This window comes from Bacteroidota bacterium, from assembly GCA_018692315.1.
Taxonomy (GTDB): Bacteria; Bacteroidota; Bacteroidia; order Bacteroidales; family JABHKC01; genus JABHKC01.
On record JABHKC010000153.1, the window covers coordinates 1 to 57,671 of the forward strand.

41 protein-coding genes and 5 tRNA genes (1 of these 46 running past the window's edge) are annotated in these 57,671 nt (G+C 32.6%); 29 read left to right on the top strand and 17 right to left on the bottom strand.

The window, feature by feature from the left end:
• Positions 1–15 precede the first annotated feature (15 nt).
• The 5 genes from HN894_11490 (at position 16) to HN894_11510 (ending at position 7,894) form a co-directional block, all read left to right on the top strand.
• Complete coding sequence (locus tag HN894_11490; GenBank protein ID MBT7143949.1) at positions 16–1,182, top strand: LruC domain-containing protein; 1,167 nt, start codon at positions 16–18, stop codon at positions 1,180–1,182.
• A gap of 166 nt (positions 1,183–1,348) precedes the next feature.
• Positions 1,349–2,632, top strand: a complete 1,284-nt coding sequence (locus HN894_11495; GenBank protein MBT7143950.1) for a hypothetical protein — start codon at positions 1,349–1,351, stop codon at positions 2,630–2,632.
• An 18-nt stretch (positions 2,633–2,650) separates the two neighbouring features.
• Positions 2,651–3,856: a hypothetical protein gene (locus tag HN894_11500; GenBank protein MBT7143951.1), complete on the top strand. Its 1,206-nt coding sequence runs from the start codon at positions 2,651–2,653 to the stop codon at positions 3,854–3,856.
• 73 nt (positions 3,857–3,929) lie between these two features.
• Positions 3,930–4,700: a hypothetical protein gene (locus HN894_11505; protein MBT7143952.1), complete on the top strand. Its 771-nt coding sequence runs from the start codon at positions 3,930–3,932 to the stop codon at positions 4,698–4,700.
• 14 nt (positions 4,701–4,714) lie between these two features.
• Positions 4,715–7,894, top strand: coding sequence for a M1 family metallopeptidase (locus HN894_11510; GenBank protein MBT7143953.1), 3,180 nt, complete (start codon positions 4,715–4,717; stop codon positions 7,892–7,894).
• Between the two features lie 71 nt (positions 7,895–7,965).
• On the opposite strand, the gene HN894_11515 is transcribed toward HN894_11510, so the two are convergent.
• The 3 genes from HN894_11515 to nifJ all read right to left on the bottom strand — a co-directional run bounded on the left by HN894_11515 (position 7,966) and on the right by nifJ (position 12,708).
• On the bottom strand, positions 7,966–8,346 hold the full coding sequence (locus HN894_11515; protein ID MBT7143954.1) for a DUF1987 domain-containing protein: 381 nt from the start codon (positions 8,344–8,346) through the stop codon (positions 7,966–7,968).
• 18 nt (positions 8,347–8,364) lie between these two features.
• Positions 8,365–8,919: a hypothetical protein gene (locus HN894_11520; GenBank protein ID MBT7143955.1), complete on the bottom strand. Its 555-nt coding sequence runs from the start codon at positions 8,917–8,919 to the stop codon at positions 8,365–8,367.
• A gap of 252 nt (positions 8,920–9,171) precedes the next feature.
• A complete protein-coding gene (nifJ, locus tag HN894_11525) occupies positions 9,172–12,708 on the bottom strand; it encodes a pyruvate:ferredoxin (flavodoxin) oxidoreductase (GenBank protein ID MBT7143956.1) in 3,537 nt (1,178 codons plus the stop codon).
• A 432-nt stretch (positions 12,709–13,140) separates the two neighbouring features.
• Between nifJ and HN894_11530 the strand changes: the two genes are divergently transcribed.
• Complete coding sequence (locus HN894_11530; protein ID MBT7143957.1) at positions 13,141–14,385, top strand: response regulator; 1,245 nt, start codon at positions 13,141–13,143, stop codon at positions 14,383–14,385.
• A gap of 13 nt (positions 14,386–14,398) precedes the next feature.
• On the opposite strand, the gene HN894_11535 is transcribed toward HN894_11530, so the two are convergent.
• The 5 genes from HN894_11535 to HN894_11555 form a co-directional block, all read right to left on the bottom strand.
• Positions 14,399–15,409, bottom strand: coding sequence for a FecR family protein (locus HN894_11535; GenBank protein ID MBT7143958.1), 1,011 nt, complete (start codon positions 15,407–15,409; stop codon positions 14,399–14,401).
• A 114-nt stretch (positions 15,410–15,523) separates the two neighbouring features.
• Positions 15,524–16,060 (bottom strand): RNA polymerase sigma-70 factor, encoded by a 537-nt coding sequence (locus tag HN894_11540; GenBank protein ID MBT7143959.1) that lies wholly within the window; start codon positions 16,058–16,060, stop codon positions 15,524–15,526.
• Between the two features lie 50 nt (positions 16,061–16,110).
• Positions 16,111–16,767, bottom strand: coding sequence for a hypothetical protein (locus tag HN894_11545; GenBank protein MBT7143960.1), 657 nt, complete (start codon positions 16,765–16,767; stop codon positions 16,111–16,113).
• Between the two features lie 136 nt (positions 16,768–16,903).
• On the bottom strand, positions 16,904–17,419 hold the full coding sequence (locus HN894_11550) for a hypothetical protein (protein MBT7143961.1): 516 nt from the start codon (positions 17,417–17,419) through the stop codon (positions 16,904–16,906).
• 20 nt (positions 17,420–17,439) lie between these two features.
• Positions 17,440–18,303 (bottom strand): sigma-70 family RNA polymerase sigma factor, encoded by an 864-nt coding sequence (locus HN894_11555; protein ID MBT7143962.1) that lies wholly within the window; start codon positions 18,301–18,303, stop codon positions 17,440–17,442.
• Between the two features lie 475 nt (positions 18,304–18,778).
• Between HN894_11555 and rho the strand changes: the two genes are divergently transcribed.
• Positions 18,779–20,728: a transcription termination factor Rho gene (gene rho, locus HN894_11560; GenBank protein MBT7143963.1), complete on the top strand. Its 1,950-nt coding sequence runs from the start codon at positions 18,779–18,781 to the stop codon at positions 20,726–20,728.
• 57 nt (positions 20,729–20,785) lie between these two features.
• Here rho and HN894_11565 read toward each other — a convergent pair whose 3' ends face one another.
• Positions 20,786–23,941, bottom strand: a complete 3,156-nt coding sequence (locus HN894_11565) for a hypothetical protein (GenBank protein MBT7143964.1) — start codon at positions 23,939–23,941, stop codon at positions 20,786–20,788.
• 79 nt (positions 23,942–24,020) lie between these two features.
• On the opposite strand from HN894_11565, the gene HN894_11570 reads away from it, so the two are divergent.
• Complete coding sequence (locus tag HN894_11570; GenBank protein ID MBT7143965.1) at positions 24,021–25,193, top strand: DUF255 domain-containing protein; 1,173 nt, start codon at positions 24,021–24,023, stop codon at positions 25,191–25,193.
• 20 nt (positions 25,194–25,213) lie between these two features.
• Here the strand turns inward: HN894_11570 and HN894_11575 are convergent, their stop codons facing one another.
• Complete coding sequence (locus HN894_11575; GenBank protein ID MBT7143966.1) at positions 25,214–27,865, bottom strand: valine--tRNA ligase; 2,652 nt, start codon at positions 27,863–27,865, stop codon at positions 25,214–25,216.
• A 271-nt stretch (positions 27,866–28,136) separates the two neighbouring features.
• Between HN894_11575 and HN894_11580 the strand changes: the two genes are divergently transcribed.
• Entirely contained in the window at positions 28,137–28,385 is a 249-nt protein-coding gene (locus HN894_11580; protein ID MBT7143967.1) for a hypothetical protein, read from the top strand.
• 322 nt (positions 28,386–28,707) lie between these two features.
• Here the strand turns inward: HN894_11580 and HN894_11585 are convergent, their stop codons facing one another.
• The 4 genes from HN894_11585 to HN894_11600 form a co-directional block, all read right to left on the bottom strand.
• Entirely contained in the window at positions 28,708–32,400 is a 3,693-nt protein-coding gene (locus tag HN894_11585) for a molybdopterin-dependent oxidoreductase (protein ID MBT7143968.1), read from the bottom strand.
• 36 nt (positions 32,401–32,436) lie between these two features.
• On the bottom strand, positions 32,437–34,215 hold the full coding sequence (locus HN894_11590) for an NADH-quinone oxidoreductase subunit NuoF (GenBank protein ID MBT7143969.1): 1,779 nt from the start codon (positions 34,213–34,215) through the stop codon (positions 32,437–32,439).
• Positions 34,216–34,220: 5 nt separating this feature from the next.
• Positions 34,221–34,742, bottom strand: a complete 522-nt coding sequence (gene nuoE / locus HN894_11595; protein MBT7143970.1) for an NADH-quinone oxidoreductase subunit NuoE — start codon at positions 34,740–34,742, stop codon at positions 34,221–34,223.
• A 276-nt stretch (positions 34,743–35,018) separates the two neighbouring features.
• Positions 35,019–36,440: an aldehyde dehydrogenase family protein gene (locus tag HN894_11600; GenBank protein MBT7143971.1), complete on the bottom strand. Its 1,422-nt coding sequence runs from the start codon at positions 36,438–36,440 to the stop codon at positions 35,019–35,021.
• Between the two features lie 120 nt (positions 36,441–36,560).
• Between HN894_11600 and HN894_11605 the strand changes: the two genes are divergently transcribed.
• A complete protein-coding gene (locus HN894_11605) occupies positions 36,561–38,162 on the top strand; it encodes a T9SS type A sorting domain-containing protein (protein MBT7143972.1) in 1,602 nt (533 codons plus the stop codon).
• A gap of 21 nt (positions 38,163–38,183) precedes the next feature.
• Here the strand turns inward: HN894_11605 and HN894_11610 are convergent, their stop codons facing one another.
• The gene (locus tag HN894_11610) at positions 38,184–38,606 is read right to left on the bottom strand and encodes a GNAT family N-acetyltransferase (GenBank protein ID MBT7143973.1); all 423 of its coding nucleotides are present in this window, start codon (positions 38,604–38,606) and stop codon (positions 38,184–38,186) included.
• A 22-nt stretch (positions 38,607–38,628) separates the two neighbouring features.
• On the bottom strand, positions 38,629–40,014 hold the full coding sequence (locus tag HN894_11615) for a nodulation protein NfeD (protein MBT7143974.1): 1,386 nt from the start codon (positions 40,012–40,014) through the stop codon (positions 38,629–38,631).
• 167 nt (positions 40,015–40,181) lie between these two features.
• Between HN894_11615 and HN894_11620 the strand changes: the two genes are divergently transcribed.
• A complete protein-coding gene (locus HN894_11620; protein MBT7143975.1) occupies positions 40,182–41,315 on the top strand; it encodes an ATP-binding protein in 1,134 nt (377 codons plus the stop codon).
• A 184-nt stretch (positions 41,316–41,499) separates the two neighbouring features.
• Here the strand turns inward: HN894_11620 and HN894_11625 are convergent, their stop codons facing one another.
• Positions 41,500–42,321, bottom strand: coding sequence for an SOS response-associated peptidase (locus HN894_11625; protein ID MBT7143976.1), 822 nt, complete (start codon positions 42,319–42,321; stop codon positions 41,500–41,502).
• Positions 42,322–42,665: 344 nt separating this feature from the next.
• Here HN894_11625 and HN894_11630 point away from each other — a divergent pair, with 344 nt between their 5' ends.
• The 18 genes from HN894_11630 to HN894_11715 form a co-directional block, all read left to right on the top strand.
• Positions 42,666–42,857: a 30S ribosomal protein S21 gene (locus HN894_11630; protein ID MBT7143977.1), complete on the top strand. Its 192-nt coding sequence runs from the start codon at positions 42,666–42,668 to the stop codon at positions 42,855–42,857.
• A 74-nt stretch (positions 42,858–42,931) separates the two neighbouring features.
• Complete coding sequence (locus HN894_11635) at positions 42,932–43,816, top strand: tyrosine-type recombinase/integrase (GenBank protein MBT7143978.1); 885 nt, start codon at positions 42,932–42,934, stop codon at positions 43,814–43,816.
• Positions 43,817–43,834: 18 nt separating this feature from the next.
• Positions 43,835–44,134: a ribosome-associated translation inhibitor RaiA gene (gene raiA / locus HN894_11640; GenBank protein MBT7143979.1), complete on the top strand. Its 300-nt coding sequence runs from the start codon at positions 43,835–43,837 to the stop codon at positions 44,132–44,134.
• Between the two features lie 452 nt (positions 44,135–44,586).
• Positions 44,587–44,660, top strand: a tRNA-Thr gene (locus tag HN894_11645).
• A 19-nt stretch (positions 44,661–44,679) separates the two neighbouring features.
• Positions 44,680–44,761 (top strand) — tRNA-Tyr (locus HN894_11650).
• Positions 44,762–44,776: 15 nt separating this feature from the next.
• A tRNA-Gly gene (locus tag HN894_11655) sits at positions 44,777–44,849 on the top strand.
• An 11-nt stretch (positions 44,850–44,860) separates the two neighbouring features.
• Positions 44,861–44,932: transfer RNA gene (locus tag HN894_11660), tRNA-Thr, on the top strand.
• Positions 44,933–44,990: 58 nt separating this feature from the next.
• Positions 44,991–46,178 carry an elongation factor Tu gene (gene tuf / locus HN894_11665; GenBank protein ID MBT7143980.1) on the top strand — a complete coding sequence of 396 codons (1,188 nt, stop codon included), beginning with the start codon at positions 44,991–44,993 and terminating at the stop codon, positions 46,176–46,178.
• 81 nt (positions 46,179–46,259) lie between these two features.
• A tRNA-Trp gene (locus HN894_11670) sits at positions 46,260–46,332 on the top strand.
• Positions 46,333–46,359: 27 nt separating this feature from the next.
• Complete coding sequence (gene secE / locus HN894_11675) at positions 46,360–46,575, top strand: preprotein translocase subunit SecE (protein MBT7143981.1); 216 nt, start codon at positions 46,360–46,362, stop codon at positions 46,573–46,575.
• A gap of 16 nt (positions 46,576–46,591) precedes the next feature.
• Complete coding sequence (nusG, locus tag HN894_11680) at positions 46,592–47,140, top strand: transcription termination/antitermination factor NusG (GenBank protein ID MBT7143982.1); 549 nt, start codon at positions 46,592–46,594, stop codon at positions 47,138–47,140.
• A 19-nt stretch (positions 47,141–47,159) separates the two neighbouring features.
• On the top strand, positions 47,160–47,600 hold the full coding sequence (gene rplK / locus HN894_11685; protein ID MBT7143983.1) for a 50S ribosomal protein L11: 441 nt from the start codon (positions 47,160–47,162) through the stop codon (positions 47,598–47,600).
• Between the two features lie 17 nt (positions 47,601–47,617).
• Positions 47,618–48,313, top strand: coding sequence for a 50S ribosomal protein L1 (locus tag HN894_11690; GenBank protein ID MBT7143984.1), 696 nt, complete (start codon positions 47,618–47,620; stop codon positions 48,311–48,313).
• Between the two features lie 75 nt (positions 48,314–48,388).
• A complete protein-coding gene (locus tag HN894_11695; GenBank protein ID MBT7143985.1) occupies positions 48,389–48,907 on the top strand; it encodes a 50S ribosomal protein L10 in 519 nt (172 codons plus the stop codon).
• Positions 48,908–48,941: 34 nt separating this feature from the next.
• Positions 48,942–49,313, top strand: a complete 372-nt coding sequence (gene rplL, locus HN894_11700) for a 50S ribosomal protein L7/L12 (protein MBT7143986.1) — start codon at positions 48,942–48,944, stop codon at positions 49,311–49,313.
• Positions 49,314–49,414: 101 nt separating this feature from the next.
• Entirely contained in the window at positions 49,415–53,230 is a 3,816-nt protein-coding gene (gene rpoB / locus HN894_11705) for a DNA-directed RNA polymerase subunit beta (protein MBT7143987.1), read from the top strand.
• A gap of 74 nt (positions 53,231–53,304) precedes the next feature.
• Positions 53,305–57,612: a DNA-directed RNA polymerase subunit beta' gene (rpoC, locus tag HN894_11710; protein ID MBT7143988.1), complete on the top strand. Its 4,308-nt coding sequence runs from the start codon at positions 53,305–53,307 to the stop codon at positions 57,610–57,612.
• Between the two features lie 32 nt (positions 57,613–57,644).
• Positions 57,645–57,671 carry the beginning of a DUF3467 domain-containing protein gene (locus HN894_11715; GenBank protein ID MBT7143989.1) on the top strand. The gene runs 297 nt beyond the window's last position, so the window shows 27 of its 324 coding nt (coding positions 1–27); it begins with the start codon at positions 57,645–57,647; its stop codon lies off the right edge, out of view.

The window sequence follows — 57,671 nt, forward strand, 5'->3', positions numbered from 1 at the left end:
AATTGGAAAACCGACATGAATGTAATAATTGATGTTGATTTGAATATTGATGGAACTGTGTATGTTTTATCAACTGAAAGTGATGACATTGTTTATCTTGTAGCAAGTTCAGTTAATAAGCAATTAAATGCCAAGATCAATGTAAATAATTCAGTTACTGAATTAAAGATTAGATTCAATGGAGAAGACAAAGTTCTTTCTATTGAAAATGAAACTGTTTCGTGTTCTTTTGCAAACACCACTAAGTCGGCAATGGCTGATAGTGATGGTGATGGTGTGGATGATCTTGACGATGACTATCCAGCTGATATAACAAGAGCATATGATAACTTTTGGCCAGCAAGTAACTATGGAACTTTAGCCTTCGAAGATATGTGGCCACACGAAGGAGATTTCGATTATAATGATTTAGTTGTTGGATTTCAGTATCAAACTGTTACAAATGGTTCAAACCAAGTTGTTGAGATATTCTGTTACTTCGATGTTCGTGCAATTGGAGGTATGTACAGAAACGGATTTGGTGTTCAATTTGCTGACATAGATCCAACCGATGTTACTTCAGTAGCTGGTTACGATATGGGAGTTAGCGAAAATTATGTTTCTTTACATGCAAATGGATATGAAGATGGTCATACAGGCGAATTGGTAGTTCTTGCCTTTGAAGATGCATGGGAGATTCTAGTAAAAGGAGATACTACTTTTGGTGTAAATGTTGAACCTCTGCAAAATGATCCTGTTGAATCTGATACAATTACTGTTACAATTACTATGGCAAACACAAATTATACTTATCCAGGTAATTTTGACGCAGAAGATTCTAATCCTTTTATTTTGGCTAATATCAATGTTTATGATCCAACTGACGCAAATTTAAGAAGAGAAATTCACCTAAAAGATGAAGCTCCGACTGATTTGATGGTAACTGATACATTGTTTGGAGATTTTCATGACACTTCAGTTGTAGCCAATGGAGAATATTATTATTCAATTGCCTACCATGCACCATGGGCATTGATGATGCATGATGTTGTATTAGACTTTGATTGGACTATAGAAGGGGACTCTTCTATAGCACGTGGATATTTGAAATTTACTTCTTGGGCAAACTCTGACGGTCTGAGTGATACTGATTGGTGGTCCGGTACTGGTGGATTATACAGAGATGAAGCTTACATTTGGTAGAAATACTTATTAATCTTATAATAAAAAAAAGGAGGCAAAGTTTGACCTCCTTTTTTTATTATTTTTAAATTGAAAAATTCAAATTATTTTCTTTTTATTAATTTAAATTATAATTTTGTCTTTTTGTTGGGTGTTTAAGATAATATTCGAAATATTAATTTTATAGATGAAAGCGTTCTTTGTTATTTTGTTATTGGTATTATTCATTAATAATACATTTTGCAATGCATCAGAAAAAGTAATAAATGAAAATAGAATTTGTTCCAGACTATCAAACGAAGGATTTGAGAATGTTGCCGTTCTAATTGAAAAAGAAACAATCTATATTACACTTGAAAATAGAATATATAGAAATGAATCAGAAGGAATTATTAAAGCAATAGATCATATCGTTGAATTTTTAAGTAAAACAAATAAATTAATTCTTATTACTCAAAAATATGGTATTCCATTTTTAAAGATAAATATGGTTGTGGAAGATTATATTAATTTTAAAATAGGGAAAATAAGTATAAATGATTTTCTTAATTCATTTGATATTTCAATTTGCAATTCTGAATCTGAAAAAATTCATAGCATAGAAAAAGTAAATCGAACAAGTGGAAAGTTTGAGTTAGTAATTGAACCGCAAATAAAATTTATGTTTGGCGATTATGCTGCTCCGTTTAAAAACAAATTAGATATTTTACCATCACTCGAAGCATCGCTTTGGAAAGGAATGAATGCAAAATTTCAGTTTGTTTTACCATTATGGAATTATGATTATTCTGAGAAATATGATTATTCAAGATTTGGCTTGTTTACAATAAACCAAACTTTTAGATTGCCCTGGAAATTCTTTTCAAATTTTACCTTAGGATATTTTACTCAGAATCAATATGGTTATGAATTCGAAATCGGGAAGTATCTCCTTAATGGCAGCTTATTTTTGCAAGCTAATTATGGAAAGACCGGTGTTTTAAGTTATGTAAAAAATGGATATTCTGGCTTTTACAATGATTTTTACAAGGAATCTACTATAGAATTTACAGATATGTATTATAATAGTTGGAATGCTAGCATAGAATTTACTGAAAAAAAATACAATTTACATGTAAATATTGCTTATGGAAAATTTCTGTACGAAATGAAATCGTGGGAGATAAATGTTTTTCGTCAGTTTAATGAAGTTAAACTTGGATTGAGATCGCTGCTAATGGATGGAGGTGGAAAAAATTTCGGATTTAATATTTGCATTCCACTTTACCCAAGAAAGTATGCTGGCAACCAGGTATTTAGGCTAAGGACTTCTGAATATATTAGCTATTCTTATCTTGCCACTCAAGATATTATATACAAATATGAAACACAAAATAGGCATAATGATATATATGGTTTGATTAATCCAATAACAATAAAAAATCAAATAGTTGATTATTTAAAAAAAATACGTATTTTTACGACTGATTAATAAATAAAATTTTAGAAGATGAAAAACAGAATTACAATTTTAGGACTTGCATTATTCTTTGGAATATTGATGACATTTCAATCATGTGAATTTGCAAAAGTTGAATCACCTGAAATAGATCCGACATCAAATATTGAATTTGAAAATACAATTTCCGGATTTGTTAAAACAGCAAGCAGCGAAGAAGTAGTTTCAGATGCAAAAGTTTATGTTGGTGATGTATTAGTTGCATTAAACGAAGAAGGTAAATTTTCATATTCTACAAAAAGTATTGAAATTGGAAGCTACATTATTGTTACAGCCGATGGATATATTGAAAGTAAAATAGCAATAGCAAATCAATTTGATAATTCATTATCATTCCATTATGACTTTTACTTAACAGAAAAACAAAGCATACAATCAATTAATGTAGATGATGGTGGTATGCTTCAATTTGATGGTGGTGAAGCTGAATTACCAGCTGATAATAACATTACCGTAAATAATAATCCTGTTGAAGATATTGAAATATCTATCACTCCATTAGACAAAAAAACAACATATGGGAAATTTGTTGATGGAGCACCAGTTCAAATGTTTAATTTTGAGCCACATGGAGCGGTTTTTGAAAAACCATTGGTTATTACCTTCCAGGCAGATTATATTGATGATGGATCAAATCTAAAATATGTAGTGTTGAATGAAGAGACCAATATTTGGGAAGTTCAGACAAATACTGTAAGTTTTGATCCTCAAACAAAAACTGTCAGCGTTGAAGTGTTTCATTTCTCAGGTGGAGGTATTATTGACCCAAATATAGATGTTAGCCTTGATACCTTACTATCAAGCATTCGTAAGACTGAATTGTTATCAAATTGTGATTGCCCGTCAACTCCTCAAATGAAAGAGTTTTGGTATGATTATGTATTACAACTATCATTTGGTGCAGACAATGAAGCTACTTGGACAGAACTTCAAACACTTGGAATATTTGCCCAATTAGGTATTCCATATTCTCAAAGTTTAGTTGACGGACAAACAATAATTGGATTTGCATTTTTCCCTTTAATGGGATGTACTGCTATTGAGATGAAATTGTATTCAACTTACAGAGAAATAAAAGGAACATATACCTTTAATGGTGAGATCAAAACATTTCATTTGATATATAATTACGGTTTTTCTGTAAGCCCAACATTTGATGTTTGTCCTGTATGGTCGGGATGCCATCAAGGGTGTTAAATAATATTCTAAACTAGAAATAAAAAGGGAGTGAAAATAATTCATTCCCTTTTTAGTTTAAGAAATTCTAAGTATGCAAAAAATTGTTATAATATTTTTATTATTAGTTTCATCCATAGAATTTTTTGCTCAAACAACTGGGGAAAGAAATATTCATTATTCTCCCTCAACAACTGGAAATATTGGTTTAGTGATGATCCCGACAGCTCGGTTTGCTCGGGATAAGGAAGTTATTTTTAGTATTAACAGTTTGTCAAAGAACCATGCTTTTTTACCAAACAAGGAAGAGAAAATTGGCGAAAAACTTTATTCAGTAAGTGTCAATTTTTTACCATTTGCCGAAATTATTGCTACTGTTACACGTCCGGATAATATTGAAGATGTTTTGTGGGGTGTTGGAGACAGGTCTATTAAAGGAAGGCTGAAAATATTATCTGAAAGAAAATATATTCCTGCATTTGCAATCGGACTTCATGACGTTTTCTCAGCAAATCATTATCAAAGTGCAGCTTATATAGTTTGCTCAAAAGAAGTTGCAGTTTCTAAAACAATGATTATTGACAATCATATTGGATATGCTGCAAACTTGTTAAATTCTCCATGGAAAAATATTGAGTTATTTGAAAACTCTCAGCCTTTTCTATCCGGATTGTTTTTCGGAACTTCACTATATTATAAAAACTTAGCATTGATGTGCGAATATGATTCTGAAAAGTTTAATTCAGCAATTTCAATATTGTTATTTAATCACTTTGGTTTTCAGCTAAAAACAATAGGATTTAATTCATTGTCTTTTGGCTTAAATGCAAGGCTAATTCTTGGTGAACCAATTAGCATATTTTAATATTTTGTATAATTATGAAAAAAAGACATGTATTTGTAATTGTAGCTTTATTGATAAATACATTTTTATTTGCTCAAAAATACAATCCACTTCAAAAACCAAATACATATCAAAATGTTGATAATCCGCTTTACTGGAAAAATAGGAAACCAATAGAAGGGTACTGGCAGCAGGATGTTCATTACAAAATTAAAGCAAGATTAGATGAAGAAACTGATATCGTTTATGGTGAAGAAATACTTAAATACACAAACAACTCACCACACGAATTGCATCATGTATTCTTTCATTTATATCAACAAGCTTTTCAACCTGGATCGTATGCCGACAATCAGTTGAAAAATGTTGAATATTTCAGACAATATGGAAGCTATGAACAACAAAAACTTGGTTGTATAATAGAATTTGTTAAACACGACAACAAAATTCTGAAAACAGAAATAGACAATACAATTATTAAAGTTTTCCTTGAAAAGCCATTAAAATCGGGTGAAACTATTGAATTCAATATCAAATTTAAAGCATATTTCGAAATAGATACGGAATGGCGAAGAATGGGAGTATATAAAGTTCAAAATTTTAAACATTACAATGGTGGTCATTGGTATCCACGGATTGCTGTATATGATATGAAATTTGGCTGGGCTACCGATCAACATTTTGGCAAAGAGTTTTACGGCGACTTCGGAACATACGATGTTGAACTAACTTTAGCAAGCAATTTTATTGTTGAAGGAACAGGTTTTTTGACCAATCGAGCAGAAGTTTTGCCCGACGATTTAAGAAAAAAATTAGATATTTTAAATTTTGTAAACAAGCCGATAGGCGAGGCACCATCAGAAATAATCCCATATGAAAAAGGAAAAGTGAAAACCTGGATTTTCCATGCTGAGAATGTTCACGATTTTGTGTGGACTGCCGACCCTACCTACAGAATTGATGAAAAAGAATGGAATGGTATAAAAGCCATTGCTTTGGTTCAGGAACAAAATACTGCAAATTGGACTCAAGCTGCAAAAACTGCTATTGACGTGATAGAAATGTTTTCAAAAAAATTTGGCATGTATAATTATCACAAAGTAATTGTTGCTGATGCGCGTCAAGGTATGGAATATCCTATGATTACATTGGATAGTGGTTCTGATCCTAATCATCAATTGTTTGCACACGAAATTGGCCATCAGTGGTTTTTTGGGCAAGTTGGCTCCAACGAAACCTATCGAGGATTTCTCGACGAAGGATTCACTCAGTTCTTAACAGTTTGGGCATTGCAAGAGTTTAAAAATATAGGGATTGAAACAAAAAACTTTAACAGTGATGAACTTAAAAATAAAAATTTCAAAGAATACACGCCTAGATTTGAGTATGTGTATGAAAGATATTTAAAAAAGGCAATAAGAAATGAGGAGGGCACTCTAAATTCTCATTCCGACGATTTTGACTCTTGGCCAGAATATCGCGTAGTTTATCGAAAAGGAGCAACAATGTTGTTCAATCTTCAATATGTTTTAGGTGATAGTTTGTTTTTTGAATCGATGAATTACTATTTCGAGAAATGGAAGTTTTGTCATCCATATCCAGAAGATTTCCGCAAGGCAATTATTGAATTCACACAAGTCGATTTAAATTGGTTTTTTGACGAATGGTTAGAAACTTCTAAAATTATTGATTATGCAATAAAATCTGTTAAAAGATTGAAAAAAAACGACAATTACATTGTGAAGTTTAAAAGAATTGGCGAAATGCAAATGCCAATAGACTTTTCTGTGATAGCAAAAAGCGACTCGACATATAATTTCCATATTCCAAATACATGGTTTGTGAAAGAAACAGATGCTACAGTTTTACCAAAATGGTTTGGTTGGAGAAAAATTCAACCAGAATATTATGCAAAAATTACAGTTCCATCTGGGATAAAAAATATTAAAATCGACCCAAGCTTAAGATTAGCAGATATCAATATGTTAAACAATACCAAAAAATTTCCAATTAAATATTTTTGGAGAACTCCATATAGCAATACAGATAATTGGACAAAATATATGTTTTATGTTTCCCCCGATGTTTGGTATAATGCAATAGATGGATTTCGCTTTGGGCTAAATTTGCATGGCGATTATATGAAATATTTACATAAAGTTGATTTCACAATTTGGTATAATTCTCATTTGGCTATACAAAAAAAACTATTCGATGAAAATCTGAAATACGAAAAAATTTCTTACAAACTTTCTTATTCCACCGGTTTAAACAAATATTTAGATCAAACTACTTTTAATGTAAATGCCTTATATTCTGAAGGTTTAGAAAGTTATTCTATTAGTTTTATTAAGAAATTTAATTCAAAGCAAAAGGTCTATTTCCTTTTAAAATCTATGATTCGAGAAGAATCTCAAGATATTGCATATCTGATTTATCCGAAAGATTGGGGGGCAGGAAATTATAACAATACTGTGAATTTTGGTTTTGAAATAAATAAAAAATACAAGAAAAGTAAATTAATCTATAATTTCTATTTTAAAACTTCAGCATTAAGTAGCGACTACAATTTTACTTTTGCTTCATTTTCAACTAAATATTATAAAGAAATAGGAAAGTTTGATTTGTCGAATCGAACATTTTTTCAATTTGGATTTGGAACGAATTGGGCAAAAGAGTCTTCTTTATATCTTGCAGGTGCCAATCCGGAACAATTGACAGATAATCAATTTTTCAGATCAGTAGGCTATTTCGCTCACGATTGGTATGGCTTCGGAGATCAGACAAATCATATTCATAGTGGAGGTGGCTTAAACCTTCGTGGGTACTCTGGCTATTTTGCAAACTATGAATTAAGTAATGGAGATATTAAGCAAACATATTTTGGTTCAACTGGGGCTTCCACAAGTTTTGAATTAGATTTTGATAAATTAATTAAATCTAATTCAACCATTATTAGAAATTTTATAAAATTCGATACTTATCTGTTTTCCGACATAGGAATCATTAACTATAATGAGCCAGAAGAGGCTCTAAAATTTGCTGATATTAGAGTAGATGCAGGAATTGGAGCCGATTTGAAATTTTATTCAGAGTCAAGTTCAGCTCCGTTAATTCTACGTTTTGATGTTCCAATATTTTTGAACCACCCTTCGTATGAAGATAATGATTATATAACATACCGTTGGCTAATCGGTATTGGACGAGCATTTTAATATAGCCTGAGTTAAACTAAAAAAACCGTAATAATAAATTACGGTTTTTTTGTTTTTAAGTAAAAAATATTTTATATTTCTATTTCAATCATTTTAAATGGAATTTTAATAATTGATTGATAATCATCGCCAGCTTCAAGCATGTCTTCATCATCTTCTTCGTAATGCCAATTTATACATACACTTTTGCCATTATTAAAAATCGACTCTAATTTTTTAAATACATCCAGAATACATTTCGATGAACTTGTATTAAAATATTCCAATTGGATATTTACATTGGTTTCATCTTGTGGATTTTTTGCATACCGGTCAAGCCAATCAATCAATGGGTTATAGAATTCAATCGAATTTTCCGGTATAGATCTACCTTTTATTTCCACCAAGCCTAATTTGGCATCGAATTTAATACTTGGTGTTTTAGGTGTACCGATTAATGAAATTTGCTCCATATATTAAACATAAAAAAATTAATTATCTATTGAAAGCTTAATATCTAAGCTGAAGAAAAAATAATCTTTGTTATAGTCATGAAAATTATACTCTAGCTTATTTCCTGTACGTCTTGCAATATCAATTAATCCAAGACCACCACCGCCTTTGTCGGTATATTCTTCATTTCCTAAAACGTATTTATACAAATTCTTCCTCTCAATTTTGTCAAGAGAATTAACTTGATCCATTCTGTCTTTTAATAACTTTTTCTTTTCGACTTTTAAAAAATTCCCTGAAGATATTTTGAAAGAGTTTTCGGTTTTTGAAAGAACAAAAATACCAAATCTTTTATCCATCTTATTTTCATCTTCAGGAGCATCATCAATATGATGATAAAGGTTCTGTAAACTTTCTATGACAATATTAAAAACTTTTTTTATTATGGTAACTTTTACTTTAGTTTCGTATAATTTTTCTTCTATCGAACTAAGTACAGAATTTATTGAATCTGTAGAAATACTCCCTTCGTATGAAAAGAGAATTTCTCCATAATTCTTTTTTTTGTACCAATCATGAACATTTAAATTCATAACAGAATAATCAGTTACATAACAATTTATCAGATGACAAATATATGAATTTTTTTATTAAAATAACTAAAAAATCATATACAAAAATATAATCAAATAAATGTTAAATATGTAGATTTTAGATGAAAATAATGCAATTTATTAATTTGCAAAAATTCAAGCTGAAAATTTGAAGTAGGAATCGCGGTTTAGGTTTTAAATTGAAATCATAAAAAAATCCGCAATCTTTAGAAAGCGGATTTTTTAATGAATTTATTCTGAAAAGTCCATTTTGCTGAACCTTTCATAATTTTTATGCCTAAATTTCGCATTCTCCTCGGCAGCTTTGAATAATTCTTCTGCCTCTTTCGGGAAAGCTTTTTGCAATGATGTATATCTTACTTCACCAGCCAGAAAATCTTGGAATTTACTCCAATTGGGTGGTTTAGAATCGAGGATGAATGGATTTTTTCCTTCTTTTTCCATTTCAGGATTATATCGGTAATTAGTCCAATATCCAGCTTCAACTGCTCTTTTTTCTTCGCTTTGTGTTCGTGTCATTCCACCTTTCAAACCATGAGCAATACAAGGAGAATATGCAATTATCAATGATGGTCCCGGATATGCTTCAGCTTCTTTTATTGCTTTCAAACATTGGTTTTGATTGGCACCCATAGCTATTTGAGTTACATATACATAACCATAAGATATTGCCATCATTCCAAGGTCTTTTTTCCTGATTTTCTTTCCTGAGGCTGCGAATTTTGCAACTGCTCCAACTGGTGTTGATTTAGAAGCTTGTCCGCCTGTATTTGAATATACCTCTGTATCTAGAACTAAAATATTTACATCTGCTCCAGATGCTAAAACATGGTCTAATCCGCCGTATCCAATATCATATGCCCAACCATCGCCACCAAAAATCCATGTCGATCTTTTCACAAGGTATTGTTTCAAGGCAAGAATTTCTTTACTGATTGTGCTATTTTCATTTTCTAAGATTGAAACAACTTGTGCAGAAGCTAATTTAGAATTTGCTGCATTGTTTTTATTTTCAATCCAACTCGTGAAAGCTTCTTTTAGCTCTTCTGAAATGCCATTATTTAAGGCTTTTTTCATTTTCATTTCAATTCTTTCGCGTAGTTTGTCGCTTGCGAGAGACATTCCATAGCCATATTCTGCATTGTCTTCGAAAAGAGAGTTTGCCCAAGCAGGACCTTGTCCTTTGCTATTTGTACAATATGGTGTTGAAGGAGCAGATCCTCCATAAATTGACGAACAACCTGTTGCATTTGCAATTGTCATTCTATCGCCATATAATTGGGTAATAGTTTTTACGTAAGGAGTTTCACCGCAGCCTGCACAAGCTCCTGAAAATTCAAATAGCGGTTGTGCAAATTGGCTATTTTTTACATTTTTCTCTTTTGGTACAACTTCATCTTTATATCCAACTTTGTGGTGCATATATTCCCATCTTTCGATTTCGGAATCTTGTGTTCCAAGTGGCTTCATTTCAAGAGCTTTTCCTTTTTTATTTCCAGGACAAACTTCAACGCAGTTATTACATCCTGTACAATCGAGAACACTAACTTGAATTCTGAATTGATACTCTTTTGTAGCTCCCATACCTTTTAAAGTTTCAGTATTTTCAGGAGCATTTTTAAGTTCTTCGTCTGTAAGTAAAAATGGTCTGATTACAGCATGAGGACATACATAGGCACATTGGTTACATTGAATGCAATTTTCGCTTATCCATTCAGGTACATTCACTGCTATTCCACGTTTTTCATACTGTGTTGTTCCAGCAGGAAATGTTCCATCTTCTCTACCATTGAATGCACTAACCGGCAAGGAATCTCCTTTCAGACTATTGATAGGTTCCATAATATTCCTGATGAAATCTGGAATATTTCTCTTGTCAATTTCTTCTTTGTCTTCAAGATTTTTCCAATCTTCAGGTATTTCTATTTTTACAACATCGCCTCCTTTGTCAACAGCTGCATAATTCATTTTCACTATATGCTCACCTTTCAAACCATACGATTTTTCAATAGCTCCTTTCATTTCGGCTACTGCCGATTCGTACGAAATTACATTTGAAACCTTGAAAAAAGCAGATTGCATAATTGTATTTGTTCTTTCGCCAAGACCTATTTCACTTGCAATTTTTGTAGCATTAATTATGTAGAAAGAAATATTTTTTTCAGCCATGAATTTCTTCATATGTACTGGCAGCCTGTCTTTTGTTTCTTCAATGTCCCAAATGCTATTAAGTAGAAATACTCCATTTTCTTTCATACCTTTTAGCATATCATATTTGTAGATATATGCTGGAACATGGCAAGCAACAAAATCGGGATTATTTACAAGATAAGTCGATCGAATAATTTTATTGCCAAATCGAAGGTGAGATGTTGTTATTCCTCCAGATTTTTTAGAATCGTAAGCAAAATAAGCCTGAACATATTTATCAGTAGAATCACCAATAATTTTTATAGAGTTTTTGTTAGCTCCAACTGTTCCGTCAGAACCTAATCCATAGAATTTTGCTTCGAATGTTCCTTCCGGAACGGTTATCACATCTGGAAGAATTGGCAATGATGACATCTTAACATCATCGACTATGCTAATAGTGAAATGGTTTTTTGGATTATCTAATTTCAAATTATTATAAACTGAAACAATATCAGATGATACAGTGTCTTTCGAACTAAGACCATATCTTCCACCGACTATTATAGGAGCATTTTCTTTATTGTAAAAAATATCGCGTATGTCAAGATACAAAGGTTCGCCATTTGCACCAGGCTCTTTTGTTCTGTCAAGTACAGCTATCTTTTTTACAGTTTTTGGAAGTGCCTGCATCAAATGTTTTTCAGAGAAGGGGCGATATAGGTGAACTACAATTACACCGACTTTTTCGCCATTTTGATTCATATATTCAACTACTTCTTTTATTGTTTGGGTAACCGATCCCATTGCAATAATGATATTTTCAGCATCTTCTGCACCGAAATAATTGAAAATGTGATATGGACGACCTGTCATTTTTGTAATTTCCTGCATAAGTTCTTCAATCATATCAGGAATTGGATCGTAAAATTTTGAAATTGCTTCTCTTGCCTGAAAATATATATCAGGATTTTGAGCAGTACCACGAGTAACAGGATTATCTGGATTTAGAGAGTTATCTCGGAATTTTTGAAGAGCTTCGAAATCTACAAATTGTTTTAAATCTTCTATTGATAGCGCTTCAATTTTCTGTACTTCGTGCGAGGTTCTGAAACCATCGAAAAAGTGAAGGAAAGGTATTCTGGATTTTATTGCTGCAATATGAGCCAATCCTGCAATATCCATTATTTGCTGCACGCTTCCTGTAGCGAGCATTGCAAAACCTGTGTTTCTGGCAGCCATAACATCGCTATGATCTCCAAAAATTGACAATGCCTGCGATGCCAAACTTCTTGCACTTACGTGAAAAACTGCTGGAAGCAGTTCGCCGGAAATTTTATACATGTTGGGTATCATCAGCAATAATCCTTGCGAAGCAGTATATGTACTGGTGAGAGCACCTGCCTGCAATGAGCCGTGAACTGCTCCCGATGCACCGCCTTCCGACTGTAATTCAGAAACTAAAACGGTTTCACCAAACATATTTTCTTTCCCTGCGGCTGCCCACTCATCAATATTTTCTGCCATATTTGAGGAAGGTGTAATAGGATAAATTGCAGCAACTTCGCTAAACATATATCCAATATACGAGGCAGCATAGTTACCATCGCATGTTATAAAATTCTTTTTATTTGCCATTTTGTATATATTTAATTAAACAAATTTTTCTCTAAAATTTTGCACAAAATTAGAACAAATTATTTAATAAATATATGTTGTTTATCATATATTAATCTTTAAACAAGATTTATTGTGGGTGTGATTTTATTTCGATCTTATAGCTTTAATAATAAGCAAATTGTGTGTATTGTAGAGCAATAGTAATTAGTAATTATTTTGCTAAATATCTAAATTAATTTCTGAAAATATCATAAGCCTCAAAACCTAAATAATAAATTACAACATAAAGCAGAAACTTCTTGATTTTTGTACAAATTTCGAAAGAATATTTGTTAATAGTTTTTATTATTCAATGTAAGAAATGCTATGTTTAGTCAAATATTTATATTGTAATTGGTTTTTAGGGCGTAATTTGAGTTTAAGAAGATAAACTTACTTTATGATTGAATAATGGAAGATACGATTTCTAATTTACAAAATAAAATTGCAATCTTAGAAAAGGAGGTGCAAACTTTACAAAATCAGTGCAAAACTCTGCAATCTGAAAAGGAAACTGCAATTGTCCAAAGTAAACAAAAGACACTTTTTTTGGCAAACATTTCTCATGAAATTAGAACTCCTTTAAATACTATTTTAGGATTTTCCGATCTTTTGTCAAAAGACAATATTTCTCCCGACGATCGAAAAGAATTTTCTGTTTGTATAAACGAAGATGGGAAAATGCTATCAAAATTGATCAATGACATAATTGATATTGCAAAAATAGAATCAGGTCAATTTGAGGTGAAGGAAAAGATTTGCGATTTAAATAAAACTTTAAAGGAGATTTATTCAACTTTTCAAAAAAACTTGCCGAAACTCAAAAAGGAAAATATTGTAATAAAACTGAACATCCCGAATAGAAATACAATAATTAGTATTGATACTCAGCGTATTAGACAAATTGTTTTTAATTTAATAACTAATGCTTTAAAATTTACAAACGATGGAAGCATAGAGTTTGGATATTCTTTCGATGTGCTTCAAGAAGGTGAAAAACAAAAAATTGCTATTAATTTTTTTGTGAAAGACACCGGTATTGGAATTCCTGAGCATGTAGGCAATAAAATTTTCGAAAACTTTAGTCAGGTTAAACCAACATCGTCAAAAGAATTTGGCGGAACAGGCTTGGGTTTGTCAATTGCACGCCGCATAGTTAAATTGCTTGGGGGAAATATTTGGTACGAATCAAAAATAAATGAGGGAACAATATTTTACTTTTCGATTCCTTATAATCCAGTATTGAAAGAGACTTCAAAAAATATTTCTAAACAAAAAATCGAATCTTTCGACTATAAAGGAAAAACAATATTGGTTGCTGAAGATGAGGAGGCAAATTACTTCCTGTTAAAGTCTATATTTCAGAGAGTTAAAGCAGAAGTAGTATGGGCAAGAGATGGACAAGAAGCTATTGATATTTTTAATAGCGAAACAAAATTTGATATGATTATTATGGATATTCAAATGCCAAATGTAAGTGGATCTGAAGCTACAAATGTAATTAAAAACAAGGATGACACTGTGCCAATTATTGCGCTAACTGCCTATGCACCTTTAGAATATGAAGATGATTTGTTGAAGGTGAAATATGACGGATTTTATACAAAACCAATAACTCCTATTAAATTTTTGAATTATATAAACGAGTATTTCTGAGAAGGTTCAGTTTTTATCGAAATGAAAAAATGTTTGAATAATTCTCATTAATTTTTGAAAATTCTCTATTCAAAATATTGATAATATTATCTAAAGATTGTTCAGAAAATCGTGCTGAAAGAAGAAATTTGTCATTAATGTCCTGATTAACTATTATTTCTTTTTTATATGCTTTTTCAAGATCATCTACAATTTTATTAATTGAAGCTTTTTCGAAAACAAATTTTTTGGTTTTCCACGATAAGAAGTTTTTGTCTTCGTTTATGCTCTTTTCTATCACATTTATAGACTTTTTCAAGCTAGCTTTTTCGCCAAATTGCAGATAAACTTTTTGAGTATTTAAATCGTCTTTTTTATCAAGAAATAATACATTTCCGGTAGCAACAATTACTTCAATCTCGTCTTTTTCTTCAAAGGAATTTATGCTAAAAGAAGTTCCATGCACTTCAATAATTGCATTCGACAATTGAACTTGAAATGTTTTTACGCCTTTTTTTATATCGAAAAAAGCTTCGCCATTTAAATGAACTTTCCGCATTTTAGAAAAATCATTCTGATATTCAATTTTGGACTTTGAATTTAGAAAAACTACAGAACTATCGGGCAAAACAACCTCTTTAGTTATTTCGCTACTGTTTTCTATCACCGTAATTCTATTGTTTGTTGCAATGTCGTCTTTCAGAAAATGCCAAATTCCAATTCCTAAAACAAATACCGCTGCTATTCTGAAAAAATAGAATTTCCATGATACAAATTCTTCATTATTTGCATGAGAAGTATGGTTTTGAGTTTTTGATTCAGTTTTTTTGAGATTTACATTAAACTTGTCCCAAATTTCATTTATTGATTCTTTTTTATTATATTTCTGAATGTCAGGATTATCCCATATTTTTTTTACTCCTTCGAAAAAATCCTCGTTTGCTTTATTTTGTTTTTTCCAATCTAATACTTTACTGTTCTCAGAATCAGTGGTTTCTTGAGCCAGAAATCTAATTATTATATCACTATCCTTAAAATTTTCCAATTTGTTATTTTTTATTCGACAAAATATATGACACTATTTAAATTCTTTACCCTACAAAATATATTTTAATTCTTTCATAAATAATCGATTTCCTATCCAATTTGTAGTTAAAAATTATCTATTTAGTTTTTTCCTGAGAATTTTAAGTGCTTTAGAAATCTGTGCTTCAACGGTTTTTACCGAAATGCCTCGCTTTTCTGCAATTTCGTTATATTTTAGAAATTCAAACCGGCTTTGTTCAAAAATTTCTCTGCATTTTTTGGGTAAACTATCGATGGCATTTTGAATTTTTTTCTCAAGTTCAGGTTCGTAATAGTTGTCAGGAGGATTCAGTTCCAGTTCTTTTAAAACATTGAAATGGAATGATTTATACTTATTTTCAATTTTTTCATGATTCAGAAAATTTATTGAAAAATTGTGAGTTGCTTTGAAAAGATAAGCTTTTAGAGAAGTAGTAATTTCAATTTGTTCTCGTTTTTCCCAAAGTTTCATGAAAACATCTTGGGTAATTTCCTCTGCAATTTCGTAACTTTTTACAAATTTTTTAGAGTATAAACACAAAGCAAAGTAATACATCTTAAAAACTTGCTCGAAATATTCTTCTTCTCCAAGTTTAATTTTATTTAATATGAATTTTTCAGATGTTTTCACAAATATTCAATTGGTTTTATTAATTTATTGAATAAATACCTTAAAAAATCCTAATAAACTAAATTAAAATTAGTGGTATCGAATGCTTTTATAAAAAAATCATTGGAAAAATTAGAAGGATTTCCATTTTCGTTTACAAACCAATCGATAGTGATATTTTGATTCCCGTAGGTTTTACAAACTACATATTCATCAACCTCATTTCCGGTATATTTGTGGTCTGTGTTGTTGCAACAATCATTGCAATTTAGTTCTGGTTTGCTAAAATTATATATAAGAATATCAGTAGTATTGTTTGGAAATGTATTTTCGATATGCAATTTTATAAATCCTTCGGGGTACATTTCGTATCGCTTAAAGTATTCCGAATTGCTTATTATATCACTATTAAACTCTTCACTAAAATTGAAATAATTATTTTTCTCGAACTCTAATTTGTATGCAGGAACGTATGAAACAGGCTGTGAGAAAGAGAATTCACCGTGTTGGTTGGAAGTTGTAGTTTCTACTAACTGAAAATTTGAGCTATAAGCCCCGGATTCGATTTTTTGGCAATAAAGATTAACTGTAACATCCTCCAATTCTATTTGATGATTAGGATCTTCGATGGTTCCTGAAATTGAAATATAATTATTCTTATCTGTACAAGCATCTATTAATAATATGATAAGCAGTAATTTGAATGGAAAAATAATTTTATTTTTCATAATATGGATTTTTATTGGGATTAATAATATCAAAAATAAATTGTCGGTGCATTAATTATTTTCAGTTATGCCATTTTTTTGAAAAGTGAGTTTTTTTTGTATTGAAAATGAGTTTAAATAATTACTATTAGCTGCCTTATAATGAGTTATTTAAGAAATTCAAAAGTTCAGAAATAAGTGGCTTTTTATTTTCACTAAGTTCATCGAAATATTCAGAAATTTTTTCAATGGATTCTTCAATTTCAAATGTGTCAAAGCAATTTTTATTGTTTTCGATAACGGTAAATGCTTCGATAGCGATATCAAGACTATCGTTTAACACAATGTCAATAAATACATTAAGGTAGTCGTAGAAATCAATTCCTGATTGCCAACAAGCAGAAACCAGCATTTTTTTTATTTCATTATCTGAATTATTTTCTAATGCATCTATGTAAAAATTTACTGCCGAATCGGTTTTTACATCGCAAATTAAATTAAAAACCATATTTTTTATTGCATCTTCATTAGTGGTTTTCAGTAGTTTGAACAATTCAGGCATATATTCAATGTTTGCACTTTTGCGAATGGAGTTTATAGCTTTTGTTACCGATTTCTGGTTTTGTGAAAATAAATCACTTATAATTTGTGCAGAGGTTTTAAGTTTTGTCATAAAAATAATAACTGTTGAGATTATCCTAAATAGCTCTTTAACATTTTATTACGAGCAGTTGATCTAAGTTTTTTTATAGCACGTTCTTTTATTTGGCGAACTCTTTCTCGTGTTAATTCAAGCTCATCTCCAATTTCCGAAAGTGTCAAAGAAGTTTTTCCAAACAAACCGTAATACGCTTTTATTACAAAAGCTTCTCTATAAGTAAGATTTGAAATAGCTCTTTCAATTTCTTTTTGCAACGATTCGTTAAGTAAATTTTTATCAGGACTTATAGAATCTTTACTAAGTAAGACATCGTACATATTTGCATCTTCTTCCTTCGAAATTGGTGCATCCATTGAGACGTGACGATTGCTGATTCTTAGGGCATCTCTCACACTTTTTGGAGCAATTTCTAATTCTTGTGCAATTTCTTCGTGCGTTGGATCTCTCTCAAATTTTTGTTCTAAATTCGACAATGTCCTGTTTATTCTATTTATAGAACCAATTTTGTTTAGAGGTAGTCTTACAATTCTGGCTTGCTCAGCAAGGGCTTGTAAAATCGAATGTCTGATCCACCAAACTGCATAGGAAATAAATTTAAATCCACGAGTTTCGTCAAAACGATTTGCCGCTTTAATTAAACCTAAATTCCCTTCATTTATTAAGTCTGGAAGGCTAAGTCCTTGATTTTGATATTGTTTTGAAACGGAAACAACAAATCGCAAATTTGCTCTTACAAGTCGATGCAATGCAGCCGAATCGTTTTTTCTAATTCTTTTTGCTAACTCTACCTCTTCTTCAACAGTAATTAATCCGACTTTACTAATATCTTGCAAATATTTATCGAGAGAAGGAGTGTCTCGATTGGTAACTTGCTTCAATATTTTTAATTGTCTCATTACTATATTTTTACAATGAATAATTTTTTCAGAAAACTGTCAAAAAAATGTACTATAAATATTTTAACTTAAATTTTAAGTTTTAAAGAAACTAAAAACTTTTTTATTAATAAAATGTTTATAACTATTTTGAAATAAAAATGCAATTTATTTTGCTTTTATAAAACAAAAGTATTACTATTGCAAAGAATTATCCAAATAGTTTTCGTAAGACAAGTTTTATTACATAACATTATCAATAAATTATATTGAAGTGTTAATTTGAAAAAAGAAAAAATTGTAGCGACTTTATTCTTTTTCAGTCAAGTATTTTATGAAAATGTAATAATTTATTACATTTAATATTAATTTAGAGTATGAAATTTAATACTTCAAACAAAAATATCAATCTGCCAAAAATCTATCACATGCCTTATTGTTAAGGTGTTAATGTTAAATTTAGCATTAAATAAACTTAAAAATTAAATTTGTAACTATGTATAATATTTTAGAGCTTAAAGAAAAAAAGATTCCTGAATTAAAAGCTATTGGGAAAGAATTGGGTCTCAGAGGCTTGAAAGATCAAAGAAAACAAAGATTAGTATATTTGATAATTGACAAACAAGCTGAAAATATGTCTTCGGGTGCTTCTCAAACCAAAGCTAAGGGTAAGAAAATTAAATCTGATGCACCTAAAAAACCCATTATTGAAACCATTGTAGAGCCTGAAATACAAGCAAATATTGAGAATGTTGAAACAGAAACCAAAAGTACTCCAAAGAGGAGTAGAAGGAAGAAAGAAAAACTAGAAAAAGGAACTGTAATTCAGGAAGATAAAAACGAAACTTCTTCTGAAACAGAGGTTTTAGCAAAAGAACAAATAAAAGAAACTCAAACGAAAATTTGGGACGAGGAAATCCCTTTGCAGGAAGAAATTCTATCAACAGATGATAAATTTAAAAGAAGAAGGCGTAGAACAAAGGTTAAAATTGATGTTTCAAGTTTAATTAAGGAACAAGGTTCTAAAACTCAAAAAAATGATGAGAAAACGCCTTTGAAGCCTGAAGTAAAAAAGGAAAATGAAATTGTAGATAAAGATGCTAAAAGTGAGGTTGTTAGCCCAAAAGCTGATTTAGCTAAAAACATCACAGAAAAAGTAGATGCTCCTGAAGAGACTGTAAAAGAGCAAGAAGTAGTAAAAGTTGAAAAAACTAAAACTAAAACTAAATCAAAAGAAAAATCGAGAGAAAAAGAAAGCTCTTCTGAAAATGCAAAACCTCAAAAATATGAAAAACACCAGAGAGGAGGAGATAGCGATTTTGAATTTGGCGGGATTGTTTCTAATTCGGGTGTTTTAGAAATTATGCCCGATGGATATGGTTTTATGCGTTCTTCTGATTTTAACTATCTGACATCGCCAGACGATATTTATGTATCTCAATCTCAAATTAAACTTTTTGGCTTAAAAACAGGTGATACAATTCACGGAATAGTGCGACCACCAAGAGATAACGAAAAGTATTTTCCACTTGTAAAAATCGATAAAATAAATGGTTGTGATCCGGATGTTGTTCGCGACAGAGTTCCATTTGAGCATTTAACCCCTTTGTTCCCTGATGAAAAATTCAACCTTACAACAAGAGGAAGGTCAAACTTATCAACTCGAATTGTCGATATGTTTTCACCTATAGGAAAAGGACAACGCGGACTAATTGTAGCTCAACCAAAAACGGGTAAAACTGTTCTTTTACAAGATATTGCGAATGCTATTTCGGCAAATCAACCGGAAGTTTATCTTATCATTCTCTTAGTTGACGAACGCCCGGAAGAGGTTACAGATATGGCAAGAAGCGTAGATGCCGAAGTTATATCCTCAACTTTTGACGAACCTGCAGACCGACACGTAAAGATTGCAAATATTGTTCTCGAAAAATCTAAACGAATGGTTGAGAGTGGGCACGATGTTGTAATTCTTCTTGATTCGATAACCCGATTGGCGAGAGCATATAACACTGTTTCGCCGGCTTCAGGGAAAGTTTTGTCAGGTGGAGTAGATGCTAATGCTTTGCACAAACCGAAACGATTTTTTGGAGCAGCCAGAAACATCGAAAATGGAGGTTCGCTAACAATAATAGCCACTGCCCTTACCGAAACTGGCTCAAAAATGGACGATGTGATCTTCGAAGAGTTTAAAGGAACCGGTAATATGGAACTTCAATTAGATAGAAAACTTTCGAACAAAAGAGTATATCCTGCCGTTGATATTGTTGCTTCGAGCACACGTAGAGAAGAATTGCTTCTCGAAGACGATTTCTTAAGCAAAATGTGGGTTCTCAGAAACTATTTGTCTGATATGTCGTCGGTTGAAGCCATGGAATTTCTGAGAGATAGATTAAGAAGAACAAAAACAAATGAAGAATTTCTAATTTCTATGAACGATAGATAAAAGATTTTTTTAAACAATATTTAAACTCTCGTATTATCTTAATACGAGAGTTTTTTTTTATAATGAAGGATAAATCAATGTGTTAGATAAAATCATTTTGATTTGGTATCCCTTGCCTGGATATAAATTTCCAATCTGATTTATGTTCAATTGAGGGGAGAAAATATTCCCATTCTCATCCTTTACTATTTCAACATCAGTTAAAATATTGCTTAACATATTTGCAATTGGTGCAGGGGTAGAATGTAAATAGGGTATAAATCTCCAACCTGTTTCAATAAAAATTGGAGTATTTTGAACATCCACTCTAGTACCAACAATTTGCAGATTTGTGGCAGAATTAGTTTTTATATTATATCCAGTAGTATTTAAAATATTCCCAATTTGATTTATTGTGTATTGCGGATAAAAAACCTTTCCATATTGACCTTTTATTAGCACAATATCACTTTCTATTGCCATAAAAACAGATTCTAAATTTAATTGATGCGGCTTTATATAAGTCGAAAAAATGCCCCAGTCAGCCGGCAAACTTATTTCCTGATTTTCGAAAGATAAGCTATTGCTCTTTTCAGGACTGGGATTGTGAAAAAAATACCAGTTTGTGTCAGCATCGGGAATTCTGCCAAATGATGTATCGGCAAACTGGATAGAAAAACTTATCGTATCTATTATTAAAGTATCAATTTCGGTAATATTATATAATCCAATTTGTTCACCGGTAGAACTTAGCTTAAAATTCAAATGATTATTGCCTTGAATAGTTTCATTGTCTGCCCATAGAATCAAAAAATCTTCAGCTTGAATGGTAGTTGAATTTGGCTGAGTTTCAGGAATTTGCCATTTATTTGGAATGCTAAAATCGTCAGTTATGTATAATCCACCTATATTTATAGGAATAGAATCGGCATTATAAATTTCAATCCAGTCTTCGAATTCTCCAAAATTGTCTGTTGTGTCCGAATTGTTTTTTGCCAAAAATTCATTTATATAAATATTTGAAAATGAATAAGAATGCTCAAATACTGCCGTAATTGATGTGTCGATAAAAAGCTCTATCGAGATAGTATCATTGTTTGAAATTCCTTCCCATTCTAAAAAACTATAGCCAGGATTTGGAATAGCTACAAGTCTCAAAGGGATGCTATCGAAATATAAACCAGAATCGGGGAAGCATGGAATTTCTACATCCTGAACTAAAACTTTCCCAGCCAAACTATCGGAAATATTGATTTTCAATTGAGACATTGTTGAAAGTGAAAATTTGTCGTTTATGTGCTGACGAACATTTGCAGCTCTGTTATTTGCAAATTCATACATTATATTTATATTTTCATTCCACTCTTGCTTCGAAGCGATTGATGCTCCTCCTGAAACGTTTTCCCATAGGGAGATGTGGCTTGGCATTGTACTTTCAATATTCGACTTCAGGCTATCAATTATTGAAATTACTCGTGTCGAATCAAAGCTTATGTTCATATGAGCTGCAAATCGTTGAATAAATTCATTTTTAAATTCATTAGAGTTGAGAAGTGCTGCAAATAGAAAAGTTGCAAGCGGTGGATTGTAGGGAAAATTACCTGCAAAAGTTGAAGCATGATCTAATGTGTTTGTAGTATCGCCTCCGGCTAAGCCAAAACCCCAATCCGTATCAAAAATAATCCATCGCCATTTTCCATCGGAAGTATTTGGTCGCCAATATTTTATGTTGTTCGCAGGCCAATCAAGATTATTGAAATAAATTTCAGCAATTTGATAATTAATATATTCATTAACATCCATTTGAGTTTTTATATAATCATAATTGGATTGGAGAAACAGATTATTTGTTCCCATAAAAGCAATCATACTATGATAATGTGAACGAGTTCCATTTATCACACCATTCAAGTTTTCCAACATGTCGAATTCGTTCAGCCCTAAATTGTAATTCGAAACAATATAATATTCATCATGCTTTTCGCGAAGATTGTATATTCCCCAAAAAATATTGTTTAAGAAAACTATGGAAGGTTTGTAGCTTTGATAATCAATATCCATTTGGTCTATTAAAAGTGTTTGCATCATCCCATCTCTAAACATTGTATAAAGGAAGTCGTTCCCACTATTTCGAAGTTTTAAATTCGTGAAGTTATTTATTGACTTGTGGTCAAAAAATTGGTAATTAAATCCAGTATTTTCATATTTTGCACCTGAATAAATCGAAAACGATTTTTGAATAAATAGTCGAGACATGCCCCCCGATATACTAATTCCTGCCTGTTTATTAATTATCTGCAATTTGTTTTCATCGAAGTATTCAATGTTAATCGGTCTCTTCCAATTTTTGCCAAAATTTGCTGTTTCAGGATTACCAAGAATATAATTTGGTCCTTCGGCGTATATTCCAAAATCGCTACTATACAAGTTTGAAGGATTTGTTGATATAGAAAAAACAGGCAAATCGAAATTTTCATTTATAAAATAAGTATGAGTTACAATCTTTCCAGGCAACTTTTCGACATTAATTACTCTTGCCCGAATTACTTCAGTTTGTGAAATTACAATCGGTAAATTATAAGTAGCAGAATTGGAGCTTGGAATTGAGCCATTTGTGGTGTATTTTATGATGTCAAGAGAATCACTCGAACTTAAAACGACATATTGCGGGGATGAAAAAAAGCCACCATTCAATGAAAAATTAACTGAGCTGGCTCTCACCGTATCACTATAACACAATGCGAAATTTGCAGCATCAGGAGTTGTAAGTCCAAAATAACACCATTCTTGTAAATTTGTAATTTTTCTGCCAAAAGAAATATCAGTCAATTGTTCACCAAAAGTTATTGAGTCAATTAAAACTCCGTTGCTGTCAAATAAAGCAAGTGATTCGCCTGCCCTACTTAGCTTAAAATTTGTATGAAGACTTGTTAGAACAGTGTCTTCATTGTCGGCATATATAAGTAAAAAATTATGAGCTTGAATTATTGTTTGAGATGGTATTTGCCATTTTTGGGCTTCGTTCAGATTATCTGTTATGAAAAATCCACTCAAGTCTATTGAATCATTAGTGGAATTGTAGAGTTCTATCCAATCTGAGTGCTCTTTGAAGTCATTATCAATAATATCGCTAGCATTCGAAGCCATAAACTCATTGATATAAATCGTTTGTGCCTCAATTTTTGTAAAATTTGATAGGATTATTAAAAATAATAATATAATATTTTTTAACATAAAACAGTTTATTTTTTCCAAATATACATTTTTCAAATAAAATCCTACATTTGTGAAAGTTAAATTTAAAAAATTTATTATGAAAAATATTTCAATAGTTCTGTTTTTAATGTTATCGTTTTTCTTGTCGGAAACAATTGTTTCTCAATCGGTGAATTTCTATGAAGGAAGCTGGGAAGAAGCACAAGAGGAAGCAGCAAATGTAAATAAATATATACTTGTTGATGCTTATACTGACTGGTGCAGTTGGTGTAAAGTGATGGATAAAAAAACTTTTTCCGATTCACTTACAGGAAGTTTTATTAATGCAAATTTTGTTTCATTCAAAATGAATATGGAGGAAGGAATTGGCATCAAGTTAGCTATAAAATACAGAATCACAGGTTATCCATCTTATATGTTTTTCAATAGCAAAGGAATATTAGTTTATAAATCGTCAGGTTTTCAGCCACCTGAAAAGTTTCTTGTTACGGTGAAAGATGCAATGGATGAAAAAAAACAGTTTAAGTATCCTGGCGATCCTAAAATGATTGATCTGGAACTTCCGGAATTTTACTATAATGCCTATAAAAAAGGTAAGGATAGAAAATGGCCATCGAGAGAAACTGTTTCCGAATTTCTCGAAACCCAGGAAGATCTTTTTTCCGAAAAAAACTGGACAATCATGTTTCGTTTAAATACCAACGATAAGTACACTAAATTTTTCCTCGAAAATCAGAAAAAATATGCCGAATTGTATGGCTGGAATGAAGTTAATTCTAAAATTGATAAAATACTTTATAAAAAAATTCAAGCAGCTATTAAAAACAAGGATAAAGAAAAATTAGATGAGGCACTTGTTTTTATTGATAAATATAAAACAGAAAACCCTGAGAATATTAAGTTTATCTATAAGAATCATTATTATGAAAAAATTGAGGACTTTGGAACTCTGATAAACTCAATTAATGAGATGATAGTTTTTTCCGGATTTGAAAATCACAGCAAAATAAATTCTTATTGCTGGAATATTTATGAAAATGTAGATGATAAGAGCATTGTTGAAGGTGCGGCGGAAATTATGAAAAGCATGATAAAAAAACATACGGAATATGCCTATGTTGATACATATGCAGCATTACTTTTTAAATCGGGAAATTTTAAAGACGCAACAAAATATGCTTTAAAAGCAATTGAAATAGGCAAAGCAAATGGCGAAAAAGTAGAATCGACCGAAGAACTTTTAAAGAAAATTGCTGAGAGTAGGAAATAGGATTTGTTGTTAGCTTTTGGCTATTTACTCCCCAAACTCAAAATTCTTTCTTCAAGGGTTTTTATCTTTTGCTCAGCGTCTTTCTGTTTTTTCAACTCGATATTTACGACCTTTTCAGGAGCATTCTCAACAAATTTTTTGTTGCTAAGTTTTTTGTTTACAGATGTAAGGAATTTTTTAGAGTATTCTAAATCTACTTCCAATTTCTTAAGCTCTTCTTCTGTATCGACGAGATTTCCAAGTGGCACATAAAATTCATTATTTTTTACTATAAACGAAATTGCACCATCAATTTTTTCGGTTGTGAAGTTTATATTTTCTAAGATGGCTGATTTTTGAATTATCGGATTAAAAGTTTTGTTATAACTATTTTCCTCAGTTTTTATCAACAATGATAATTTTTCTTTATTTGGAAGATTTTTGTCTTTTCTTATTTTTCGAATATTGGTGATAATCTCTTTAGTATCCTCAAATTTCGCAACAAACGAATTGTCATAGCTTTTTGCTTCCGGCATTTTTTCAATCATTATGCTTTCTCCGTTTTTTCTTTCCTCAATTAGTTGCCAAATTTCTTCACTAATAAAAGGCATAAATGGGTGCAAAAGTTTTAAAAGCTTATCGAAAAATCCTATAGTTGCAAAATAGGTTTTGCTATCAATTGGTTTTTGATATTGCGGTTTTATTAATTCGAGATACCATGACGAAAATTCGTCCCAAAATAGTTTATATACAAGCATAAGTGCATCTGAAAGCCTGAATTTTGAAAAATGCTCATCTATAAGTTTTATGTTTTTATTCAACTGATTTTCGAACCATTCGATAGCAATTTGTGCCGATTCGGGCTGTGGAATATTTTCGTCAATTTCCCAATTTTTGATTAGTCTGAAAGCATTCCATATTTTGTTCCCAAAATTTCTGCCTTGCTCGGTAAGGTTTTCGTTAAACAACAAATCGCCACCGGCTGGTGAACATAATAACATCCCAACTCTCACACCATCGGCGCTATATTTTTTTATCAATTCTAATGGATCTGGTGAATTTCCCAGAGATTTCGACATTTTCCTTCGCAAGTTATCTCGAACAATCCCTGTCAGATATACATTGCTAAATGGTTTTTTGCCAATATATTCGTATCCTGCAATTATCATTCTAGCCACCCAAAAAAACAAAATTTCGGGAGCAGTAACCAAATCGTTTGTAGGATAATAATACTTAATATCTTCATTTTCAGGATTTCGTATCCCATCGAAAACCGAAATTGGCCAAAGCCAGGACGAAAACCATGTGTCTAAAACATCATCGTCTTGCCGAAGGTCGTTTGCCGAAATTTCAGGATTTTCAATTCCTTGAGAAACAAGTTTTTCTTTTGCAAGAATCAGAGCCTCATCAATATTTTTTGCAATAACATATTCGTTACTATTTGGGAGAAAATATGCCGGAATACGATGTCCCCACCAAAGCTGCCGCGAGATGCACCAGTCTTTCACATTGTCCATCCAATGTTTATATGTGTTTTTGAATTTCGCAGGATAAATTTTCACATTATCGTTCATCACATTTTCAAGTGCGGGTTGCGAAAGTTCTTGCATTTTTAGAAACCACTGCATCGACAGTTTTGGTTCTATCACAGCATCGGTTCTTTCAGAAAATCCTACCTTATTTATATAGTCCTCAATTTTTAGGATTTTTCCGTTTTTCTCTAATTCTTTATAAACCAAATCTCTTGCTTCTGCTCTGTCTTTTCCGATAAAAATTTGGGCATTTTCATTGAGTGTCCCGTCATCGTTCAGAATATCAACAGTTTCCAAATTGTGTTTTATACCGATTTCATAATCGTTAATATCGTGAGCAGGCGTAATTTTTAATGCTCCTGTTCCAAATTCCATATCAACGTATTCGTCCAAAATAATTGGGATTTCTCTGTTAATTAAAGGAACAATTGCACGTTTTCCGGCAAGTTGTTTGAAGCGGTCGTCATTTGGATTTATGCAAACTGCTGTATCTCCGAGAATAGTTTCGGGGCGAGTAGTTGCAATTGTAATGTGCCCATCCAAGCCAACTATGCTGTAATTTATATAATAAAGTTTCGATTGAACTTCTCTATGAATTACCTCTTCGTCTGAAACGGCCGTCTGAGCAGATGGATCCCAATTTACCATTCTCACTCCACGATAAATTCTATCTTTTTTGAAAAGGTCGATAAAAACATCAATAACACTTTCCGACAGGTCTTTGTCCATCGTAAATTTTGTTCTGTCCCAATCGCACGATGCACCAAGCTTTTTCAACTGCTCAAGGATAATTCCACCATGTTTTTCTTTCCATTCCCAAGCATGTTTTAGAAATTCTTCTCTCGAAATATCGTTTTTCTCAATACCCATTTCTTTGAGTTTTGCTACAACTTTTGCCTCGGTAGCAATAGATGCGTGGTCGGTTCCGGGAACCCAGCAGGCATTGTATCCCAACATTCTGGCACGTCGTACCAAAATATCCTGAATGGTGTTGTTTAACATATGACCCATATGCAAAACTCCTGTTACATTCGGTGGTGGAATTACATTAGTATATGCTTTTCTTTCATCGGGTTTCGATTTGAAAAAACCTTGCTCCTGCCAGAATTTATACCATTTTTCTTCAGTTTTCGATGGCTCGTATTTAGTTGGAATATTCATCATTTTCTGCTTTGTAAATTCTAAAAGTTTGCAAAACTAATAATTATTATAAAATGTAGATTTAATATTATTAAAACTTGCAATGGAACGGGAAAACCAAGTTTAAGAAGAAATGTTTTTTTTCTATCTTATACATAGATGTTTACGGGAGATATTTTAAAAAATGCAAAAATACTCTCAAAAAACATGAAAGACTTTTAGTGTTTGTATTAAAACAATATGAAAGGCATTAGTTTTTTGAAACTATTTTATAAAAAAAATAGAATATAGAATGAAAAATATACTAAAGATATTAGAATTTCTTGTTTCGTTTGCAGCTTTGTCAAAGTTCAAAACTTTAACAAAGCTATGGTTAGCAATACTTACAACAATTTCTTCTAACATCACAATGGTTAAAAACAGTAATGGTTTAGTATATTGGCCAATCTATGGAATCAACAACCTAGGAAACATGAACCCCGGCGAAGGCTACCAAATAAAAATGCTGGCTGCTGATACTTTGGTTTATCCGGCTAATTAGATTCTTACATCAGTCCCTGCGGGTTTTCAAAACCCGCAGGGACTTTCTACGATACCAAAATATAATTCACTCCTTTTTTATAATGATAGTGTCATGTCAAGCATAATCTTTCAGCCCAAGTTTTGTTCTTCTCCAGTTTTGCTTTATAAAAAAAAGACTCACTTAGCTACGGCTATTCTTACTTTTTTTTATTTCGTAAAACAGAAAAATAACTGCAACTTAACCGAAACTTTATGCTTGACATGACACTAGCACAAGTTGCAAACTTGCAGTAGTATCGGGTATTTTATGAAATATACTAATCCATCATTTATAATGTGAATTAAAAATTATTATAAAAATATTTAGTAAGCCCATCGCAGCCATAATTAAAAGCTTTGTTCATATTATCGGAATCTGTTGATTTAAACTCAAATTTTTCTTTTTCTTTTTCAGTTTCGGTTGGAAGAAGGCTAATTGCTTCTTTCATAATATCCTCGAACGAAGAAATTCCATTTGAATTAAATTTCAGCAATAAATCGACAAATTGTTGATGATTTAATTTTTCAACTTTAGGTTCTAATCCGCTCTCAAATTGCTGAATTACTTTTTGAGTATTTGTGAAACTACCGGAAGATTCGGAAGGTAAAGACGCTGGTAAGATAAGATCGGCAATTTGGGCAGTTTCTGTCATAAAACTATCTTGAACAAGCACAAATTTAGTTTTTGCAAAAAGTTTTTCGATTTGGTTTTTATCCATGGCACAACCAATTGGGTCTTCACCAAAAATGAACATATTTTTAATTTTGCCTTTTTCTAATAGCTCTGTTTGAGAACTTTTACCAATTTCGGGAATATTTTCTTCGCCCCATTTTTCTTTCAGTTTAGAATTGTAGTCTTCATTGCTGATGCATTGAGTTCCTACACCATAGTGCTCGAATGCCCCCATATCTATCAATCCTTGCGAATTGCAATTTTCTTTGAGTGAAATTAAACCATTTGCAGTTTTTCCAAGTTTCCCTGTGATCAATGCGAGATTTCGCAACTCCAAACTTGTATTTGCAGAAATTTCATTTTCTGAGAAAATTAGTATCGCATTCATTTCATTATTATAGCCCTTTGCAAAAGTTTCAATTGCTTTTGCTGATAATCCTGACTGTTTTACTAATTCTTTAAAATCTTCAGCAATAATTTGTTTTTTGTAGTCATCAAAATTATGACAATTATCGTCGATAAACATCTGGTTTTGAAGATTATTAGAAAGAAGAAAATGATTAACTGCCTTCACAAAACCATAGTAAGATTTAATAAATAAGGTATCGTCAACCTTGTTTATCATTGGGCTATTTTGATTTGTGCTAACTAAATCGATACTTAATTTTTCGCTCGATTTTGCTTTTTGAACCATATAGCTGACCACTGCATTATTGCTTTCGTTAAAATCCGAACCAACAAAATACACTTTGCCGGCATCGCCAATTTGCTCGAATGGAACATTTGCAAGAGAATTTCTTAGATATCCTTTCCCTCGGAAAAGGTAATGGAAACTTCCAACATTGTTTGTTTTTGCACCTGCTCTTGCCAGTTTCTGAATTAGATAAATCTCCTCGTTCGATAATCTGGCTCCGCAGAAAAACGAATTTTCATCGGCTTTTACGCTTTTAATTTTTTCAGCAATTATATCATATGCTTCTTCAAAACTAATTTCTTTGAATTTTTTCTTAACTTTCAACAGAGGTTTTGTAATTCTTGAATTATCATTTAAATAATGATAACCGAATTTTGCAAACCTGTCGATATTTCCGTCTTTGTTAACCAAACCTTTTGTTCCGGAAACTCGCATTACAAAATTGTTTTTGTGATGAACAGTTATTTTTTCACCCGAAGAACCATAATTGTTTATCGTTTCGAAACTTTCCATTTCTACCGGTCCAGGCTTGAAAGGAACATTCTCGGAAATTGCACCGGTCGGACAAGTTGAAATACACATTCCGCAGGACTCGCAATTTGTTTCAGTAAGAGAATTTCCCATTGCCGGCGCTACATATGTTTCAAATCCTCTATCGACTAAACCTAATGCCGAAGCACCTACAATATCGCTACAAATGCGAATACATCTCGAACATAATATACATTTATTATTGTCAATCTCAATGTATGGATGGTCAAAATCAACCGAATATTCTTTATAGTCGCCGGCAAATTTTTTCTGGTCAATTTCATATTCAGTTGAATATTTTTTCAAATCGCAGGTAAAATATTCCGAGCAACCACATTCTAAGCATCTGTGAGATTCTTTTTTCGTAACTTCCTCGCCTTCGTAGCCAAGTTCAACTTCATTGAAATTAAGTCTGTGGTCGGTAGCCAAAGTTGGCATTTCTTTTCTTAGCTGTTTTAAATAATTTCCGAGATAATCGTCAGAAATCTGTTTTTTGAAATTGTCTTTTTTACTGATAAATTCTTTTTTCTCTTCTTTGATTTCTTCGCTCATCAAAAACTGATGACAACTTCTCGAAGCAATTTTTGCCTGAGCAATGGCTTCGATTATTGTTGCTGCACCTGTAACTCCATCACCGGCAGCAAAAATTGAATCAACTCCGGTTTGAAGGGTTTTCGGATTTGCATCAATATCGCCCCATCGATTAACTTTTAATTCACCTTCGGAAATATTATCGTTGATGTCGTTTATGAAATTAACATTTGTTTTTTGACCAATGGCAGCAAGTGCAAAATCTAATTCGAGCTCAAAGTTGGAGCCCGGAATTGGCATAGGTCGTCTTCTTCCTGATGAATCAGGTTCGCCAAGTTTCATTTTCAGGCAAGTCATCGATTTTAGTTTGCCATCCTCGTCTTTATTAACCTCTGTAGGATTTGTTAAGAATAAATATTCAACATTTTCGAGTTTCGATTCGTGAATTTCGATAGGATTAGCAGGCATTTCTTTTTCGGTACGACGATAAATAACTTTTACATCCGTACTTCCGCATCTAATCGATGTTCTGCAACAGTCCATAGCGGTATTTCCTCCACCAAGAACTGCGATTTTTTTTCCTGTAAAATCTGGCCTTTTTCCAGTGATTTCCATGTTTTTTAGAAAATCAATCCCTGAAAATACATTCTCTGCATCGTCTCCTTTAATTCCGATTTTAGTTCCTTTTTGCGAACCAATTGTTAGAATTGTAGCATTATATTTTTCGCTAATTTCTTTATAGCTAAGGTTTTTACCTAATTTTTTATTGTAAAAAATATTTACACCAATTTCGGTAATGGTATCAATTTCTTTTTGAAGAATATCATTTGGCAATCTATATTCCGGGATACCATACCTAAGCCAACCGCCACCAAGTGGAGCAGCTTCGTAAATATCGCACTGGTGTCCTTTTTGCTGGAGAAAATATGCTGCTGAAAGTCCGCCCGGGCCTGCACCAATAATTGCGATTTTTTTATTTGTTGAAGGAGAAATTTCAGGAATGAAATGATTTTCGGACATCAAATCCTGGTCGGCAGCGAAGCGTTTCATATAGTCGATTCCTACGGGAGATCCTTCGTCTAACAAGTTTCTGCGGCATGCAATTTCGCAAGGTCTGACGCAAACACGGCCGCAAATTGCAGGAAGTGGATTTACCTCTTTGATAAGTGCTACTGCTTCTGAATATAATCCTTTTTCTATTAACGAAATATAGCCTTGCACATCGACATTTGCAGGACATGTTTGTTTGCAGGGGGCTTCGCAATCGGCATAATGGTTCGACAGAAGTAGTTCTAAAGCTGCTTTTCGCGATTGTTTTACTTTGTCGGTATCGGTATATATGCTCATACCATCAGTAACTTTGGTTGAGCAAGCTGTTTGTAATGTTCGTGCACCTTCTACTTCAACTACGCACAAAAAACAAGAGGAATACGGCTCTAATCGAGGATCGTGGCAAAGTGTAGGTATTTCAATTCCGTTGCGTTTGGCCAGACCAAGAATTGTTTCATTTGCTATACCTTCAACTTGTTCTCCATTTAAAAAGGCATTTATTTTATTATTATTCATTTTATAGATATTTGTCAAATTTTCAATTAAAATAATTTATGATAACCTAATTGCTTCAAATTTGCATTTTGTGTAGCAAACACCGCATTTTATACAAGCTTTTTGGTCGATGAAATGAACTTCTTTTCTGGCTCCGGAAATTGCATCTACCGGGCAGTTTTTTGCACAAACAGTACATCCGGTACATGGATCAGGAATTACTGTGTAGGTAAGCAGTTTTGTGCAATTTTTTGCTGGACATTTCTTATCAAAAATATGAGCTTCGTACTCATTTCTATAGTATTTTATTGTAGTGAGAACAGGATTTGGTGCTGTTTGCCCCAATCCGCAGAGAGAACTATCTTTGATATGATATGCTAATTCTTCTAATTTTTCAATATCGTCTGCTTCGCCTTCGCCTTCGGTGATTCTTGTGAGAATTTCCAACATCCTTTTAGTTCCGATACGGCAGAATGTACATTTTCCGCAAGATTCTTTCTGTGTAAAATCAAGGAAAAATCGGGCAATATCAACCATGCAAGTAGTTTCGTCCATTACAACCATTCCGCCAGAACCCATAATTGCACCTGTTGCATTTACCGAGTCGTAATCTACTTGTGTATCAGATAAATATTTTGGAATACAACCACCAGAAGGACCACCAAGCTGAACAGCTTTGAATTGTTTGCCATCTGGAATTCCACCACCTAATTTAAAAATAATGTCTCGAATAGACATTCCCATAGGAACTTCAACTAAGCCGCCATTATTGATTTTTCCTGTTAAAGCAAAAACTTTCGTTCCTTTACTTTTTTCAGTACCATATTGTGAATATTCGTTTGGTCCTGAATAAATTATCCAAGGAATATTTGCAAATGTTTCAACATTATTGATATTGGTTGGTTTTTTCCAAAGTCCTGAAGTTGCCGGAAAAGGAGGCCGTTTTCTTGGCATTCCTCGTTCGCCTTCTACCGAGGCTATAAGAGCAGTTTCTTCGCCACAAACAAAAGCTCCGGCTCCTTCTTTCACATAAATGTCGAAATTGAATCCTTCAATACCACAAATATTTTCGCCAAGATAGCCTTTTTCGCGAGCCTGATCAATTGCTATATTCAGCCTAACTATTGCCAGAGGATATTCTGCACGACAATAAATAACACCACCAGTGGCTTTTATCGCATATGCTCCAATAATCATTCCTTCGAGAACTGCATGTGGATCTCCTTCGAGTAAAGACCTGTCCATGAATGCCCCTGGATCGCCTTCGTCTGCATTGCAAATTATATATTTTTCTTCGTTTTGGTTTTGATTAGCGAACATCCATTTCAATCCTGTTGGGAAACCACCGCCTCCTCGACCTCTAATTCCGGAATCTAAAATTGTTTGGATTACTTTTTCTGCTGAAATTTTTCTATCTGTAATTTTTTTAAGTGCAGCATAAGCATTTCGGCTTTCGGCTTCATCAATAGATTCCGGGTCAATATATCCGCAGTTTCTGAGAGCAATTTTTCTTTGGCCTTGAAAAAAGTTATCTTCAACCGTTTTGAATAAGCTACTTTTTACGATATAATCTTTTAGTGGTTCTTCTCGCTCGATATGATGTTCAACAATTTCAAGAGCTTTATCTTCGTCTATGTTTCCATAAAGAAATGAACCATCTTCGTCAATAATCTCTACCAATGGCTCTTTATAGCACATTCCGATACAACTTGTCTTTTTTAATTCGAAATCAAGATTTTCGGCTTTTTTTATTGCAGCAATTTTTTTGTAAGTTTTGTTCGCTCCGGCAGCAATTCCGCAACTACCCATACCTACAATAACTTTTGTTTTATTCATAGCGTTTAATTATTTTCCTTAATTTTAATTTCTTTAATGACTTTCGTGGTCAGTTTGGTAGTAAGTTTTCCGTATGTTTCATCGCCAATCATCATGACCGGTGCAAGCGAACAACAGCCAAGACAAGCTACCGACTCTAATGTGAACAATCCATCTTCTGTTGTTTCGCCGTCTTCAATTTTTAGGGATTCTTTCAAAGATTCTGTTATAGCTTTTGCGTTTTGAACGTGGCAAGCTGTTCCATGACAAACTTTAACGATATGTTTTCCAACAGGGTTTAATCGAAATTGAGCATAAAATGTTGCTACTCCATACATATCACTCAAATTTAAGCCAACTTCTTTCGAGATTTTCTCAAAGGCAGGCCTTGGCACATAGCCGTATTCTTCCTGAGTTCCTTGCAAGAGCGGAATCATATTACCTTTTTTGTTCTTATACTTTTTAATAAGAGGATCGATTAAACTCAAATCAATTGTGCTTGTATCAAGCGTTTCATCAATTACTTTTTTGATTCTTTGTATTCGCATTTCAATAGCTTTTTATTTTCAAAAATTATCCAAAAGTATATAATCCTGAATTAATTATAAATGATATTTCTCTTTTTTATGGAATATTTTGGTTTAATTTTTCTTTAAGATTATTTGATTGCATAAATGGCATATAATCAGTTGTTTATATGTGGAGGCAAAGTTCGCAGAAAACAGGTTTATGAGTGTATTAAATTAATCTTTCTTTATTAATATTAATAAAAACAAAGATTCAATATATAATTGAAAATTGTAAAATCAATGGATTAAGATTAACTACAAAACATCCTTAACCAGCAATTTAGACTCCATCATTTCAGCAATTGAATATTTAACTCCTTCTCTGCCAAAACCCGAATTTTTAATTCCTCCATAGGGCATATGATCGACTCTGAAAGTTGGGACATCGTTTATTATTACACCACCCACTTCCAATCTGTCGAATGATAAATTCATTTCTTTAATGTTGTTCGTGAAAACGCCAGCCTGCAAACCATAATCAGAGTTGTTTACATTTTCGATTGCAGTTTCAAATTCATCGAATTTTTCTATACTCACAACCGGTCCGAAAATTTCCAAAGCACAAACTTTCATTTCATTTTTTGTGTTAGTAAGAACTGTAGGTTCGTAAAAAGTTCCCTTGCGTTTTCCGCCGCAAAGGATTTTTGCTCCTTCCTGAACTGCATCTTTTACCCAAGACTCTACTCTTTGTGCATTTGTTTTGTCAATCATTACTGAAATATCTGTGGAAATATCGGCAGGATTTCCAGCTTTTAGTTTTTTAACTTTTGATACAAATTTTTCTGAAAATTCATCGAACTTATTAGAATGAACATAAATTCGCTGCACATGAATACAAACCTGGCCGGAATATGCAAAACTTCCTGAAATACATTTCTGAACTGCCGCTTCTATATCGGCAGATTGCGAAACTATAACTCCTGCATTTCCTCCTAATTCGAGAACAACTTTTTTCTTTCCGGCATCTTTTTTCATTTTCCATCCAATTTCTGGCGAACCTGTAAATGAAAGCATTTTAAACCTTTCGTCTGTAACTAATTGATTTCCGGTTTCTCTATCCATTGGTAAAATGGATACGCTACCTTTTGGCAAAGAAGTTTTGTCGATAATTTTTGCTAATTCGAGAACAGAAAGAGGAGTTGAGCGAGCAGGTTTCAAAATAATTGGATTTCCGCTGGCAATTGCCGGAGCAATTTTATGAACTGCCAAATTCATTGGGAAATTGAAAGGTGCAATTCCGGCAATCAGTCCAATTGGAAAATGCTTTATCCATGCTTCTTTTCCGTTTCCTGCCGTTGTCCAATCTATTGATAAATATTCTGCTGGAAGCCGTTTTGATTCTTCTGCAGCCACAAGGAATGTTTGCGATGAACGCTCAATTTCTCCGAGTGCATATTTTTTTGGTTTGCCAGATTCAGCTGACAATACATCAGCAAGATATCCTTTATTGTTGGCAAGCTCTGAAGAAATATACATTAGTGCCTCATATTTTTTGTAGGCAGACATATGTTTTAGTTCATCACTTGCCATCTTTGCTTTGTTTATCGCCGTTTCGAGCTGCTCCTTTTCGGCAAGAAATGTTTCTGCGAAGGTTTCATTGTTGAAAGGATTTTCGACCTTGATTTTTTTTGAGGTTTCAAGAAATTCTCCACCAACATATATTTTGTATTGCTTCATAATCAATAAATCAAGTTAGAGTTTAGAATTACAAAATTGTTATAATATTATAAATATTCAATAATCAATAGAAAATAGTATTGTTTTTCTACTTTTGAGAATTATTTTATCAAACGGTTTATGTTCAATTGGGATAGATATTTTTTCAAATTATTCTTATTTCTGACTATTTTTCAAAGTTATACATCATATGGTCAAAAAGGAAATCCAAAATGGTATGTTCAGAATACTGGCACGAACCATACAATTTTAATTCCTGAGTGGGCAAATATTACTATTGATGATGATACAATTTCTGTGGGAGATTTTATTGGAGTTTTTTTCGACTCATCTGGTTTTTCGGCTTGTGGTGGCTACTTGAAATGGGAAGGTGGGAATTCTGCAATTTCGGCTTGGGGAAGTGAAGAAGGTAACGATGGCTTCGAATCTGGCGAAGAGTTTAAATGGAAAATCTGGGATGCCACAAAAGATATTGAATTTTCAGCAATTGCCATTTTTAATGAAATAGATTTCCCAAATGGTTCGCAATATCATACAAATGGAATTAGTGGTATTTCAGAATTGGATGGATATATTTTCGAAACTCAGCAATTGATTTTAGAAGCTGGCTGGGATTTGTATTCGATTAATACTAAACCATTTGAAAATAGTACTGAAGTTTTATTTTCTGATATTTCAGGAAATCTTATAATAGCCAAAAATATTTTTGGTGAAATATTTTTTCCGTCCGGAAATGTACATAGTATTTCTAATTTGAATTATACCGATGTTCTGATTGTGAAAATGGAAACTACTGATACCTTAAAAATTCAAGGGCGAAAAGTAAAACCTGAATTTCATCAAATTGCACTAAATTATGATTGGAATTTAATTCCGTATTTAAGACATGCGAATGCGGCAATTGCAGAAGTTTTTAGCAATTTTTATGACAAATTCTTTTTGCTGAAAGATGGAGCTGGTAAAGTTTTTTGCAATTATTATCATGTTTCTGACCTGAAAAATCTTGAAGTAGGGAAAGCGTATAATTTATATAGTGAGTTTCAGGAAAACTTTTTTTATGTATCTGATACCATTGAATTTGAAGAGTTTTCTTATGAAAATATTTCTTGCAAACATTTTGTTGATTTAGTAAAAACAGATTATAATCAGACAGTAATAATTCTTGAAACTGCAATTGATAGTTTTGCACAGGAAAACGACGAATTTGGTGTTTTCAATGAAAATGGGAAACTTGTTGGTAGTCAGATTTATATAGGAGGAAATATTTCAATAACTGTTTGGGAAAACGATACTGTAAGTCAGGAAAACGATGGAATATTTGATAACCAGAAATTTATTGTAAAGCATTGGTCTTCAGCTAATCAAATTGAAGAATGGTTGATTGTTGAAAATTTTGTTTCAGGTTCGGATATTTATAAAAGAAACCAAATTTCGGTAGTCGATAAAATTTCTTTGTCAGGAACCGATGAGACACAAGCATTTTCAATTTTAAATTTGCAAAATGGAGAAATTCAAATTGATTTTTTTATTTCTGAAAATTCGCTGGTTAAATTATACCTATTTAATATAGAGGGAAAATTAGTAGAAAAGATTGTTGAAAATAACCTACAGGCTGGAAAATTTCAAAAACATCTCAATATTAAAAAGTTTCAGAGTGGAGTATATTTCATATATTTTAGCTCACTAAACAATTCTGACAGCAAAATTTTTGTCATTATTTAGATGCACTATTTAAGCTATAGGTCAGATATTTCGTATGATATAAACATCATAGTCGCCCAAGTATTGAAACCCCATACTTTTATATAACTCAATTGCTGGCAAATTTTCTTTATGAACTTCTAATTTTATTTGAATCCCTTTTTCTTTGGCAAAACTCAATGAAGCTTCAGTTAAAGCTTTTCCATATCCGTGTCGTTGATGTTTCGGGTCTATTCCAAAATGATGCAAATGAAGTCTTCTTCCATCGAAAGTCATCCACGAAGTTCCTATAACTTTTGAATTTCTAATGTCTTCGATTACAAGAAATTTTCCGCCAATTTTTAACGAATTTTCAATAATTTTCTGATTATCGCCACGTATCGCTCCTCCTAAACCTGTAATTTTCCATAATAGTTCAATTTGAGGATAATCACCTGATATATAATCTCTTATGATTATTTTCATAATTTATGAAAAATCAACTATATTAAGATTTTATAACATAAACTTGTCCGGTTTCATGTCTGACAACTTTAATCTTTTCTCCATTTTCAATAAAACCATATTCTGCTTTAGCATCAAAAATATCATTGTCAATCATCACTTTTCCGGAAGGTCGAAGAATTGTTGCAGCAACACCGGTTTTTCCTAACAAACTATCAAATTGATTATCTCCAACTACAAAACCATCATTTTTATCCTGTTTGGCATTTAGAACTAAATATTTGAACGAATTTGAGGTTAATAACTTTTTGCTCAAATAGATAGATCCAGCAATTGATAGAAAAATGGAGAAAATTACAATGAACAGTGCTTTGATGATAGGTTCGATATGAGGCAAGGTAAATTCGAAATCCAAATTATCTACCATGCTTAGTGTAAGTCCAAAAATCACCAAAAATATTCCAGAAACTCCTGCAACTCCAAATCCTGGAAAGGCAAAAACTTCGAGCGCAATCAGAATTATTCCGACAATGAAAATAATTATTTCCCAATTTTCTGCTAGTCCTTCGAGATATAATGGAGCAAAATATAATAGTGCAGCAACAACCGATGCCGCTGATGGAAAACCAATGCCGGGTGATTGAAGCTCGAAATATATTCCACCTATTATTATCATAATCAATATTCCATGAAAATATGGATTCACTAAAAATCCTATTGTTTTTTCTAATGGAGTGATAAAATATTCTTTAATTTCATAATTCTCAATGCCTTCTATCTTTAATACTTCTTTTATGTCTTCAGCTTGACTATCGCAAAAACCATGTTGCATAGCTTCAGTAGTTGTAAAAGTTAGAACTTTGCCGGTATCAATCACACCTTCTATGTAGATGCTTGGATCTACCATTGCTTGTGCAATATTTGGATCTCGTTTCCACAAAAAAGTTGTGTCGGAGCCATTTATTATTGTGTCTTGTCCGTGGGCTTGAGCTGTTGAACGCATCATGGAACGCATAAAAGATTGGTATTTGTCAGGGACAACATTTCCTGATTGGTCAACAACAGTAGCTGCACCGATATTTGCTCCTTTTCGCATATAAATTTTGTCGCAGGCTATAGAGATTAATGCTCCGGCAGATGCTGCATTATTATCAATAAAAACGATTACCGGTATATTGCTGTTAAGAATTTTGGTTCTTATAGAATCGGCGTCATCAACGGTTCCTCCATAGGTGTTCATGTGAATTAGAACATAGTCGGCATTAATTTTTTTTGCTTCATCGAAACTTTGCTGAGTATGTCGCCATACGGCCGGACCAATTTCTTGTTTAATATTAAATTTATAAACCAAAATACTATCGACAGGGTTTTCTGCTTTCGCAAATATTGATAAGAATAATATAATGCTAATAATGCCTATTTTTTTCATAATTATTGTTTTGTTTAGTCTTACAAAATTAGCTAAAACTTTTAAAACTATTGAATATATTCATTCTCAACATTCCAAAAATCTGAAATTTGCAAATAAAAAAAATGTAAATTTGCGATTGTAAACGCAAAATTAATATTAAATTTGCGTTTATAAACGCAAATGTTATGATAAATAGAATTCTTGAAAGGATAATTTATTCACATCTTGACAAAGGAAAAATTATACATATCCCTGGTCCACGGCAAGTTGGCAAAACTACTCTCCTAAAAAAAATTGAAAAGGAGACAAAGTTAAGGAGTTTATGGTTGAATGGAGACGAGGCAGAGGTTCGAGAAATGTTATCGGATAAAAGTTCTAAATTTCTGAAAAGTATTATTGGTAAAAATGAAATAGTAATAATTGATGAAGCTCAAAGAATTACTAATATTGGTATCACCTTGAAATTAATTATGGAGAATTTTCCTGATTTGAAAATTTTAGCCACTGGTTCTTCAGCCTTTGATTTAGCAAACAAGATTAATGAACCATTAACAGGTAGAAAGATTGAATCATTTTTATTTCCATTATCTTTTTCAGAGTTGGTAAAACATACAAACATTTTAGAAGAAATTGGGATGCTTGAAAATAGAATGATTTTTGGTTATTATCCTGAGGTAGTAACATCTCCAGGCGATGAAAAGGAAGTATTGAAGAGGTTATCAGACGCTTATTTGTATAAAGATTTGTTAGCTTTTGAGAACCTGAAAAAATCTAATAAGATAGAAAAACTACTGCAAGCAATAGCTTTGCAAATTGGTAGTGAAGTTTCATATAACGAATTGGGAAGAATTGTAGGTTCTGATAATGAAACTGTTGAACGATATATTGATTTATTGGAAAAAGCCTATATAGTTTTTCGTCTTTCGTCTTTGAGTCGAAATTTAAGAAATGAACTAAAGAAAAGTAGGAAAATATATTTTTATGATAATGGGATTCGCAATGCTCTAATTCGGAACTTTAATCCTTTAAGCTTAAGGCAAGATACCGGAGCTTTATGGGAAAATTTTCTTATAGCTGAACGAATGAAAATGACAAGTTATTCAGGAAGGTGGATGAATAAGTATTTTTGGCGAACACATGCTCAACAAGAAATTGATTATATTGAAGATTACGGTGGAAAATTGTATGCCTATGAATTTAAATGGAATAAAAATCGGAAAGTTCGATTTTCAAAAACTTTTGTAAAAGCATACCCTAATAGCGAAACCAAATCAATTTCAACTGATAATTTTGTAGATTTTATTATGGAAGCTGAATAAGTCAGATTTTTATAACAGTTGCTTATTTGATAATAAAAAACAAAATTATAAAGGGGACTTCTAAAAATGCAAATTTCTTCGTTGCTTCAAAATTTCAAAATCCTCATTTACAATAGTAAACTGCGGTTTTGAAATTTCTTACGCCTTGAAATTTACTATTTTTAGAAGTCCCCTATAGGAAATTTTAATTCAAGTGCCTGCCCCAAGTAGGAGCATCGGTAGTTCTTTTGTTGCTCCCCATTCCTTGAAGTTGAAGTTCTTTTGTCGATTTTATCTCAAATTCAGTTTCTATTCTTTGACCGATAGGTTCTATCAAAATTTTTCCTTCTGCTTTTGGGTTTTTAATTGTGGGGGTAATAGGGTAGGCGTTCATCAATTCGGAAGGGTATGCCCGCAAAAGTCTAATTATATCGCTTAGAGGAGTTTTATTATTTAACCATTTTTTTTCATTATGTTGGTGCAAAATTACCGGTGAACGTTGATGTGGTAATTTTTGTATTAGCGAATTTGCAACAGTTGTAATTATTGAAAATGATTCAACCAATTCACCTGTTTCGCTGTTTTGCCAGCTATCCCAAATTCCTGCAAAAGCAAAAGGTCTTTTTTTGTCCCTTAAATATATAAGGTATGGTTTGCTTAAGCCTTCATTTGTTGTTCCTTCGATAAAAGCATCAGCAATTACCAGACATCTGCGACTACGTATAGGTTTTCTGAATGCTGGCTTTCTGACTATTTCACAAGATCCACTATAGTTTGAGTCATTTTCTTTATTTTTATCTCCTTCTACACGAGCATTAAAAAGGTACATTTGCTTTTTTGCCCAAAATGGTGTTAATCCAAATTTGAACATTTGCAAAATGTTTGGATCTTCATTAGTAATAATTGGTGCTAACTGTCCGGGCGAAATATTGTAGCTTGTTTTATACTCAATTTCATTTGGGATTTTAATGTTAAACCGCTTTTCTATGACTTCAACTTTCTGAACTTCAATATATCTTCCACACATAAAAATTATCAATTAAAAAAAACTCAAGATACAAAATCTCAAACTAATTTTTCGACCTTGCTATTAGAATATAATTTTATCAAAAATATTTAATTTTACTATAAAATAATTGGAAAAATGTCGATTTGTATAATTTAATTTTACAAGATTATTTTTCTTACTTAAAAACAAATTTTTAGTTTTAATGTAAATCCTGAGCTTTTTCGCACATTATCAGGCGATTATATATTTTGAATTTATATTAATTAGAGATATTTATATTAATATTTTTTTTTCAAATAATTTTGAAAATCAAATTTCGAATTAATATCTTTGCCGCTCATTTTTAAAATAAAAAATTTGGTATGATAGTAATTCCTATAAAAGAAGGTGAAAATATTGATAGAGCGTTGAAACGTTTCAAAAGAAAGTTTGAAAAAACTGGTGTAGTGAAGGAACTTAGAGAAAGACAAGCATTTAAAAAACCATCAGTTTGCAAACGTGAAGAAATGATTCACGCTACTTATATTGAGCAATTGAAAAGAGAAGACAATTAATTATTTCTTTTTAATTGTATTAATGTAAATATATTTATATATTTACAAATGATTATTAATTTTGTTTTCTTTACATGAATAGGGATAAGTTTATTAAATATCTTCAATTCGAAAAAAGATATTCATCACATACTATTCGTTCATATGATATTGATTTGAAGCAATATTTTACTTTTTGTAAAGAAAAGTATAATTGTCAAGACGATTTTATACCTGCCAATCATCTTTATATTCGCAATTGGATAATTTCACTGCTAACTAAAAATTATTCAACAAAATCGATAAACCGAAAAACCACATCATTAAAATCATATTTTAAATATCTATTGAAAGAGAATGCGATAGATGCAAATCCGATGGAAAAAGTAATTTCGCCAAAATCAGGAAGGAAATTACCATGTTTTGTTGATAAAGAGCAAATTAATAATTTATTGGATGAACACGACTTTTCCAATGATTTTGAAGGATTTAGAGACAAAATGATTATTGAACTTTTTTATGTTTCAGGAATAAGACTTTCGGAATTGATAAAGTTGAAAGTTTCCGATATAAATTTCCATTCATTAAGTTTAAAAGTTCTTGGCAAAAGAAATAAAGAGAGAATTATTCCATTCAGTTTGAAACTAAAAGCAAACATTTTAGAATACCTGCAAAAACGTCAGGAAGTTGCATTAGAAAAAACAACAGAATTTTTTGTAACAAAAAAGGGAGAGAAAACCTACGAGAAATTAATCTATAGAATTGTCAATAAATACTTACAGCTATCAACAACTATTGAACAAAAAAGCCCACATGTTTTAAGACATACTTTTGCTACACATATGCTTAACAATGGTGCCGACTTAAATGCAATAAAAGAGTTATTAGGACATTCAAATTTATCAGCAACTCAAATATATACCCACACAACTTTTGAGAAATTAAAAAATATTTATAAACAAGCTCATCCGAGAGCATAATTTTTAGGAGGAAATGATATGAATATAAAAATTCATTCTGTTCGCTTTGATGCAGATGCAAAACTCGTAGAATTCGTAGAAGCACGTATTAACAAATTGATTCAGTTATATGATAATATAATAGGTGTAGAAGTTTTTTTACGTTTAGTAAATAATCAAAATCAAGAGAATAAAGTTACTGAAATCAGAATTGAAATTCCAGGAAACGATTTGTTTGCCAAAAAGCAGGAAAAAACATTTGAAGCTGCAACCGATTCTGCAATAGAGGCTCTCCGTCGTCAAATTAAAAAACACAAAGAAAAACAACGAGGCGTTTAAGCAAGTTAGTTTTTTGATTTTTACAAGAATTATTTTTAGTTAAAGTTTTTCATTATATAATGAATGGAAAACAGAATTAAATGATTATTTGAAATTTATTAAATTCGAAAAAAATCTACTATTTTGCAGATAAATCATCAAATGAAATTTTGTTCAAAAAAGAGCTATCATTATTCTATTGAAAAAAAAATAATGCTTTTCTAAATATCTTTTTTTAGAATTTTCATAAATAATTCATTAACTTCAATTAATTTATAAGCATTGATCTATATCTAAAAATATCTGCTCAAATATATCTTGCTGATTATCTGTGCGTTTCACAAAAAAAATGAAACAAACAAAAATGCAAATAATTAGAAAAAAAATGCAATATTTATTTTGATGTTAAAAATTAAGTATATACATTTGCAAACTATTTTGAAAAAAAGAAATAGGAGTTCTTTTATAGTAATGCCGATGTAGCTCAGTTGGTCAGAGCAGCTGATTTGTAATCAGCAGGTCGACGGTTCGAATCCGCCCATCGGCTCTATTACTTTTTATTGAAAGGGGGGATACCAAAGCGGTCAAATGGGGCAGACTGTAAATCTGTTGGCAGCGCCTTCGGAGGTTCGAATCCTCCTCCCCCCACGGTTGAATTAAAAAGCGGGAATAGCTCAGTTGGTAGAGCGTCAGCCTTCCAAGCTGAAGGTCGCGGGTTCGAGCCTCGTTTCCCGCTCTTTTTTATTAGCCGATGTAGCTCAGGGGTAGAGCGCGTCCTTGGTAAGGACGAGGTCATGGGTTCAATTCCCATCATTGGCTCTAAACTGTGGATTGTTACTTGAAATAATAAACTTTAAATTTTTAATATATTTGAATTATGGCTAAAGAAAAATTTGATAGGTCGAAACCGCACGTTAATATTGGCACAATAGGCCATGTCGATCATGGTAAAACAACATTAACCTCTGCTATTACAATGATATTAGCAAAAGATGGTCTTGCGGAAGTGAAAGATTTTGACTCAATTGACAATGCTCCTGAAGAAAAAGAAAGAGGTATTACAATTAATACTGCACATGTAGAATACTCAACAAAAAATCGCCATTATGCTCACGTTGACTGTCCAGGTCACGCCGATTATGTAAAAAACATGGTTACTGGAGCAGCTCAAATGGATGGTGCTATTTTGGTAGTTGCTGCTACAGATGGTCCTATGCCTCAAACAAGAGAGCACATCTTATTAGCACGTCAGGTAAATGTTCCTAAAATAGTAGTTTTTATGAACAAAGTTGATATGGTTGACGATGAGGAGTTGTTAGAATTAGTAGAGATGGAAGTTCGTGAACTATTAGAATTTTACGAATTTGATGGCGATAATACTCCTGTTATTCAAGGTTCTGCACTTGGTGCAATGAATTTGGAACCAAAGTGGGTAGAAAAAATTTATGAATTATTAGAAGCTGTAGATACATTCATCCCAATTCCTCCAAGAGAAAATGAAAAACCATTCCTTCTTCCTGTCGAAGATGTATTTTCAATTACAGGACGTGGTACGGTTGCAACTGGTAGAATCGAAACAGGTGTTGTTAATACCGGAGACGAAATAAGACTTATTGGTTTAGGTGCAGAAGGACGTAAAACGGTTTGTACTGGAGTAGAAATGTTCCGAAAAATTCTTGATAGAGGAGAAGCCGGTGACAATGTAGGTCTATTACTCAGAGGTGTAGATAAAAAAGAAATTAAAAGAGGAATGGTAATTGCTAAACCAGATTCTATTACACCACATACAGAGTTTAAAGCAGAAGTTTATATCTTGAAAAAAGATGAAGGTGGTCGTCACACACCATTCCATAATAATTACCGACCTCAGTTTTATCTTAGAACACTTGATGTAACAGGTGAAATTTTACTACCTGAAGGAATGGAAATGGTTATGCCAGGTGATAATGTTACAATTACTGTGAAATTAATCTACCCTGTAGCCGTAAATAAAGGTCTTCGATTTGCTATCAGAGAAGGTGGAAGAACTGTTGGAGCTGGACAAGTAATCGAAATTACTGTATAAAAACCTGTATAATATATAAGTAAAAAGATTTGGTAGTTTATTCTATTAAATCTTTTTATATATATAATTATTAAGAAATAGACGGGTGTAGCTCAGTTGGTAGAGCACTGGTCTCCAAAACCAGGTGTCGGGCGTTCGAGTCGCTCCTCCCGTGCGAATATCTAAACTGCAAGAAAGTAAGATAATGAAAATAATATTATATTTTAAAGAAGTAATAGAAGAATTGACGCACAAAGTCTCTTGGCCAACAAGAGCCGAACTTCAAAGTAGTGCAGTAGTTGTAATGGTTGCCTCTTTAATAATCGCATTTACAGTTTTTTTAATGGATTTTGTATTAGGAATAAATTCAAATTCTGTTTGGAAAGGATTATTAGGTTTTATTTACGATATGTTATAAATAACATTTTTTTATAATGGGTGAGTTCGAGAAAAAGTGGTATGTCCTAAGGGCAATTGGCGGAAAGGAAAAAAAGGTAAAAGAATATATCCTAAGTGAAATTAGCAGATTAAACCTTGAAGATTACGTTTCTCAGATTTTAATACCAACTGAAAAAATATATCAAATCAGAAAAGGAAAAAAAATTAGTAAAGAACGAAGTTTTTTTCCTGGGTATATATTAATTGAAGCTGCACTTGTAGGAGAAATACCACACATTATTAAAAATATTACAAATGTAATTGGCTTTTTAAGTACAACAAAAGGTGGAGAACCTACTCCTCTACGATTGTCGGAAGTAAATAGAATATTAGGTAAAGTTGATGAGTTGGCAGAAAGCGATGAAGAAATCAATGTACCTTTCTGCGTTGGAGAAGCAGTTAAAGTTACCGATGGGCCGTTTAACAATTTCTCTGGAATAATTGAAGAAGTAAATGAAGAGAAAAAGAAACTAAAAGTAATGGTTAAAATATTTGGAAGAAGAACACCATTAGAACTTAGTTTCATGCAAGTAGAAAAAGAATAAAAATTATATATTTAGAAATATGGCAAAGCAAATTGAAGGACTAATAAAATTACAGATCAAAGGTGGTGCAGCAAATCCATCGCCTCCAGTAGGTCCCGCCTTAGGTGCAAAAGGTGTGAATATAATGGAATTTTGTAAGCAGTTTAATGCCCGAACTCAAAACATGGCCGGAAAAGTACTACCGGTAATAATTACTGTTTATAAAGATAAATCATTTAATTTTATCATTAAACAGCCACCTGTAGCAGTTCAATTACTTGAAGCGGCTAACTTAAAATCAGGTTCAGCAGAACCAAACAGAGACAAAGTTGCTTCAGTTAGTTGGGAAGATATAAAAACTATTGCAGAAGGAAAAATGCCAGATTTAAACGCATTTAAAATTGACTCGGCAATGAAAATGGTTGCCGGAACTGCCAGAAGTATGGGAATAACAGTTAAAGGTGAATTTCCAAATTTATAATATACAATTACTGAAAAATGGGAAAGCTTACAAAAAACAGAAAAAAAGTATCAGATAAAATTGAAGTTGGTAAAATACATTCAATTGAAGAAGCAAGTACAATATTAAAAGATATTACAACAACCAAGTTTAATGCTTCAATTGATATGGATATCAGATTAGGTGTTGATCCTCGAAAAGCAAACCAAATGGTTAGAGGAATAACAACTTTACCACATGGTACTGGAAAAGAAATTAAAGTGCTTGTGCTATGTACGCCTGATAAAGAAGCAGAAGCAACAGAAGCTGGTGCCGACTATGTAGGCTTAGATGAATACGTTCAAAAAATAAAGGACGGCTGGACAGATATAGATGTTGTAATAACAATGCCACCAGTAATGGGAAAAGTTGGACAACTTGGTAGAATTTTAGGACCACGTGGTTTAATGCCAAATCCGAAAAGTGGAACTGTTACAATGGAAGTTGGAAAAGCCGTAAAAGAAGTTAAACAAGGAAAAATTGATTTTAAAGTTGATAAATATGGAATAATTCACGCTTCCATTGGCAAAGTCTCATTCTCTGCTGAGCAGATAGTTGACAATGCCAGAGAATTAATCCAAACAATTGTCAAGTTGAAACCTACATCAGCCAAAGGAACATATATTAGAAGTGTTTTCATTTCGAGCACTATGAGTGCTGGCTTGCAGATTGATACAAAATCAATATCAGAGTAGTAATCTATTATTAATTAAATTTTAAGAAAACAAATTGTTACTAATGTTTTCTTAACTAAATGAGATTATGTAAACATGAAAAGAGAGGAAAAAAATAAAATTATTGATAGTTTAATAGAGCAAATAAACAAAACAAACCATTTCTATTTGACCGATATTTCAGAATTAAATGCTGAAAAGACTAGTTCATTAAGAAGGGCTTGTTTCGAACAAGACATCAAACTAACAGTTGTAAAAAATACACTGCTTAAAAAAGCAATGGAAAAAGCAGAGCTTGAATACGACGAATTGTATGAAGTTCTTAAAGGCTCAACTTCTATCATGTTTACTGAAGTAGGTAACCAACCTGCAAAACTGATTCAAGAGTTTAGAAGAAGTAATGACAAACCAATCCTTAAAGGTGCATTTGTAGAAGAAGGTTGCTACATTGGCGATGATCAATTAGATGCCTTAATTAATGTTAAATCACGAGACGAACTCGTTGCTGACATTATTGCTCTACTTCAATCACCTGCGAAGAATGTTATTTCTGCATTACAATCAGGAGGTAGTATCCTACATGGTGTTCTTGAAACACTTTCAGAAAGAGAATAATAAAGTAATTAATTAAATTAAAACAAACTAAAAAATGGCTGATTTAAAAGCGTTTGCAGAGCAATTAGTTAACTTAACCGTAAAAGAAGTTAATGAATTAGCAGAAATATTAAAAAGTGAATACGGTATTGAACCAGCTGCTGCCGCAGTAGCAGTTGCAGGACCAGTTGCTGAAGAAGCAGCAGAAGCAGAACAAACTGAATTTAATGTTGTTCTTGTTTCTCCGGGTGGAGCAAAGCTTCAAATTGTGAAATTAGTAAAAGAACTTACAGGACTTGGACTAAAAGAAGCAAAAGCACTTGTAGATTCAGCACCGAAAGAAGTAAAAGAAGGTGTAACCAAGGAAGAAGCAGAATCATTAAAAGCAAGATTAGAAGAAGCAGGAGCAGAAGTTGAACTTAAATAAGCATTGCCTTAAAATATTTAGGATGATAGGTTTAGAGTCTAATTGACTCTAAGCCTTTTTCTTGTTATATTGTATTTAAGATTAACTAATAGCCTTTTAACATGTCATTATCAAATTCAAACGAACGAATTAATTTCGCTTCAATAAAAAATAAGCTTGAATATCCAGATTTTTTAGAAATTCAACTTAAATCATTTGCAGACTTTTTTCAACTCGAAACTACTCCTGAAAACAGAAGAATTGAAGGTTTATATCGAGTTTTTACAGAAAATTTTCCAATAACCGATACCCGAAATAATTTTGTGTTGGAGTTTATCGACTATTTTGTAGATCCTCCAAGATACACAATACTCGAATGTATTGAACGAGGAGTTACATATTGTGTTCCTCTTAAAGCAAAATTGAAGTTATATTGCACAGACCCTGAGCATGAAGATTTCGATACAGTGATTATGGATGTTTATCTTGGTGTAATTCCATATATGACACCAAAAGGAACATTCGTAATTAATGGAGCTGAACGTGTAATAGTATCACAACTTCACAGGTCTCCCGGTGTTTTCTTCGGTCAAAGCTTGCATGCAAACGGAACAAAACTCTATTCGGCTCGAATAATTCCATTTAGAGGTTCATGGATAGAATTTGCTACAGACATAAATAATGTCATGTATGCATATATCGACAGAAAGAAAAAACTTCCGGTAACAACCCTGCTTCGTGCAATTGGATATGAAAGCGATAAAGATGTTTTAGAAATATTCAACCTTGCCGATGAAGTAAAAGTTAGCAAAACCGGTTTGAAAAAGGTTGTTGGAAGAAAACTTGCAGCACGTGTTCTTAAAAGTTGGGTAGAAGATTTTGTTGATGAAGATACTGGAGAAGTAGTTTCTATTGAAAGGAATGAAGTTATAATTGACAGAGAAACAATAATTGAATTAAATCATATAGATGCAATTATTGATTCTGGTTCAAAATATATTCTTATTCATAAAGAAAATCAAAATCTAAGCGATTACGCAATAATATACAATACACTGCAAAAAGATCCTTGTAATTCTGAAAAGGAAGCAGTACTGCACATTTACCGACAACTTCGAAACTCTGAACCACCAGACGAAGCAACTGCTCGCGATGTAATAGACAAACTATTTTTCTCCGATAAAAGATACGACTTAGGTGAAGTAGGAAGATACAGAATTAACAAAAAGTTAAATCTGAACACTTCCATGGATACCAAGGTGTTAACAAAAGAAGATATTATCGAAATAATAAAATATCTTATTGAATTGATAAATTCAAAAACAGATGTTGATGATATTGACCACTTAAGCAACAGGAGAGTAAGAACAGTTGGAGAGCAACTTTCAAATCAGTTTGGAGTTGGCCTTGCAAGAATGGCAAGAACTATCAGAGAGCGAATGAATGTTAGGGATAATGAGGTTTTTACACCAATTGACCTGATAAATTCAAAAACATTATCATCTGTAATAAATTCATTTTTTGGTACAAACCAATTGTCCCAATTTATGGATCAGACAAATCCACTTGCCGAAATGACTCATAAACGAAGAATGTCGGCATTAGGTCCAGGCGGACTATCAAGAGAAAGAGCAGGATTTGAGGTAAGAGATGTTCACTATACTCACTATGGAAGACTTTGTCCTATTGAAACACCTGAAGGTCCGAATATTGGATTGATTTCATCTCTCTGTGTTTATGCAAAAATAAATAAACTTGGTTTCATTGAAACACCTTACAGAAAAGTTGAAGAAGGAAAAGTTTATACCTCAATAAAAGATGTTATATATTTAAGTGCCGAAGAAGAAGAAGACAAAATTATTGCTCAGGCAAACGCAATAGTTGGTGAGGATGGTTACTTCGTAAACGATAAAATCAAGTCGAGATACGATGGTGATTTTCCTTTAATTGAAAAAGATAAAGTAGATTTGATGGACGTTGCTCCAAACCAGATTGCTTCTATTGCCGCATCTTTAATACCATTTCTTGAAAATGATGATGCAAATAGAGCACTTATGGGCTCAAATATGATGAGACAAGCAGTGCCTCTTCTTTGTCCTGAAGCTCCAGTTGTTGGTACAGGAATTGAGGGCAAAACTACTCAGGATTCCAGAATAATGCTTATGGCAGAAGATAATGGAGTAGTGGAGTATGTCGATTCTAAAAAGATAATAATCAGATATTTAAGGTCAGAGGAAGAAGAATTTTTACTTTTCGATGATAATCTGAAAGAATACGAAATTCCGAAATATCATAAAACAAACCAAAACACCTGTTTAAATTTACGTCCAATAGTTTCGAAAGGAGACGAAGTTGTTAAAGGTCAGATTTTGACAGAAGGATATGGAACAGAAAATGGTGAACTTGCATTAGGAAGAAACCTGAAAGTAGCATTTATGCCATGGAAAGGATATAATTTTGAGGATGCAATTGTAATTTCTGAACGAGTTGTTCGAGAAGACTTTTTTACTTCTATTCATATCGATGAATACAATTTGGAAGTAAGAGATACAAAACGTGGTTTGGAGGAGCTTACTGCAGATATTCCAAATGTAAGCGAAGAAGCAACAAAAAATCTTGACGAGAATGGACTAATTCGCATAGGTGCCGATGTTCAGCCAGGTGATATTCTAATAGGAAAAATTACTCCAAAAGGCGAGTCGGATCCTTCACCAGAAGAAAAATTATTGAGAGCAATTTTTGGCGATAAAGCTGGCGATGTTAAAGATGCGTCTTTAAAAGCCTCTCCATCTTTAAATGGAATTGTTATAAAGAAAAAATTATTTGCTCGCTCAATAAAAGATAGGAAGGTAAGAAATTCTGATTTGCCAATTATCGAAAAAATCGAAGCAACTTTCGCTGCCGATGTAAATTCTTTAAACAACAGATTGATTGAGAAATTGTTTAGCATAATAAATGGCAAAACTTCTCAAGGTGTAAAAGATTATTTAAGTAAAGACTTAATTCCAAAAGGCACAAAATTCACCTTAAAACTTTTACAAGAAATTGACTTTTTGAATGTAAATTCGAATAGGTGGACAACCGACAAGAAAAAAAATGCAGTAATTCAAAGATTGCTTCATAACTATGTAGTAAAATACAAAGATCTTGACGGTGACGTTAAAAGGGAAAAATATAATATTACCATTGGTGACGAATTGCCTGTTGGGATTATTAAACTTGCGAAAATCTATATCGCCAAAAAGAGAAAATTAAAAGTTGGTGATAAAATGGCTGGTCGTCATGGAAACAAAGGAATTATTGCTAAAATTGTTGCAGACGAAGATATGCCATTCTTGGCCGATGGAACTACCGTTGATATTGTTCTAAATCCGCTTGGAGTACCATCAAGAATGAATTTAGGACAGATTTACGAAACTGTTTTAGGTTGGGCAGGTCAGAAACTTAACCTAAGGTTTGCTTCTCCAATTTTCGATGGAGCTACAACCGAGCAAATAAATGGATATACCGACAAAGCCGGCCTTCCAAGATATGGAAAAACCTACTTGTACGATGGTGGAACTGGCGAAAGATTCGACCAACCTGCAACTGTTGGTGTAATCTATATGATAAAATTAGGACACATGGTCGATGACAAAATGCACGCCCGTTCAATTGGTCCTTACTCACTTATCACTCAGCAACCATTAGGCGGAAAAGCACAATTCGGTGGACAACGATTTGGAGAAATGGAAGTTTGGGCTCTCGAAGCTTTCGGAGCATCAAATATCTTACAAGAAATTCTTACTGTAAAATCTGATGATGTTATTGGTAGGGCAAAAGCTTATGAAGCTATCGTAAAAGGTGAACCTATGCCTTCGGCAGGAATTCCCGAATCCTTAAATGTACTATTGCACGAACTTAGAGCTTTAGGGCTTAGTGTCAATCTTCATAAATAAGCTTGGTTCATTTTCATAAAATGAACTAGTTGAACTTGTGTTTAATTTATTAGAATAATCCTAAAAATAAAAATATGGCTTTTAGAAAAGAAAATAAAGTAAAAAACGATTTTACTAAAATTTCTATTGGCTTGGCATCACCAGAAGAAATTCTTGAAAAGTCAGCCGGGGAAGTAATGAAGCCCGAAACTATAAATTACAGAACATATAAACCAGAAAGAGATGGATTATTTTGCGAAAGAATTTTTGGTCCTGTAAAAGATTTCGAATGTCATTGCGGAAAATATAAAAGAATTAGATATAAAGGAATAGTTTGCGATAGATGTGGTGTTGAAGTAACAGAAAAAAAAGTCAGACGTGAACGAATGGGGCATATCGGGCTTGTGGTTCCGGTTGCACACATCTGGTATTTCAAATCGCTTCCGAACAAAATTGGGTATTTGTTAGGATTGCCTACAAAAAAACTCGATACCATAATTTATTACGAAAGATATGTTGTAATCAATACTGGTGTAAAAGAAGCTGATGGAGTAAAATATTTAGATTTTCTTACAGAAGATGAATACTTAGATATTCTTGAAACTCTACCAAAAGACAACCAACTTCTTGACGATAGCGATCCAAATAAATTTATAGCAAAAATGGGTGCAAATGCACTTTTTGAATTGTTGTCGCGCATCGACTTAGACGCTCTTTCATATTTTCTTAGAGACAAAGCAAACAATGAAACCTCTCAGCAAAGAAAAAATGAAGCGCTTAAAAGACTTCAAGTTGTTGAAGCCTTTAGAGGTTCTAAAAAAGTGAACAAGCCAGAATGGATGATAATTAAAGTAGTGCCGGTAATTCCACCAGAACTACGTCCGCTTGTACCTCTCGATGGAGGAAGATTTGCAACTTCAGACCTTAACGACTTGTATCGTAGAGTAATAATTCGTAACAATCGACTAAAAAGGCTTATTGAAATTAAAGCACCTGAAGTTATTCTTCGTAATGAAAAAAGAATGCTTCAAGAATCTGTCGATTCATTGTTCGATAATTCAAGAAAAGCTAATGCAGTTAAAACAGACGCTAACCGTCCACTTAAATCGCTGAGTGATAGTCTAAAAGGAAAACAAGGTAGATTCCGTCAGAATCTTCTTGGAAAAAGGGTAGATTATTCGGCTCGTTCGGTTATTGTTGTAGGTCCTGAATTGCTACTTCACGAGTGTGGAATACCGAAAGATATGGCAGCAGAACTTTACAAACCTTTTATTATTAGAAAATTAATTGAAAGAGGTATTGTAAAAACTGTAAAATCTGCTAAGAAAATTGTTGACAGAAAAGATCCTGTAATTTGGGATGTTTTAGAAAATGTTTTAAGAGGACACCCAATTTTGCTTAATAGAGCTCCAACGCTTCATAGGCTTGGAATTCAAGCATTTCAGCCTAAGCTGGTAGAAGGAAAAGCTATTCAACTTCACCCTTTGGTTTGTACAGCTTTTAATGCCGATTTCGATGGCGACCAAATGGCTGTACATTTACCACTTGGCAATAATGCGATTCTTGAAGCTCAAATGCTTATGCTAGCTTCTCATAACATTTTGAATCCTGCAAATGGAGCACCAATTACGGTACCTTCTCAAGATATGGTTCTTGGATTATATTACATAACCAAAGAAAAGAGAAGTACTGAAACCGAAAAAGTAAAAGGTGAAGGTTTAGTTTTTTATTCTCCTGAAGAGGCAAATATTTCATATAATGAAGGAAAAGTTGATCTTCATGCAATAGTAAAAGTAAAAATTAGAGAATTAAAAGACGGAATAGAAGTAGAACGTCTGATAGAAACTACTGTAGGAAGAATACTTTTTAACGAAAGTGTCCCACCAGAAGTAGGATACATCAATGAACTTCTTACAAAAAAATCATTAAGAGATATAATTGGAAAAGTGCTAAAAATTGCCGGTACCTCTGCCACTGCCAACTTCTTAGACAAAATCAAGAGTTTGGGTTACAAAATGGCTTTCAAAGGCGGATTGTCATTTAATCTCGACGATATTTTAATTCCAAGCGACAAGCAAGATATGGTAAACGAGGGATACGATCAGGTCGATGAAGTTCTCTCGAATTATAATATGGGTTTCATTACTAACAATGAAAGATACAATCAGATTATTGATATTTGGACACATACAAATGCTCGACTAACAAAAACACTTATGTCGCGTTTATCTACAGATAAACAAGGATTTAACTCTGTTTATATGATGTTAGATTCTGGCGCAAGGGGTTCGAAAGAGCAAATTCGTCAGCTTTCCGGAATGAGGGGACTGATGGCGAAACCACAAAAATCTGGAGCAACAGGTTCAGAAATTATTGAAAATCCAATTTTAGCGAACTTTAAGGAAGGTCTATCAGTATTAGAATATTTTATTTCTACTCACGGTGCAAGAAAAGGTTTGGCTGATACGGCTTTGAAAACTGCCGATGCAGGATATTTGACAAGACGATTGGTTGACGTATCACAAGATGTGATTATTCAGGATACCGATTGTGGAACACTTCGTGGGCTGAATGCAACAGCATTGAAAAATAATGAAGAAATAGTTGAATCTTTATACGAAAGAATTCTTGGTAGATCAACAGTTCACGATGTTTTTAATCCATTGACCAACGAAAAAATTGTTGATGCAGGTATTCAAATTACTGAAGAAATTGCAAAATTGATAGAAGATTCTCCTGTTGAGCAAGTCGAAATTCGTTCGGTTTTAACTTGTGAATCCAAAAAAGGAGTTTGTGCAAAATGTTACGGAAGAAATCTGGCAACAGGACGCATGGTTCAGAGGGGCGAAGCAGTTGGAGTAATAGCTGCTCAATCTATTGGAGAACCCGGAACTCAGCTAACACTTAGAACATTCCACGTTGGTGGTACAGCCTCGAATATTACAACTGAATCTAGCATTATTTCTCGCTTCGATGGAATAGCAGACATAGACGAACTCAGAACAGTTGAATATGTTGACGATGAAGAGAACAAATTTGATATAGTGATTGGACGATTGGCAGAGCTTAGAATTATTGATAAAACTACAAATGTAGTTCTCTCAACGCATTTCATACCATATGGATCCAAAATGTTTATCAAGAATGGTGCAACTGTCAAAAAAGATGAAGTAATCTGTGAATGGGATCCATACAATGCGGTTATTATTTCTGAAGCTTCTGGTTTTGTCGATTTCGAACATATGATCGAAGGCATAACCTATAAAGTAGAATCGGACGAACAAACTGGTCTGAAAGAGAAAGTTGTTGTTGAAACAAGAGATAGGACTAAAAATCCAAGTGTAAATATTGTTTCTGAGGATGGTGAAATATTGAAATCGTACAACTTGCCGGTTGGTGCCCACGTAATTGTTGAGGAAAGAGATGCAGTTAGGAGTGGTCAGATTTTAGTAAAACTTCCGCGAGCTACAGGAAAATCTGGTGATATCACAGGTGGACTTCCAAGAGTTACGGAATTATTCGAAGCAAGAAATCCATCAAATCCAGCGGTAGTTTCCGAAATTGATGGAGAGGTTGCATTTGGAAAAATCAAACGAGGAAATAGAGAAACTATAGTTACATCAAAAACAGGAGAAGTCAAGAAATATCTCGTCTCGCTTTCTAAACAAATTTTAGTTCAAGCAAACGATTATGTAAAAGCCGGAACTCCACTATCTGATGGAGCAATAACTCCGGCAGATATACTTGCGATTAAAGGTCCAACAAAAGTTCAGGAATATATTGTAAATGAAGTTCAAGAAGTGTATCGTTTGCAAGGTGTAAAAATTAATGACAAACATTTCGAGGTTATTGTTCGCCAGATGATGCGTAAAGTAAATATTGTTGATCCTGGTGATACAAAATTCCTTGAAAAACAAATCGTTGATAAATGGGCTTTCCAGGAAGAAAATGACGATATTTACGGTAAAAAAGTTATATCCGATCCGGGAGATTCTATTCTATTTAAATCTGGTCAAATAATTTCGGCAAGAAAACTTCGGGATGAAAATTCAATTCTTCGTCGAAAAGATTTAAAATTGATTGAATCTCGCGATGTTGTACCTGCTACTGCCAGTCAGGTTTTGCAAGGAATTACTCGGGCTGCACTTCAAACAAAAAGTTTTATGTCGGCAGCCTCCTTCCAGGAAACTACAAAAGTTCTGAACGAAGCAGCAATCCGCGGTAAAGTTGATGATTTGGAAGGTTTGAAAGAAAATGTAATTTGTGGACATTTGATTCCTGCAGGTACTGGTGTAAGAGAATACAACGATATAATTGTAGGTTCTATGGAACAGTATGAAAGTTTACTCGGTCATGCCAAACAAGGTGATGAAGACGAACCTGAAGAAGATATCATTGAATAGTAAACATGTTTTAAATTTTAGATATTGAAATTATGAGCGATAAAAATAAACCATTACCA

What these genes read in the sequence shown, in the direction of transcription:
- HN894_11490 (MBT7143949.1), top strand. Translation starts at nt 16, where the DNA reads ATGAATGTAATAATTGATGTTGATTTGAATATTGATGGAACTGTGTAT.
- HN894_11495 (MBT7143950.1), top strand. Translation starts at nt 1,349, where the DNA reads ATGAAAGCGTTCTTTGTTATTTTGTTATTGGTATTATTCATTAATAAT.
- HN894_11500 (MBT7143951.1), top strand. Translation starts at nt 2,651, where the DNA reads ATGAAAAACAGAATTACAATTTTAGGACTTGCATTATTCTTTGGAATA.
- HN894_11505 (MBT7143952.1), top strand. Translation starts at nt 3,930, where the DNA reads ATGCAAAAAATTGTTATAATATTTTTATTATTAGTTTCATCCATAGAA.
- HN894_11510 (MBT7143953.1), top strand. Translation starts at nt 4,715, where the DNA reads ATGAAAAAAAGACATGTATTTGTAATTGTAGCTTTATTGATAAATACA.
- HN894_11515 (MBT7143954.1), bottom strand. Translation starts at nt 8,346, where the DNA reads ATGGAGCAAATTTCATTAATCGGTACACCTAAAACACCAAGTATTAAA.
- HN894_11520 (MBT7143955.1), bottom strand. Translation starts at nt 8,919, where the DNA reads ATGAATTTAAATGTTCATGATTGGTACAAAAAAAAGAATTATGGAGAA.
- nifJ (MBT7143956.1), bottom strand. Translation starts at nt 12,708, where the DNA reads ATGGCAAATAAAAAGAATTTTATAACATGCGATGGTAACTATGCTGCC.
- HN894_11530 (MBT7143957.1), top strand. Translation starts at nt 13,141, where the DNA reads ATGGAAGATACGATTTCTAATTTACAAAATAAAATTGCAATCTTAGAA.
- HN894_11545 (MBT7143960.1), bottom strand. Translation starts at nt 16,767, where the DNA reads ATGAAAAATAAAATTATTTTTCCATTCAAATTACTGCTTATCATATTA.
- HN894_11550 (MBT7143961.1), bottom strand. Translation starts at nt 17,419, where the DNA reads ATGACAAAACTTAAAACCTCTGCACAAATTATAAGTGATTTATTTTCA.
- HN894_11555 (MBT7143962.1), bottom strand. Translation starts at nt 18,303, where the DNA reads ATGAGACAATTAAAAATATTGAAGCAAGTTACCAATCGAGACACTCCT.
- rho (MBT7143963.1), top strand. Translation starts at nt 18,779, where the DNA reads ATGTATAATATTTTAGAGCTTAAAGAAAAAAAGATTCCTGAATTAAAA.
- HN894_11565 (MBT7143964.1), bottom strand. Translation starts at nt 23,941, where the DNA reads ATGTTAAAAAATATTATATTATTATTTTTAATAATCCTATCAAATTTT.
- HN894_11570 (MBT7143965.1), top strand. Translation starts at nt 24,021, where the DNA reads ATGAAAAATATTTCAATAGTTCTGTTTTTAATGTTATCGTTTTTCTTG.
- HN894_11575 (MBT7143966.1), bottom strand. Translation starts at nt 27,865, where the DNA reads ATGAATATTCCAACTAAATACGAGCCATCGAAAACTGAAGAAAAATGG.
- HN894_11580 (MBT7143967.1), top strand. Translation starts at nt 28,137, where the DNA reads ATGAAAAATATACTAAAGATATTAGAATTTCTTGTTTCGTTTGCAGCT.
- HN894_11585 (MBT7143968.1), bottom strand. Translation starts at nt 32,400, where the DNA reads ATGAATAATAATAAAATAAATGCCTTTTTAAATGGAGAACAAGTTGAA.
- HN894_11590 (MBT7143969.1), bottom strand. Translation starts at nt 34,215, where the DNA reads ATGAATAAAACAAAAGTTATTGTAGGTATGGGTAGTTGCGGAATTGCT.
- nuoE (MBT7143970.1), bottom strand. Translation starts at nt 34,742, where the DNA reads ATGCGAATACAAAGAATCAAAAAAGTAATTGATGAAACGCTTGATACA.
- HN894_11600 (MBT7143971.1), bottom strand. Translation starts at nt 36,440, where the DNA reads ATGAAGCAATACAAAATATATGTTGGTGGAGAATTTCTTGAAACCTCA.
- HN894_11605 (MBT7143972.1), top strand. Translation starts at nt 36,561, where the DNA reads ATGTTCAATTGGGATAGATATTTTTTCAAATTATTCTTATTTCTGACT.
- HN894_11610 (MBT7143973.1), bottom strand. Translation starts at nt 38,606, where the DNA reads ATGAAAATAATCATAAGAGATTATATATCAGGTGATTATCCTCAAATT.
- HN894_11615 (MBT7143974.1), bottom strand. Translation starts at nt 40,014, where the DNA reads ATGAAAAAAATAGGCATTATTAGCATTATATTATTCTTATCAATATTT.
- HN894_11620 (MBT7143975.1), top strand. Translation starts at nt 40,182, where the DNA reads ATGATAAATAGAATTCTTGAAAGGATAATTTATTCACATCTTGACAAA.
- HN894_11625 (MBT7143976.1), bottom strand. Translation starts at nt 42,321, where the DNA reads ATGTGTGGAAGATATATTGAAGTTCAGAAAGTTGAAGTCATAGAAAAG.
- HN894_11630 (MBT7143977.1), top strand. Translation starts at nt 42,666, where the DNA reads ATGATAGTAATTCCTATAAAAGAAGGTGAAAATATTGATAGAGCGTTG.
- HN894_11635 (MBT7143978.1), top strand. Translation starts at nt 42,932, where the DNA reads ATGAATAGGGATAAGTTTATTAAATATCTTCAATTCGAAAAAAGATAT.
- raiA (MBT7143979.1), top strand. Translation starts at nt 43,835, where the DNA reads ATGAATATAAAAATTCATTCTGTTCGCTTTGATGCAGATGCAAAACTC.
- tuf (MBT7143980.1), top strand. Translation starts at nt 44,991, where the DNA reads ATGGCTAAAGAAAAATTTGATAGGTCGAAACCGCACGTTAATATTGGC.
- nusG (MBT7143982.1), top strand. Translation starts at nt 46,592, where the DNA reads ATGGGTGAGTTCGAGAAAAAGTGGTATGTCCTAAGGGCAATTGGCGGA.
- rplK (MBT7143983.1), top strand. Translation starts at nt 47,160, where the DNA reads ATGGCAAAGCAAATTGAAGGACTAATAAAATTACAGATCAAAGGTGGT.
- HN894_11690 (MBT7143984.1), top strand. Translation starts at nt 47,618, where the DNA reads ATGGGAAAGCTTACAAAAAACAGAAAAAAAGTATCAGATAAAATTGAA.
- HN894_11695 (MBT7143985.1), top strand. Translation starts at nt 48,389, where the DNA reads ATGAAAAGAGAGGAAAAAAATAAAATTATTGATAGTTTAATAGAGCAA.
- rplL (MBT7143986.1), top strand. Translation starts at nt 48,942, where the DNA reads ATGGCTGATTTAAAAGCGTTTGCAGAGCAATTAGTTAACTTAACCGTA.
- rpoB (MBT7143987.1), top strand. Translation starts at nt 49,415, where the DNA reads ATGTCATTATCAAATTCAAACGAACGAATTAATTTCGCTTCAATAAAA.
- rpoC (MBT7143988.1), top strand. Translation starts at nt 53,305, where the DNA reads ATGGCTTTTAGAAAAGAAAATAAAGTAAAAAACGATTTTACTAAAATT.